We start from the raw sequence: 55798 nt of genomic DNA, 5'->3' as shown, positions 1-55798 counted from the left end.
TGCTACTCCCTCTCGTAAGAACTCGGGATTCGATACCACATCAAAATCAACTTTGGCATTTTCAGCGATTGCAGCATGAACTTTATCTGCCGTGCCCACAGGTACAGTGCTTTTATCCACTATCACGGCATATTTTTGTAGAATATGCCCTAAGTCATCGGCTACTTTTAAAACAAAACGCAAATCTGCAGCACCATCACCACCTGGAGGAGTTGGTAATGCCAGGAATATAACCTCAGCGTCTTTGATACCTTCAGCTAAGTTAGTCGTAAAATCAAGTCGTTTCTGCTTAACGTTTCGCTCAAAGATTACTTCCAGACCTGGTTCATAAATTGTGACTTTACCGGATTGTAATTTATTTACCTTTGCTTCATCTATATCAACACAAGTTACATGATTGCCCGTCTCCGCGAAACAGGTGCCTGTTACCAAACCAACATAACCTGTACCTACTACTGCTATTTTCATTTAATGATAGTTTAATTTAAGATTGTAAAGATCAGAATGAACTGTTTTACTGAGCTCATCGACTATAAATTTAGAACCCCAAAATTAAACTATTATTTGAAAGAATTTAAAATAAGAAAGATTTAATTCATAAAAGCTTTTAAAAATCTATAACAATCCCCAAATTAGGTAACAAGGAACTGTTGCTTACATCTGCAATTCTTACCAATTCCCTAGGTTGTTGAATCTCTCCAGCATCATTTCTTCGTAGACCAAAGCTCGGTTCGGAGGGTAAATCCTGAACAAATGCATTTTGCAATTCCAAGAAAACATTAAAGGTCCAATTGTCAAAATTCCATTTCTTATCGATTCTAATATCAGTTTGATTGAAAGGATCTAATAATAAATCGCCTTGTCGAGAATAGTCCCTAATGATATTTGGATAAGAATTTAAAGTAGCTGCCTGGTCTACTGGAGCAACAGGTGTTCTACCTAAGTACCGTACCCTTGCACTAAGTTCCCAGTTATTTCCAAATTTATAACCTCCTGTGAAAGTCAATAAATTTCGATTATCCCAAGTAGAACGCAAATATTCATCTTCATTAAAACCTGTAAATTCACTTCTGTACAGCGTATAAGCTAAAATAGCATAAAAGTCTTTTGTTAACTTTCTTTGATATAAAAATTCCATCCCATAGGTTCTTCCTAGGCCAACGCTTTCAATATTTTCATTCCCTAAAACCGAGAAGCCACCTCCTAAATTTGCCAAGGATACGCTATCCACCACTGATACAGGATAGTTATCATATTTTTTGTAAAAGCCTTCGATACTAAAGCGAGAAGATGGTGTAACTAAATACTCAATTCCAGCTACTAAGTGATCGCTTTGAATGTATTCTGCATCTTGATTTGCATAGCTATCATTTTGATCAGTAAAACCTAAAATTGTGTATGGCGGTATCTTGAAATATCTTCCGACTGATGCATTTAATGTCCACTTTCTTTTTTCATCAAATGTATAAGATGCGGAAAACCTTGGGCTAAATGTCCTGTAAATCTCATTTCCTGTTTCTGTAAATGTATTGCCATCCACTCTAAAACCAGCAGATAAGCCAAGCCTATCGCTTACAAAATTTCTGGACGCTTGCGCATTCAATCCATAGCGAGTGAAATTTAAGCTGTTCTCATAACTAAACCCTCGATTTTCATCTACCAATTCTGAATTATTGGAATAAATAGCCTCTTGCACTATAAATCCACTGCTGAAAGTCCAATCCTCAACAAATTTAGTCAGGTTATAACGGAGCTTCACTTCTTGTTCCTGGGATTTATTACTAAACACCAAGCCTTCTTGATTTACATTATCTTCATATTGATCAAATTGATTATTGAGAATATTGGTACTCAGCGCAGTTGTCATAAAACCAGAATTATCTTTAAACCTTCGTTTCCAACTTAAGCCCGAAGTTGTACTCCACTGCTGAATAACCGGGATTTGATCAAGAACCGCTTGTTGTTCAGCATCAAAATCGTCTGGAGCATTAATAGTTAAATCATCAAGAGAACCCACCCCTGTAAAAATCAATTCATTATAATCATCAAATTTATGGGTAACTTTATATTGATAATCCCAATAATCTGGTAAAAATGGTAAATCAATGGCCTGAAATAATAATTGTAGATAAGATCTTCTGACAGAGGCAATAAAAGAGGTATTGCTAGACTCCTCATCTTTCTTCTTGAATAATGGACCTTCAGTGGTTACTGCAGCTTCACTACTACTCAATCTGAAGTTATTTCTAAACTCTCTCCTATTTCCATCTCTTTGATCAAACTGTAAAACCCCTGAAAGCACATTATCATACTGACTTGCAAAGGCACTGGACGATAAGGTAACGCCCTCAAAAAATGATACGTTTAATAATCCAACAGGCCCACCTGCACTTCCTTGCGTACTGAAGTGATTGATATTAGGAATTTCAATTCCATCTAAATAATATACATTTTCATTTGGTGCACCACCTCGGATTATGATATCATTTCGAAATCCACCAACAGAACCACTAACACCAGGCAAGGATTGTGCTACTTTGGCAATATCATTATTTCCTCCTGGATAGGTAGCTATTTCCTCTGGGGATAATTTCTGTATAGAGAGAGGCGTTTCCTCATTCTTCTTAAATGGATTAGCACGAACCGTAACGCCTTCTAATTGTTCTACATCTTCGGATAACTCAAAATTGACATTGGGAATACCACCTGACCTCACTGTTACATTGAATTTAGAGCCTTTTTCGTATCCGACATAAGAAGCAGTAACTGTATAAGATTGTGGCTCAATATTTTTGATTTCATAATAGCCTTCTAAATTGGTCACTGCACCTAATTCGGTTCCTTCTATTATCACAGTCGCTCCAATTAGTGGCTCTTCGGTTTTAGCATCTCGAACATAACCGCCAAAACTTGCTGTTCCTTGTGCCAAAATTTGCTGATTACCAATTAAAAAAAATATAGCAGTACCTATTAACCCAAAAATGTAACGTTTCATTTTGTATATCCAGTTTACGATTTAATATTATTACAAATCCATAACAATTATGCTACAAAGTTGTTTTAATATTAATACAAAATTTTTCGGAAAATGTTAGAGAATGGAATTAAACTGTTGGAAATGTATACGGAATTCCTCAAAAAGAATCCGAATGGTGATTTCAGTGAGTTCGGAAAAACCCTATCAAGTAATGTAAATAGGGACAATAACAAAGACGAATTAACTCAAATGAGAGATAAAATGCCATTTCCATTTCCGGCAAAGTCTCCCGATGAATACATCGGGTGGGTTTGGGGTAGAATGATGAGTTTTACACAAATTTGGGAGAAGAAGGCATTTGCAAATCAACCTATACACAATTTAACTGAATTTGGAATTGCATTATATGTGATGAGCCACGAAGGCTGCAGTAAATCTGAAGTGGCTAATCATTCACTACAAGAAAAAACTACAATTTTTGAAAATATAAAACGACTAGTGAGCAATGGAATTTTAGAGGAGAGGCCCAACGAAAAAGACAAAAGAAGTAAAGATTTGAAACTTACTGAGACTGGGAAAACTGCTAGTTTCATTGTAATGACTAGAGCCAACGAAGTCAGTCAGCATTTAGTCGGTAATTTAAATAAGACAGAAAAAGTGAAATTATTTGATTCATTAATAAAACTAGATGGCTATCACCAGCACTGCTATAAAAAATATAAAAATGATGATTGGGAGAAGTTGAAGGAGGAGATGTTGGATTAGGGATTCTTTATTGATCTAAGATATTATTTATAGTTGTTTAGGACTTTAATTTATTGATGTACAGATTGATTTCTAACTTTCTATTTGCTTAATCAAAAAGAAACAAAAAATCAAGAAAGTTTAATGCTTCACTCCACAATCCCAACACTGGCTCTCTAAACTTTCCTCCCTCCCGCTCTTCCGACTTCCTCGGAAGTGGTCGTCCTAGTTCCTTGCCAACGATAAATGAACTTCATAAAGTTCACCACAGTAATAAAGTTTATAAACTTCATAATTCCTAATATAAAACCAATATTACGTTCAGCAATATTTTCAATATTTCCTAACTAGCACTCATATGTAACCAGAACGATCAGAGCAAAATTCTAGATCAGATCAAGCCTTACTTTTCTGTTCTTTAGGCTCATATTTTTTAGGGGCGTAGAGAAAGCCAAAAGCTTCGGCTCCTTCCTTCGTGTGCACTTCATGATGGATGTAATGGGCTCGCATCATTCTTTTAAGATATGAATTTTCAGCTTTAAATTTTAGTTTAACTCTTCTGTGGACCAAAATATCATGAAATAAGACATAAAAAACACCATAACAAGCTACTCCAATTCCTACAAATAAGAGCCATCTTAGCTGTGGAAATTCAATTCCTGCCATAATGAGCCCTGCTGAAGGGACGCTAAAAACGACCGCAAACAAATCGTTTCTTTCCAATTTATGATTATGAACTTTATGGTGAGACTTATGCCACGTCCACAAAAATCCGTGCATGATATATTTATGAGTAAACCAAGCTACTGCTTCCATAAAGAAGAAAGTTCCTACTACCAAGAAGGCATAAAATAAAATAGTTAATACTTCTAACATGAATGCAAATTAAATAATTTGGATTATAATTTTGATAATTCATCTCGAACTTGTTCCATTAACCACATAGGAGTGGAAGTAGCTCCGCAAATACCAACTGAATCATTCTCTGAAAACCAGTCCTTATCTAATTCAGTAATATTGGAGATGAAATAAGTGTTAGGATTTTTGTCCTTACACACATTATACAAAACCTTTCCGTTGGATGATTTGGTTCCCGAAACAAAGACAACTTTATCAAATTCTCCAGCAAAAGATCTTAATTCTTTATCTCTATTAGAAACCTGACGGCAAATCGTATCATTAGCATTTACACTGATACCCGCTTCGGTTAAAGTTTCTTTAATTTTGTAAAAATTGTCTGTGCTTTTAGTGGTTTGACTGTATAAAGTCATTTCCCTTGGCAGGCTGTCAATATCTAATTCATTTATATCTTGAAAAACAACAGCCTCTTGGTTTGTTTGACCCAAAAGACCTTCTACCTCCGCATGGCCATGCTTTCCGTAAATATAAATTTGCTCCTTTTTATCAAATGAGTTTTTTATCCTATTTTGCAATTTCAAAACAACCGGACATGAAGCATCCACCAAAGTCAGGTTATTTTCAATAGCTAATTTATAAGTCGATGGAGGTTCACCATGAGCTCTAATCAACACCTTTTCACCGTGTAAATCTTTTAAAGCTTCACGATCTATAATTTTAAGACCCTTAGCTTCCAGTCTTTTTACTTCTTCATCATTATGCACGATATCGCCCAAGCAATATAGGTAACCCTGCTCATCGAGCATATCTTCAGCCATTTCGATGGCATAAACTACACCAAAACAGAATCCTGAGCTATTATCGATTTTAACGTTTAGGTTCATCATGAGCTATTGTTTAAAGCGTATTGAACTGATGTTTAAGATAACTACCTAACAACAGAAATAGTTTTTTGGAATCAGGAACTCTAACTCTTTCTTCCAATATTTTGTTAGGTGGAAAACGCTTAATTTTATCAAATAACTTCAAATAATAAGTATACGCTAAATACACGCCCCATCTTGCGCCTCTAGGAAGTTTTACGATACCCTCATAAGCGTGGTCGAAATCTTTTTGAATATCATCTTCAATTTTTTCCTTATGGGAAACCGAAAAGTCGTTGAAATCTACTCCAGGAAAGTACACCCTCCCTCTTTCATAATAATCAGACTTAATATCTCTCAAGAAATTTACCTTTTGGAAAGCAGACCCTAAACTTTTGGCCGGTGGTAATAACTGTTGATATTCCTCTTCATTTCCATCGCAGAAGATTTTTAAACACATCAAACCGACCACTTCAGCAGAGCCGTAAATATATTCCTCATATGAAGATTGCTGATAATCAATATCTTGCAAATCCATCTCCATGCTATGCAAAAAAGCCTCAATAAGTAAATGGTCAATTTGATACTCATTCACTACCATTTGAAAGCAATGTAAAACAGGGTTTAAGCTGATTTGCTGCTCAATCGCTTCATAAGTTTGCTTCTTAAAATCTTGTAATAGAGCAGCTTTGTCTTTTTCATGGAATGTATCTACAATTTCATCTGCATATCTCACAAAACCATAGATAGCAAAAATGGGATAATGAAATTTTTTATCAAGGCTTTTAATACCTAAACTAAAGGATGTGCTGTAACGGTTAGTAATCAGCTTACTACATTCAAAAGTAGTTTGATTAAATAGTTCTTTAGCATTCATGCCTTTACATCTTATTTAAATCTTTCATCACCTCTTTTCCTACAACTTGACCAGAAATCAAAGACGGTGGAACTCCTGGACCAGGCACAGTTAACTGACCTGCATAATAAAAGTTTTTCAGCTTTTTATTTTTTAAAGCAGGCTTCAAGATTGCCGTTTGCTTTAAAGTATTCGCTAAGCCATATGCATTCCCTTTAAATGAATGATAATCATCGATAAAATCATTATGAGCATAACTACGCTTATAAGTTACATATTTCTTAATGTCTTCTCCTAATATTTTCTCCATTCTATCCATAATAAGCTCATAATACTTGTCTCTAATTTCCTCATTATCTTCAAGACCGGGAGCCACAGGCATTAAAATAAATAAATTTTCCTTGCCTTCAGGTGCAACGGTATGGTCCGTTTTGGAAGGTGCACTAACATAAAATAATGGAGCTTCAGGCCACCTTGGTGTTTCATAAATTTCCTTTGCGTGAGGACCAAAATCATGATCGAAGAATAAATTATGATGGACTAATCCTGCAACTTTCTTATCAACTCCCAAATAGAATATCAAAGACGAAGGAGCCATGGTTCTATTTTCCCAATACTTAGTATCGTAATTCCTGAAATTCTCTGGAAGTATGGATTGATCAGTATGTTCATAGTCAGCAGAAGAAACGACAACATCTGCCTCATAAGTGGCATTTTTGGTTACAACTCTTTTGGCCAACTTTCCTTCACAATCTACAGATATAACCTCTTGATCAGTAATGAAAGTAACTCCCTTTTCTTCAGCCAACTTCACCATTCCTTCCACAATCTTATGCATTCCGCCCTTTGGATACCAAGTTCCAAGACTGATGTCAGCATAATTCATTAAACTGTATAATGCTGGGGTATTTTCAGGAAGAGCACCCAAAAACAAAATTGGGAATTCCATTAAACGGATAATCCTATCGTTTTTGAAGAATTTTCTCACATGGCTATATATGGAAGAAAAAATATCCATTCTCAGCATATCAAGAAGTAACTTCAGACTCATAAATTCGGTCAAGGAGCGTCCCGGTTTATAGACCAAGTCATTTATTCCTTTTTCATACTTATAGGCAGCTTGTTTCAGGAATCTATCGAGTTGTGCACCACTTCCCTCCTCGAGTGTTTCCAGCATATTTTTGAATTCCTGCATATTGGCAGGCACTTTTAAAATATCATCTTTTCCGAAAACTACATGATAAGATGGGTCTAGTCTTTGGAGATCGTAATAATCTGATACTTTCTTTCCAAAAGTCTCAAAATATTTTTCAAATACATCGGGCATCCAATACCAGCTTGGACCCATATCAAAAGTAAAGCCCTCAGCTTTGAACTGACGGGCTCTCCCTCCTAAATCCTTATTTTTTTCTAAGACTGTTACATCACAGCCCTCATTGGCAAGGTAAGTTGCAGTAGATAAACCTGCAAAACCAGAACCAATTACTACTATCTTTTTATTTGCCATTAACTTTTCAAATTATGCATAAATCTTTAATGCATCTTTTAACTCTTTTCTGGCAATATGGATTCTATTTTTCACAGTTCCTATCGGAATTTCTAATTTCTCTGCTATTTCATGATATTTAAAACCTCTAAAATGCATCATGAATGGATCTTTATAAACATCATCTAATTTTGAAATTTGGCTTACGATGTCTGCCATGGCAAATGAGCCATAGGCCGAATTTTGAGCAATATTTTCAGTGGAATTAATGAAGTGCAAATTTTCGGTAGTATCAATGAAAGTCTTTCTTCTCACCATTCTCTGGTAATTAGTAATGAATGTATTTTTCATTATAGTAAACAACCATGCTTTCAAGTTAGTCCCTTCAGAAAACTTTTCTCTGTTTGAAAATGCTTTTAATACAGTTTCCTGAATTAAATCATTTGCCTGCTCCATGTCTTTCGTCAACCTTAAAGCGAACGGTTTCATGGATTTTGTCATGTTGTTAATCGCGTAACCAAATTCTAATGCTGTCATGATTGTCAGTGTTTAATGTTGTTTAACAAATCTATACTTTAATTAAACAATAACCAAATCTTTTGTTTAATTTTTTTTCTTCTACATTAAACATTTTGATACCGGTTATATCAAAAATAGATTCAAATACGCTCCAAATACCCTTAAAGGCATATTTTAAATGTATCGACATAAATTATAAAAGTTTAACTTATGTTGAACAAATATCTAAAATAAATCAATAATAAATAAAACAGTGATTCAAATGAGTGTTTAAGAAAATAATATCACGCACAGGTATTAAATATTGAGCATAAAAAAAGCCACCCCATAGGGTAGCTTGTAAATGATAAGTCAATAAGAATTTTATTCGTACCTCATATTCTTCTGTCCTTCAGGTCTTTTCGGACTAAGCTCGATATCTTTCTCGTTGATAAAATCAATTAGATCCTCCATTTTCATAATAAACTCAACATTCTTCTTTCTCTTAATATCTTGTCCTATTACTTGAAATCCCCCTACAAACATGGTGGCACTACTAAACAAATCTGCAACTTCATCTATATATTCCTGCACTTCCGATTTTTTCGGTGCTGCCGTACAAATTGTCAGAACATAATCTGGTTCGTGTATTTCCTTAACAGAGTATAAATCTGCTTTAGGTAAATTCTGCCCTAAATAGATCACTTTAAACTTTCTAGCTCTTAATAAGAAAGCGGCAAACATTAACGAAAGTTCATGTAATTCACCCTCAGGCAAATATAATAACCATTTCCCTTTTGACTCTCGTTCTGTAACATATTGTCCATCAATAGCCACTGTCATTTTTTGACGAATTAGGTTAGAAATGAAATGCTCCTGGGCTGGTAGAATACTACCCGTTTGCCAAAGCATTCCTATTTTAGCCAAAAAAGGATAGATGATATTCAGCATAGTCCTTTCGAAACCATACTTCAAAATATTATTGTTTAAGATACTTTCAAACCTATCTTCATCCATATCAATCATACTCAGAGTAAGTGAGTTAATTTGATCTGGAAATCTCAGATTGGTTTCTGCAATCTTGAGGACCTCCTGACTGAGCTCCTCTTCATTCATTTTAGCAATTTTGGATATTTTGTACCCGTTCTCTTTGAGTGTGCTAATGTTTAGAACCAATTTTAAATCATCATCACTGTAGTAACGAATGTTGGTATCGGTTCTTTTCGGCTCTATGAAATTATAGCGCTGCTCCCATATTCTTAGCGTATGGGCTTTAATGCCTGATAAGTGTTCTAAATCTTTAATTGAATAACTGCTCACGTTGCTTCTCTCCTTTCTACTTACCTGTTTAAATTAAAGTATATTTGTATTTTTATTAATATTGCGGATTGATAAGTAAAAAAAATAACCACATGTCATTGAAAATGTTTTAAGATTCAATAACAATGTGTCAAATTTGTAAAAAAAATCTGACAAACGCCATGATTATTTATAATGTTACAATAAATGTAGAGAAAGAGGTAGAATCAAGCTGGCTTTCATGGATGAAAGAAGTCCATATTCCAGACATTTTAGCTACTGGATTTTTTCACGAACATAAAATACTTCGCTTATTAAACGAAACCGAGAATGAGGGTGAAACTTATGCCGTGCAGTATTTCACTGATGAACTTGAAAAGCTTGAGAAATATATGACAGAAGATGCTCCAAGATTGAGAGATGAGCATTACAAAAAATTTCAAAACAAGTGTGTTTCCTTTAGGACTTTCTTGGAAACTGTTTAGTACAATTTTCAATATATCGAAATCTAATAAAACCTGTCAGGTTTTCGATTGTCCAAATTATGAAACTATGGAGAATGTCACATTCTAAGATATTTAAACCTGACAGGTTTGTACTATGAATTTTGTTTGTTTATAGACTTTATAAACATTTCTACCAAACGATATACTAAAAACAGCCACGGAGCCCCATGCATTAGCAAATCGAAATAATCGCCCGCTTGCATGCCTTCTCCTCCACCTAAAATCCAGCGAAGTTTACCAAAGAAATGAGGTTCTGGGAAATATGGAGCTAATCCTAAAGTCAAAACTGCCAAAATAGGCAATACTAATTTATTATTTTTCATTTCGATTACTTAATTGATCAATTTGTGATATGATTGTATTAGGATCAACGACTCCCGCCTGTCTCCACTTGATTTGACCATTTTGAAACAAAATCAAAGTGGGAATACTTTGAACTTTATACTTTTGAGAAGCCTGTTGATTTTTATCCACGTCCACTTTGATCACTTTGACTTTTCCCTTCATTTTCTGAGCCACCTCTTTTAAATAAGGAGCCATCATTTTACATGGACCACACCAGTCGGCATAAAAATCGACCAAGACAGGTGTTTCACTCTTAATTAAATCTCCAAAACTTCCCATGTTATTCATTTACTGGATATCCTAAAATATCCAATTTTTCTTTGACCGTAGATATTGGAGTGTTACCATTGCTACTATACTCGAGCTTACCTGTTGAAATATCTATACTTTTTACTTCAACTCCTTCTAATTCGCCTAAGCCATTTTTGATAGCATCTGCACACCCTCCACATTTTACGTTTTTAACTAATAATGATTCCATCTCACTTCACTTTTTATACTGGTTCCAAGCCTGGATTCCGCCATCCAAATTGAATAATTTATCGAAGCCATTACTAGCCATAAAACCACAAGCAGTACTGCTTCTGTTTCCACTTCTGCAATACACTAAATACGTTTTATCTCTATCCAATGCCTTGATGTCCTCTGCAAATGACGGGCCCATGATATTAATCACCTTAGCACCTTCTATAAATCCTTCCGCTTCTTCTTCTGGAGAACGAACATCAATTATTTCCGTGTTTGTCTCTTTTGAAAGCTTATCAAATTCTTCTGCACTAATATTTTTGTGGTTCATAATTATTATTTAAAAAATTGAACATTATTTGTACAAAGATACGGTTTTTGGTTAGGCTTTGTTTGTAACGGTAGTTACAATTATTGTCATAAGGGTAGTAAGCAACCTTTTGATGCGGAAATGTGTCCTATTTATATGAAAAACTGCATAATATTTTCGATGATTTTGTTATCTTTCCTTAGTTGTAAAGAAGAAATGAAAAGCGATTTAGATACTGACGTTATCAAAGTAACATTAGATGGAACAGAATTATATGAGTATAAATTTGGCGATACTCGACCGGTTGAAGGTGGTTATGACATACGGAAACAAGCACAAAATTTTCAGAAAAGTGAAATCAATTGGGCAACATACCACTATCAAGCTAAAGAAGGATTTAAAGGAACTGAAACAGTAGAAATTGTATTGTTTGGTAGTCCTGGAGACGGAAATTTCACGGATTACCAAAAATGGGTATTTGAAATCAGAGTGAAATAGATTATTTAAAAATAATAAGATGAAACTTAAATTATTGATTGTCTCCCTTTCCTTATTTTTTATTAGTTGTAAAGAAGAAAGTATAGACAGCGATATTGAAACTGAAGTTATTAAAGTCACACTTGAGGGAACTGAATTATATGAATATAGCTTTGGTAGTACTTTTCCTGCAGAAGGTGGGCGTAGTATTAGAAAACAAGCTAAAAAATATCAAATCAGTGAGATAAAATTAATAGAAAAAGAATTGCTATTTAGATTCAGGGCTAAAGAAGGTTTCAAGGGGTCTCAAACTGTGGAGATTATAGAAAGAGGCAGTATTGGGGACAACAATTTGAAAGATTATTATAGATGGGTATTTGAATTTGAAATAGAATAACTTCCTGAAATTTTCATTCAGGAAGTTATTGCATTTATTATTTACCATAAAGCGACTTACCTGCTTCATAATATTTATCGCCCTCAGTCCAGAAAGGAGTTTCCTCATCATTTGCAATCAGTCGAGCCGATAGAACAAAAGCTCTGAAAAACTGCTCCATATAATCATAGTCTATGCTTTCAGGATTGTCAGATTGCTGATGGTAATATTTACCGATTTCTGCATCAAAAGCAGTAAAACCCAAACTAAAGGTTGGGGCAGGAATACCTTTTCTGGCAAAATTAACATTGTCACTTCTGTCAAACAGCCCTTGCTCTCCAGCAGGATCATCAATAGCTTTCAAACCAAAGGCCTCTGAAGCCTTTTTAATATGTTTTCCAGCTGTAGTTCTTCCCAATCCAATTATCGTGGTTAAACTGGTATCATTATAGCCTCCATTATCACTATTGAAGCAATAAACCATTTGATCTAATGGAATTAAAGGATTTTCCACATAGTATCTGCTACCCAACAAGCCCTTTTCCTCTGCAGTAAATAAAATAAACAAAGCAGAACGCTTAGTCGGATTCTTGGCAATGCTTTCAGCAGCACTCATCACAGTAACGACTCCTACAGCATTATCGCGGGCACCATTGTAAATAGAATCTCCTTCAGCATTAGATTTCCCAATACCCAAGTGATCATAATGAGCTGAGTAAATTATGAATTCATCTTTAAGCTCAGGATCAGTTCCTTCAACCATCCCTACCACGTTTTTAGAAGGAACTGGCAATTGCATTGATTTCCCAATGGTAATGCTCAATTCCGGCTTTTTTCTTTTATCAAGCTTTTCTAACCATTTTTTATTGGTATCATTTACCCACAGCTTAAAAAAACTTTCTTCTGTTTCTTGAGATGCAAACCCGAGCGATGATCCTCTACCCATGAAACTTTGAAAAGTCTTCCAGTTATCTGGGTTTTCAGTATGTAATTCCACTATTCCGATTGCTCCTGCTTCCTTGGCCAATCCTGATTTTTTGCCACTGGCCTGGTAGACAAATCTATAATGTTGATTATCCTCTTGGCCAGCCAAAACTACTGCAATTTTCCCTTCAAGATTATCCTTTTCAAAGTCTTCTTCTGTTCCGTAATTCAAAAAAACATAATCAGAATTTATATTTACATCTGAACCTTCTACCCTTATTAAATCTTCTTCTAAAACTGACTCACTTCCGATTTGAAGTGCGTAAGCATCTGGAGCAATTTTTTGCACCAAAGGCACTTCCTGAAAATAGCCTTCTGTTGCTCCTTTAACCGGTGAGACCCCGTATCTTTGAAAAGTAGTAGAAATATAGCGTGCTGCAACATCTATTCCGGGAGTTCCTGTTTCTCTTCCTGCTAATTCATCTGAAGCCAGAAAATATATATGTCCTTTAATAGTACTTTTTTTAATAGTATTTTTCACTAAATCAGCCTCTTCTTGGGCAAGCACATAAAAAGAGCTTACCAATAAAGCTCCAATAATCCAGATTTTTTTAGTCATGTTTGATAAGTTTATATTTATGATAAAGATAATTCTTTTAAAGCCTCTTGTGAGTTTTGTTTTTTAGAAATCATTATAACTACAGCAGCGGTCACAAACATCAATAAGCTGTAAATGGCGGCTGGCACCGCCATTTGTGTATTATTTAAAATCGCTGGGCTTAAAGCCAACGCAATTGCCAAAGTTCCGTTTTGAATCCCTGTTTCAATGGCGATGGAGCTTCTTTGTCTCTTGTTTAAGCCAAATAATTTACCTAAAACAAAGCCCATTAACAATGCCGTTATATTCAATATGATTGCTGCAACACCAGCCTGCTCAAAGTAGGGAATAATACTCTCCCTCTCTTTCAATATTGCCGCCAATAAAATAAGAACAAAGAAAAAAGTTGAAATTATATTCATCGCCTTTTCAGACTTAACTGCAAAACGAGGACGTTTTTTCTTGATGACCATTCCAATTATGACAGGGAAAATGGTCACTAAAAATATTTGAATAAAGGTTTTGAAAAATGGAAGTGATATTGCCTTCTCTTCTGTCATATAATACGCTAATGCAATGTTTAACAGAATCGGAATACTGAAATTAGTAATGATACTGCTGATGGCCGTTAAACTTATGGATAATGCTAAATCCGCCTTAGCTAAATGAGAAATGAGATTTGAGGTAGCTCCTCCCGGACAAAGTGAAATTAGTATTAATCCAACTGCTAGCTCGGGTATTGTAAACATTAAAGCGGCCAATCCGAAACCTATTAAGGGTAGAAGTATTAATTGGCAAACTAAGCCAATCACTGCCGCTTTTGGATAAAGCGCTATTTTTTTAAAATCGCTGGGTGTTAGGGTCATGCCCATTCCAAGCATAATAATCCCCAAGGCCAAAGGTAAAAATATTGCAGTTACAGCGCTTTGTTCCATAATAGTCAGTTTTTGACTGTAAAATGCTGAATTTATTTCTCATCTGCAATCAGCTATGTAAAAATCAAGCGTCTGATCGCTTAAGAAGTGCTTGATTGATATTCTTTACTAAACGTGGCCCTTCATAAATAAAGCCTGTATAAAGTTGTACTAAACTGGCTCCAGCATCTAATTTTTCGAGTGCATCTTCGGCCGACATGATACCTCCAACACCAATAATAGGGAAAGCTTGACTTGATTTTCTACTAAGATATCTAATAACTTCAGTTGCCCTTTTTCCGAGAGGTTTCCCACTCAATCCACCATTTCCAATTTCATTTACTTTATTTGCGGGAGATTTCAACCCATCTCTACTGATAGTAGTATTCGTGGCTATTACTCCAGCAATTTTTGTTTCCCTAACAATTTCAATTATATCGTCCAACTGTTGATCCGTTAAGTCAGGAGCAATCTTTAATAAAATAGGCTTAGCTTTTGTTTGCTTCTGATTTAATTCCATCAAATGATTTAACAATTGCATCAATGGCTCTTTCTCCTGTAGCTCTCTTAATCCGGGAGTATTGGGAGAACTTACATTCACCACAAAGTAATCTACATAAGGATAAAGTTGAAGAAAGCACTTTTCATAATCATTAAATGCTTCCTCATTAGCAGTAACTTTATTTTTACCAATATTTCCACCAATGATGATATCGCTTTTGCGTTTCTTCAATCTTTCGATAGCTTGTTCAATCCCCTGGTTATTAAAACCCATTCTGTTAATTATACCATGATCTTCCGTCAGGCGAAACAAGCGCGGTTTCGGATTACCGGATTGAGCTTTAGGAGTTATGGTTCCTATTTCAATAAAGCCAAATCCCAAGGAAGCCAATTCATCAATTAACTTAGCATCCTTATCGAAACCTGCTGCTAGCCCCACAGGATTGGGAAATTTTAAACCAAATAATTCTTGCTCAAGCTTTGGTGATTTTACTTGAAATAAACTTCTATTTAAAGACTTTACTCCAGGAAAATTGAAAAGGAGTTTTGTTAACGAAAAGGTAAGATGATGGGCTTTTTCAGCAGATAGTTGAAATAATAGAGGTCGGATTATGGATTTATACATTAATTCAAGGTCAGAAAATTCAAATTCTTTATTGAATTACAAAGTTCTGACTTAGATTTTATAAATCCTTGTTTTTGATTAAAAAAAATAATTCAATCCAAAAAAAATGAATTAAAGCCCCTGTAATTGAAGGAGCTTTAAAATTATATAAACTTCTTAATTGACATCAATCCCAGCTCATTTCTTCATCATCTTCATCTCTGTCAAACTGAGTGAAGTCGAATTCAGGCATTAAATCGGTTTTGATATGGTCTACTGTTTCGCCTAAAGCATTAACGAATTTATTAAAATCTTCCTTGTACAAGAATATTTTGTGCTTCTCAAAAGTAAATCCATCATCTTTGGGTTTCCTTTTGCTTTCGGTAATGGTCAAATAATAATCGTTGGCTTTTGTTGTTCTTACATCAAAGAAATAAGTTCTTTTTCCAGCCCTTACTCTCTTCGAAAATAATTCTTCCTGTTCTCTTTCCATAAACTCTTTCACTAATCTATCTAAATGTTGTTTTTAATTATTTGGCTTAAATATAGTACAATGCCTTACACTTTTGCAAATTGCCCTTATTAAATTGCCAAAACATAACTTTAAATAAATAAGTATATAATATTTATGGACATATCATTAGAAAACCTTCCTGAAATTCCATCATTGGATTTATTGGCCAAGCAATTGGTTGAAGGATTTATTACTGGGATGCACAAATCTCCTTTCCATGGATTCTCGGTTGAGTTTGCTGAACATAGATTATACAATACTGGGGAAAGCACTCGTCATATTGACTGGAAGGTTTATGCTAAAACTGATCGGCTTTACACCAAAAGGTATGATGAGGAAACCAATCTTAGAGCCTATATTTTATTGGACAATAGTTCTTCTATGTATTACCCGACTCAAAATAACGGGAAGATCAGATTTAGCATTTTGGCCGCTTCAACCTTGGCGTACTTATTACAGAGACAAAGAGATGCAGTGGGCTTGATCAGCTTTTCAGATAAAATAGATGTATTTACTGAAGCAAAATCAACGAGGGCACATCTGCAAAACCTATTTGTTCATTTGCAGAACATATTACAACAGACCCAACAGCACAAAAGCACAGAAATCAGTCAAAGTCTGCATATCGTAGCTGAAAAAATCCATAAAAGGTCTTTGGTAATCATTTTTAGTGACCTCATGACAAAGTCGGAGCAACTAGAAGAGTTTTTTAAATCCATTCAACATATCAAACATCGCAAACACGAAGTTCTGTTTTTTCAGGTAAATGAACCTTCTACTGAATTGGATTTTGATTTGGAAGATCGCCCTTATGTTATAGAAGATTTAGAAACTGGCCAAAAGCTGAAGCTAAATCCTTCGCAAATCAAGGAAACCTATCACGAAAAAGTGGAGGACTACTATAAACAGATTGCATTGAAGTGCCATCAGTATAAAGTTGACTTAACCAGAGTGGACATCAATGACAATATTCAAAAAGTTTTGGCTGAGTTCTTAATTAAAAGGAATAAAATGAATTAGTCTTTTTATTGATTTATCTAAACCAATTGAAGCAAACGGTGTTTTTCAAATCATTTACTTTTACTTAATATTAAAATATGTTTACAGGAATTATTGAATCATTAGGAGAAATAGTATCAGCAGATAAAGAGAATAGCAATTTAATTCTGACGGTCAAAAGCGATATCTCTAGTGAATTAAAAATAGATCAAAGTATTTCCCACAATGGTGTTTGCTTAACAGTAACGGAATTGCATCCAGATGCACACACAGTGGTTGCAGTAGATGAGACGCTTAAAAAATCTTCAATTGGAAATCTTCAAAAAGGAGATTTTGTGAACTTGGAACGCTGCATGATCATGAACGGCAGATTGGATGGCCATATCGTTCAAGGGCATGTCGATGGAAAGGGAAAATGTCTCAGTATTAATGATGAAGATGGGAGTTGGATATTTACCTTTTCTTATGATTCTTCTGAAAATGTATTGGTAGAAAAAGGGTCCATTTGCATAAATGGTGTCAGTCTAACTTGTTTTGATGTGACAGATGAAAAATTTAGTATTGCCATAATTCCCTATACTTTTGAACACACAAACTTCAAAAAAATGAAAAAAAACGATGAAGTGAACTTAGAATTCGATATAATTGGGAAATATGTACATAAACTAATAAATAAAACCAACTAACCAATTACAATATGGCTTCAGAATTGAATTGCATGATAGTGGATGACGATCCCATTTTCAGACAATATATTGCCAAACAAATCAAGGAAACTAATGGCCTAAAATTAGTTACCGAGGCTGAGAATGCTAATAGTGCTCTTGATTTATTAGAAGAACATGAGGTAGATATTATATTTCTTGACGTGCAAATGCCTGAAATGACTGGCATTGAGTTAACTCAACGATTAAATAATGGTTACGAGGTCATTCTTGTGACTGCAAATGATAGCTACGCGGTTGATGCCTTCGAGCAAAAAGTAACTGACTATCTTGTTAAACCATTTGAGTATGAAAGATTTGTTCAAGCCATCAACAAGGCGCAAAGAAACATTGAAGCCTTCCGTAAGAAAAAGAATATAATAGAGCATATTTTCATCAAAAGTGATGGGAAAATTGTCCATTTAAGACTACAGGACATACTCTTTGTTGAGGCTTTAGCTGATTATGTTGTAATTAATACTGAGGCTAAGAAATATATTGTACATCACACCATGAAAGGAGTTGAGAAAAAATTACCCGTTCATCGATTTGTGCGAGTACATAGATCTTTTATAGTCAACATAGAAAAAATAGATCATATAGAAGATTTGACTGTTCATATTAAAGTCAAGGCGATCCCGATTGGCGCTTCCTACAAAGAGGCTTTATACAATACCATGAATTTTCTCTAAGTGATTAGGGAAAATTCTTTTGTATAGTTGGAAGGTGACTATTGCCGCCAACACCCCTAAAATCGCTCCCATAATGATGTCTCCCGGATAGTGAACTCCCACATAAATTCGGGAATATGAAACCACCACAGCCCAAGCTATCATAATTTTTGCATAACTATTTCTATAGATAAACCACAGGAAAAAAGCCAAAGCAAAAGTATTAGAGGCATGACTGGAAGCAAATCCATATTGTCCTCCACAACCTTTAACCATATGAACAAGTCCTTGAATGGCGGGATCATGACAAGGCCGCAATCTCTCAAAGAAAGGTTTAAAAAAACCGGATGCTGCCTGATCTGCTAAGGTTATTAGTAATGCAAAAGCCAATATCATAGACCAACTTTGCCATTTCAATTTTCTGATAACAAGAAACAAAATAAGGGCATACAAAGGAATCCATGGGTTTCGCTTGGTAATAAAAAGCATGATAGGATCTAACCAATCAGCATGAAGCCCATTAAGCCAAAGGAATAATTGTTGATCGAGTTCTATCAATGATTCTATCATTCTGTAAAAATTTGAGGAAAATTAATGCTAAACTTAGAAATGACCTAAAAAGAATCTATTGAATATTGACCCAATCTACCTCTTTCTTTAATAAAGCCATAGTTTCTATCTCAAAATCCTTTTCTGCTTGGTAATCATATGCCCAATTGGCTTGGGGCGGCATGCTCATGAGAATGGATTCTGTTCTTCCGTTGGTTTGCAGACCGAATTTAGTTCCTCTGTCCCAAACTAAATTAAACTCCACATATCTTCCTCTTCTTAAGTACTGCCATTTCTTATGTTGTTCAGAAAAGCTTTTTTCTTTATTGATTTCCATCAAATGACTGTAAACAGGAGCAAACAGATTGCCTACATCTTGAACAAAGGCAAAAACATCTTCCTTACTATGTTTTTCATTTTCCACTAGGCGATCAAAGAAAATGCCTCCTACCCCACGGGTCTCATTTCGATGCGGTAAATAAAAATAGTCATCTGCCCATTTCTTGAATTTCGGATAATAATCAACATCATGTTTGTCACAGACTTTCTTAATTTCCTGATGGAAATATTGCGCTTGAGATTGATCAATAATATGGGGCGTAAGGTCAATTCCTCCTCCGAACCAATAAGTACCATTGCTCAATTCGAAATAGCGCACATTCATATGAATGATAGGTACCATGGGGCTAAATGGATGCATTACAATGGAAACTCCCGTGGCAAAGAAATTCAAATCATCAGTATTGTCAGCATCAATTTCTAGGGTTTTCAATAAACCTTCAGGTGCTGGGCCTTCAACCGCTGAGAAATTCACTCCTGCTTTTTCGAGTATATTTCCATTTTGCAATAATCTAGACTTTCCACCACCGCCTTTCGCATGTCTCCACTCATCTACTTCAAACTTTCCTTTTCCATCAGTGGCTGAAATTTGATCGCAAATATTAGCTTGGAGCTCCTGAAAAAAATGTCCTATGGATGCTTTGTCAGTATTCATTACAACGGCTTATAAAAATTTAGAAACAGAATTCATTAATTCTTCCAAATATTTCTGATCGATTTCATCAAAAGTATTAAGCTCATCACTGTCAATGTCTAAAACCATAGCTACCTCTTGATCTTTAAATGCAGGGACTACTATTTCAGACTTAGAAGCTGAACTGCAGGCAATATGTCCAGGGAAAGCTTCCACATCTGGAATCACCAAAGTTTTACCTTCTGCCCAAACCGATCCGCAAACCCCCTTTCCTTTTTGAATGCGAGTACAAGCTATAGGCCCTTGGAATGGCCCCAACACTAATTCTCCATTTTTTACAATGTAAAACCCAATCCAAAAGTAACCGAAAGCTTCTTTAAGGGCAGCAGTTATATTAGCCAAATTTGCCACCACATCTTCTTCGCCATCCACTAAAGCATTTATTTGTGGAATTAATGCCTTGTATTTTTCTTCTTTGGAGGCGTTCACATCTATTAGTAATGATTCTGACATATAATGAGATTTATGGATTCTAGATTTAAGATTAAAGACTATTTTTTTTGATAAATACTTAAAGCATCAGTTTGTTTTTCATCAATGATATTTTTCTGAAAAACGAGTCTATGCTTTTTTAGTTGAGGGGATTGAATTCCTTTTTGAAAATTAACTGGAGCTTTAAAAACTCTTGCTTCATCCCAAAGATCTGCGTCAATGAAAGCCTGCAAAGTTTGTGCTCCTCCTTCTACTAAAACTGATTGAAACTGTTGCTGAAAGAGATATCCCATCATTTCATTTAAAAAATTTTCTTGTCCCAACTGAATTGCATCAACTCCATTCAAATTCCTCTTTTCAGATTTAGTATGAAAAAGAATTGTTTTTTGGTTTTTATCAAAAATTTTCAGCTTATCCCTTAAAGCTAATTGATGATCAATAACTAATCGAACGGGATTTTTACCTGACCAATCTCTAGCTGTCAATTGAGGATCATCAAATTTGACCGTATTTTTCCCTACCAAAATAGCATCAAGTTCTGTACGCCATTTATGAACCATTTGACGAGATAGCGCATTACTGATCCATTTGGAGTCAAAATTCTCTCTTGCTACAAATCCATCTGCAGTTTCAGCCCACTTCAAAACTATAAAAGGTCTTTCTTTCTGCATGAAAGTGAAGAATGCTTTATTTATCTCCAGACACTCTTGCTCCAAAACACCTGCTTCGATCTGAATTCCTGCTTTTTCAAGAATTTCAATTCCTTTACCTGCTACCAAGGGATTAGGATCAACAGCGCCAATCACTACTTTTTTCAGCTGTTTCTCTACTAATAATTCCGCACAAGGTGGTGTTTTGCCATAATGAGCACAAGGTTCCAGCGTAACATAAGCAGTGGCTGATTTCAACAATTCCTGATCTTTTACAGATCGAATGGCTAAAACTTCTGCATGAGGTTCTCCTGCTTTTTGATGCCAACCTTCTCCAATTACTCTACCCTTCAACACAATTACACAACCCACCATCGGATTGGGGCTTACAGTTGATTTACCGTAAGAAGCCAATTGCAAGGCTCGTTGCATAAAATGTTCATCTTGTTTGCTCATCGTTGGCAAAACTAAATAAAAAATCATGAACTTTGAGGAAAGCATTCTGAAATGACTAGCAAACAATTATTTGAAAATATAAAAACTCCAATTGCTGAATTTGAAGCACAGGGAGAAGCAGAGGCCATAACCTTTTTAATCCTCGAACAACTGTTTCATATCTCAAGAATGGATGTATTGGTGGAAAAAAAAATTGAGATTAGTAGTGAAACAGATGAGAAATTAAAGTCTATGCTTGACCAGCTGAAAAGTGGGCAACCTATTCAACATATTTTGGGAAAGGTTGAGTTTTATGGAAGACAATTTTTGGTGAATCCTAATGTCCTGATTCCCAGAAGGGAAACAGAAGAGTTAGTCCATCTGATTTTGGAAAGACATTTTGATTTAAGCGAACAACTTATAGTAGATGTTGGTACTGGAAGTGGTATTATTCCTATTACAATAGCAAAAGAAAGGAAACATTGTGAAGTGTACGGAATAGACATTAGCTCAGCCGCATTGGCAACTGCTAAAAGAAATGCAGACCTAAACCACGCTCAAGTAAGTTTCATTCAAGCTGATATTTTAACAGAAGAGCCCAATTTACCAAAAGCCAATATTTGGGTAAGCAATCCGCCTTACGTAATGGAGAAGGAAAAGGCAGAAATGGAGGCTAAAGTCTACGACCATGATCCTACTACAGCGCTTTTTGTACCTGACCATGATGCATTGATTTTTTATGAGAGAATTGCTCAATTGGCATATAATAATTTAATATTAGGGGGTGAATTGTATTTCGAGATTAATGAGCAATTTGGTAAAGAGGTAAAAGCAATAATGGGAGATTGCGGCTTTAAAGAGATAGTAATTAAAAAGGATATGCAGGAGAAGGATCGCTTTGTTTTGGGGAGAAGATGAAGCTCACAGGAGACAGAAAATGCACAGAAAGAAAATGGATTTTAGCTTCCCATAAATATAACAAAGCTAGTTAATAATGAAAGCTGGGTAAGAATAATTAATTATTGACAGATTATTGCATCTCATATCCATTTCCTATATTTAAGTCTTAAAACTCTTTCTGTGAGCTTCTGTGTTTTCTGTGAGAGAATTTATATAACACATAATTTATTATGAAAAAAACAGCATTTATAACAGGCGCAACTTCAGGTATTGGTCATTCTACTGCCGTACTTTTAGGTGAAAACGGATATAGAATTATTGCAACTGGCAGACGGCAAGAGAGACTAGATGAATTAAAAAAAGATCTAGAAAAACATACTGAAATCCATACGCTGAATTTTGACGTTCGCGACCAAAAAGCTGTAGTGGATGCGATTGAAAGCCTACCGTCAGAGTGGCAAAATATAGACTTACTGATTAACAATGCTGGAAACGCACATGGTTTGGCATCAATTGAAAATGGAAGTATGGAAGATTGGGAAGCGATGATTGATATTAACGTTAAAGGTCTTTTATATGTATCTCAACCTATTATCAATAAAATGATCACACAAAAATCAGGGCATATTATTAATATTGGATCTGTTGCTGGAAAAGAGACTTACCCCAATGGAAATGTGTATTGTGCCTCTAAACATGCGGTAGATGCTTTGAACAGTTCCATGAGAATGGATTTAAATAAATATGGAATCAAAGTTTCTCAAGTAGCTCCGGGTTTAGTTGAAACCGAGTTCTCACTTGTAAGATTTAAAGGAGATGAAGATCGCTCAAAATCAGTTTATGAAGGCTTTGACGCCCTAAAGGCTGAAGACATAGCAGATTTGATATTATTTATGGCTACTCGACCTGCACATGTAAATTTGGCTGATGTTTTGATTTTCCCTACAGCTCAAGCTGCTTCGACTATGGTAAATAAATCCTGAATTGATGATAAGATAAGGAATGAATAAAATTCCTAATCGAAATCTAGCCTCCTTCTCTAATTAAAATTATCGCGTTGAGCTATTATCTCATTAATCTTATTCTTCAAATCTTCTTTTTGCTCGGAGCTCAAAATACTGCCATCAGATAGCTGCGTGCTCATTAATCTAATGATTTCGTCTAACTCTTCGCAGGAATTAAATAATTTATCCATCAAATCTTGAGTCTTAGGATCGGTAGATTCCATCCTTATCAAATCCGTCAGACCTAAGATTCTGGCAAGTGGCGCACGAAGTAAATGTGAATTGATAAATGCATATTCCGTGAGTTGATAGTTTCTTTCCTCCAACTCAGTAGTTCGATTTTGACCATTAAATCCAAGCCATCGTTCATAGATGTAAGCTCTTCATTCGCATGATTTAGTTCGTCTACAGTACTTCGTAATTCCTCTGTCCTTTCACTTACTAATTCTTCCAAGCTTGTAGAGTATTTTTTTAGTTTTTTACCATAATTGAATTGAACCAAAAATAAAGTCACTACAAGTAAAGATGTTATGAACTCAAAGTAGAGAGATCGTCTCAATTCATCATAAAAAGTTGTAAAAGGGGTATTGTTCAATCCTAATGCTTGATTCGTAACAATAAAAATAGGTATTAAAAAAACAGCGTAATAGATGATGATTCCTATTGAACAGAAAAAAATACTCTTTAATACATAATCAGAATATTGCTTAATGACCAAGTGATAAAAAACACCAAAAAAAGCCAACCCACCCGAATGCATTAAGATGGTGGAGTAGATAGAACCTTGCTCAGGGGTTGTTAAAGCGGAAATTACAACAGTGATAATTAGATAGATAGGATTAGTGATATAAAATACACTAATTAACAATGGGATTTCATTCAAACTGCTGATTGCGGCAGTAAAACCAGGGATATTAAATTTAACTAAGCTCAGAAGGGTGGAAAGCAATCCAAATATCAAGCTGAGCAAGATATCTTTAAAATGCTGATTATTTACTATACTTTTATCCAACCAATTGAAATTAAATAAGAAACTTTATTGAACGCAACTTAACTACCTTTGTTTAAATCTTGTATCACTTCTGAGGCCTTATCAAAATCATTGGCGTTAACATACAAATCCACCGCATTTGAAGACGATCCAAAACCAGCCAACGTAGCTGATTGAAAATCATTTTTAACCATTGAGTGAATCCCTATTTTGTTCAATTCATCTTGAAGTAAATTAATGTTGATTTCCGTATCACTATGAATCCTTACTATATCACTTTGTTGGTTTTTCATAAATTAAAGATAGGGAATATATTGAATAATCATATTTAAACCTTTAGATCCCTATATTAGGTTAATAACCGTGCAAATCAATATCGGATATGTCTTTTAACTCAATTTTGTTCTTCATTTTCTTTTGTATTACCTCAAAGTGAGACTGTTCTTCAGGTGAAATAAGTGAAATAGCTATTCCTGAATGCTCTGCCCTACCAGTTCTTCCTACTCTGTGAAGAAAATCCTTAGGTGATCGAGGTAATTCATAGTTGATTACAAAAGGTAAAAATTCAATATCGATACCCCTAGATAAAAGGTCAGTAGTTACCAATACATTGATTTTTCCTCCCTTAAAATCTTGCAAAGATTGATTACGTGCACGCTGACTTTTCTTGCTATGAACTGCCACAGCAACAACTCCGTTTTTTCTCAATTTATCGGCAACTTTGTCTGCTGTATTTATAGAAGAAGTGAACACCATTACCTGTTTCAGATCTTTCGACTTTACTAAATACCGAAGAAATGGTCCTTTTTGATAGTCGTCAACTGCATAGGCTGACTGGTCAATCAACTGAATTTTTTCTTCCCTGTGCTGTAGATGTACAATAGCAGGTTTATTGAGATATAGTTGATTAAGTTTCTGAATATCAGGGCTTAAAGTAGCTGAAAATAATAATTTTTGAGCTGTACCGGGAATGAGTTTCAAAATCTTATCAAGCTCAACTTTAAAATTAGTGCTCAATAGTTTATCTGCTTCGTCCACCACCAAAAGTTCTAAAGCGCTTAATTTTAGAGCATTAGAAGACACCAAATCCAGTAACCTACCTGGCGTAGCAATTAATATTTTAACCTCTCCCATCGCCTGCATTTGCGGATTGATAGAAGTGCCACCAAATACAGCCAAAGTTTTACTATTGTTTCTATTTACATCAACAAAAAGTTTAAAAACCTCTAAAACTTGTTGTGCCAATTCACGAGTAGGCACCAAGATTAAAACTTGAGGCTGACGATTTCTCCCTTCCGGAAAAAGGTTAAGCTTGGTAAGAATGGGTAAAATATAGGCTAGGGTTTTTCCAGATCCTGTTTTAGCAATACCTAAAACATCTTGCCCCTTTAATGCTAATGGAATAACTTCCTTCTGAATAGGAAATGGGGTTTTAATGTTCTGTTTTACTAAAGAATTAGAAAGAGAAATAGGCAAATCAAAGGATGCAAAAGACATAAACAGGGGTAGTAAAAAATGAAATGTAAAGTTATTCAATTTTAATCATGATTCACTTCTACATTGAGGTTTAATAATACTATCTAATTCAAACTTAATTTCCTTAGCTTTGCAGCATGGTTCAAAAAGTTAAATCACAGGCCGAAATGCTGGCAAAACTGGGTATAAAAGGATTAAATCCTATGCAAAAAGAAGCACAACAAGTGCTTAAAACCTCTGAGGATACAATCTTGCTGTCTCCAACCGGAAGTGGTAAAACTCTAGCATTTTTACTTCCGATTATAGAATCATTAGACCCAGAATGCAGAGAAATTCAGGTACTTATTATAGTACCATCTCGAGAATTAGCTTTACAAATTGAGCAGGTCTTGAGAGAATTGGGTAGTGGATATAAAGCCAATGCCATCTATGGCGGCCGAGCCGGTTCGAAAGATAAAATAGATTTACAGCATCCACCTGCCATTCTAATCGGAACCCCCGGTAGGATTGCTGATCACATTAAGAGAGAAAGTTTTGCAGTAAAAAGTATACAGACTTTAGTACTAGACGAATTTGATAAATCATTGGAAATTGGTTTCGAAGGAGAAATGAAAGCCATTATTTGGGAACTTCCACAGCTGAGAAAAAAGATTTTGACCTCTGCTACTGAACCCAAAAGAATACCCGAGTTTTTAGGTTTGCGTGATCCATTTTATCTCAATTATCTTGATGAAAAGAGTAATAAACTGTCTATAAAAGTTATAAAATCACCAGATAAAGATAAACTTGAAACCTTAGGACTTTTAGTACAGCAATTAGGTGAGCAACCCGGAATTGTATTTTGCAACTTTAAAGATAGCATTGAAAGAGTAAGTGAATATTTAGCTAAGCTAAATATTCCTCATGGTAGTTTTTATGGAGGATTGGAACAGAAAGATCGTGAAAGAGCTTTAATTAAATTCCGAAATGGAAGTTATAAGCTATTGTTAGCTACCGATTTGGCGGCTAGAGGATTGGATATTCCTGAAATCAAGTTTATTATTCACTATCATTTACCTATTAAAGAAGAGGAATTTACCCATAGGAATGGTAGAACTGCTCGAATGCATCAATCAGGAGTAGCCTATGTTTTGGAAGGAGCAGAAGAAAAACTTCCTAATTTTATCGATACCGAATATACTACTATTCAAGAAATTGAACAAGAAGTAGATGTTGAAGTAAAGTTTCAAACCTTATTCATTTCAGGAGGCAGAAAAGATAAAATTTCGAAAGGAGATATTGCAGGCCTGTTTATGAAGGAAGGTAAACTTCAAAAAGTAGATATAGGCGTAATAGAATTAAAATTGGATTGTGCTTTTGTAGCTGTGAATGCTGATAAAGCTAAAAATGTAGTGAAAGCTTTAGACAACAGCAGATTGAAAAAGAAAAAGGTGAGGATCAGGTTAGTCTAGGAAAAGGGTAAAAAAGCTCAAGCGAGTCGCTTGAGCTAGTTGGAGGGAACTCAAAAGCCCATCAGCTAGAGGGCTATTTTGCTACAAAGAAAGAAATAATGCAACAAAAAAAGATATCAATGCTATACTCCCCATCAAAATTAAAAAATAGGATTGTAGTTTAATCCAGTAGACAGTAGTTCCTAAGATTCTCTTCATATCATCTAAGCCGGTTTTCTTGAGATACTTTTGTATTACAATTCCCACGAGAATAAAAATTATAGCAAGTAGTCCATATAAAAATTCAAAATTCAAATGCATGGATTCTGATAGATTTTAATGAATATGTTAAAATACATTTATGAAGTTAGCCCAAGCGAAACGCTTGAGCTAGGGTTTTGGGAATGAATATCATCGCGGAATAGCATAAATTTCCTCTTGCCTTCCATCGATATAATAGATTTTTTCGCCATCGAAAAAGGCTTCTTCTTCCAGCATAATTCGGATTTCTTTATTCCACTCTTGAATAAAAACTGCCGCATTGAGTTCAATAGAATAAGTAGTATTGGGATATAAAGGATAATCACCGCTTCCAGAAACTCCTCCTTGTGAGTCCCACATACCAATAGTAGGACCTGCTGCATGACCATGATAGCCAATGGGGTGCGTATAAATAGTGGGTTTCAATCCAGCTTCCTTTGCTTCTTCCAGTGCAGACAAAAGCATTTCATTTCCTGTTCTGCCTGTTTTGAATTGATTGGTTAAATGATCTTGCACTTTTTTACCTTCTTCAAATGCTTTAACCAGATAATTGGGGATTCTCTGCTCTCCAGGTTTCAAAACATAAGCATGTTGTTGGGTATCCGTATTCAATCTCAGATAGGTAATACCAAAATCCACATGTAGTAAATCTCCAGGCTGAATAATTTGCTGGTCAGGTCTTTTGCTAAAGCTTCTCAAATGATCAAAATTTTCCGGGTCAGCTCTTTGTACATCTACTGTAGGATGAAACCAAGTTTTCAATCCAAGCCTATTAATCTCTTGTCTATACCACCATACTAAATCATCTGTTGTGCTCACTCCGGGAGTGATGGCTTCCAACGAAAATCCTTTCGCTATGATTTTATGGGCAATATTGCATAAGTGCTCATAAATTACTCTTTCTCTCTCTGTTCTCGTTTCTAACCAACCAACAGCTAATTTCTCTGCTGAAATCACCTTTTTCTGTTGCGGTTTTGATAATGCATTCATTAGTAAATCATATTCCGACTTCACCAATCCATCAGCATGAGAAAAATCATTGGACATATTTACCCCTATTTTTTCTGGATTTTTTTCTTTAATGAGCTCTGCAAGTCTTTTCCATTGGTCAGGTTGCGTATCAGGATTCCAAGCCCTTTTAAATATCTCGCCCACATCGTAACGGGCAACTGCATGAGTTTGCAATTCGGCTCCTTTTTCCGGCTGATAAATCACCAACATGGTGGTTCTTCTAGCGGCCATCCAAGTTGACGGCAACATCGTTTTGATGACAGGATCCTCATTATATTCGCTTGAAATAATGACCCACATGTCGATGTCTGTTCGCTCCATTATTTCAGGTAATAATGCCTCAAAACGTTCTTTTAAAATCTCATCCTCCACTCTGGCCTGCTCTTCTAAGCTAAGAATTTCAGGGTATTGAGCAAAGCTGAGGTAGTTAATGAGAATTGACAATAATAATATGCAGAAAAATTTGATTTTCATAATGGTATAGAATTATCTAGAAGAATAAAGTAAGTAAATACAATTAGTGACAGCTATTCTTAGACCTGTCAAGATTTTAATTGTCAATATAGAAAAAACTAAATAAACCTGATATTTTAAAAGGTGGAAACCTAACCGTTCCTATATTCCGATACCAAAATCAATTAATTTCTGTCAAAACAGAGTAGCTATTTAGTTTCCCGTTCTTATCGTACTGCTCAGACCTTACCACCCCCACATTTTTAGCTATCCACTCTATATTTTTAGTCTCACGGGTAATCATAGCATCAAATTTAACAATCGAATTGATTTTGTAAGTATCATAGGTTCCAGCCGGCACTTCAATCTCCTCTTTAGACATTACTTTTCTATCTTGAATTTTAATCTCCATTTTCATTTGCATAGGTCCTGCTATAGTCATTGTAACTCCTCCATCTTCCAAGTACTGCCCAACTTCCAAGTTTTCAGGAATAGTAATGGCGTCAAACTCCATTTCAACATCCATATTTTTGAAGCTTTCCATAGTTTCTTCTGGAACATATTTTGACATATCCATCTCAACTACTCCGTCCTTGCAAGTAAATTCTACCTCTTTCTCCAAGACCAATTTATCTTTTCTATCATAAGAAGTGAGCATGACACTTGCTGTAAGCGTTCCTCCATCTTCGCTAACAGAGAGTACTTCATAACTTTGTTTACCTTGATATTTATCTTTTGCATTATAATTGGAGGTTGTCCACTTCCGCCCTTCATCCAATAATAGATAAGGATTACAGTCCGATTGAGCCCAAGATTTAAGAGGGCTTGACAAAATAAAAATGAAAGCGAGTAATTTGATAAAAGTCTTCATAGTCTGGCAAATAAGTTTTTAGCAAATTACAATTTTATCTTGATAGTGGCAATGCTAAGAAAAAAACTGGAATATGCTGTATTTGATTTTTGATGAAGAAGCTATTGAAGCAGTTCCTGATTTCTCAATATTTAATTCTATTTCTTAACCATCTTTTGGTGAATAACCCCTGTTTTTTGAGATGGATATTTAGTTCCTACTACTTCAAAACCCATTTTACCATAGAAATCTATTGCAGCTTCTCTTGCATTCAATTCAATTGTTTCCACCTGGTTCTCTTTACATTTTTTTAACAACTGAGTTAAAATACTTTTTCCAATTCCTAATTTTTGATATTTTGGTAGGATAGCCATTTGGGAAATAATTCCCTTAAAATTTTCTATATTTAATCGACCAGTACCAAGAACAACACCGTTCTCTTCAATACATACAAGGTGATAACCATGTTGTTCAAAATTATCATCGATCAGTTTATCAGCATCACTCAAACCCTGAAAAAAACATATTTTCCTGATTTTCTTCGCCTTAGCATAGAATTCATGCTCTCTATCAATATACACTAATTTCAATACCAAATATTTTTACTTTTCTTCTGCTAGATTTCATGATTCTAAAATCACTTATCTCTCAAATAAACCTCTAGTTGTTACTGGATATCATCATTTTAACAATTCACCTTCCATTCTCACCATCACCTCTCCCTTTAACTTTGGCAGGTCCTTCTGGGTCAGTCCTTCCGTTGAAATAGCAGGAAGAATGTGAACATGCACTGTACCGGGCTTCATTAAAAAGCTACTTGGCTTCATCAATTTGGCTGCATCTTTTATGACTATGGGTAAAATTGGAGCTTGCGCATCTATGGCAATTCGAAAAGCACCGTCATAAAATCGCTGCAAGGGTTGATCCGTTCGGTTCATGGTGCCTTCAGGAAAAACCAGTATGGAAGATTCGTTTTCCAAAACCTCATTTAATCGATCTTTACTTTTCTGTCTGCTTAACGGATTTGATCGGTCCACAACCTCAGTTATCATTTTGATCAAAAATCCAAAAATCGGGATTTTGGTCAATTCTTTTTTAGCCAAAGCTTTGAAAGGAGCATCAATAGCTTGTGCAATGGCGGGAGTATCTAAAAAGGAAGTATGATTTGAAATCACCACGTAGTTTTCTTTTTTATTGAAATTTTCAGTCCCCTTTATTTTATAGATGATTCGGTTGAAAGTACTAAAAAGTAATGACCATAAGCGAATTGCCTTGAAACTGAGATGTATTCCTTTCTTATGGATCATGGGTGGAATCAAAAACACCGGAAAAAGGATGATCATAAAAACATGGAAGATGAGCAACGCCCAAATAGTATAAAGGAATTGGAAAAATTTCAACATTTAATCTTTAAAAGTATTTTTTATCAAAAACAAAGATGCTGAAAATTCCTGTTTTAGGCAGATTTTTTTTTGGAATAAATGGATTGCTATATATTACCGATCCAATTCCAGAAGATTCCGGATAATTTTAGTCTCAATTCCTTCGTCATGAGAGTAGAAATACCGGAATGACGTGCTCATTTATCGTTTGAACAATTATAATCACCTACTAAACATAATAAATGCTCCCCAGTAATAAGGATGTTTGTATTCATTCAACATGGCTAACTGGGCAGAACGAAATGCATCTTGGATGGCTTTTCCTTTAACATTTTCTCTGTAAAATCCCGACATCAATTTCTGAGTGGCAGTGTCATCTACTTTCCATAAACTCATCACTAAAGATTGGGCTCCAGCCACTATAAAAGCTCTTTGAAGGCCATAAACACCCTCACCTGATTTCACATCTCCTTTTCCGGTTTCGCAAGCGGAAAGGACTACCATTTCCGTATTATTCAAATTGAGATTAATGGCTTCATAAGCTGAGAAAAAGCCATTATCACTTTGGTTGAAAGACTGGGAACTTCCCGTACCTTGTGAGGATCCTGCTCCACTCAGTAATAAACCCGAACGTAACAATGGATTTTGTCTGATGTACTGCAATTGAACTCCAAACAAATTATCGTTAGCCTGTTGGTCTTCCAAAAAATAGCCATGGCTTGCTAAATGCAAGTATTTTGGAGATTGAACCATCTTTAGATTCGATTCATTGGCCTCTTTATCCAAATACTTTTGCATTTGCATTTTAGGGGAAAGGAATCTTGAAATATCCTCGATCTCCTTTCTTGTACCTGGCAACTGAGCAATTGACTGGCTATCAAAATTAGGATCACCCATTAAATAGGCTTTTTGTTGACCGACTTGACTTTCCGATTTTTCAAATAATATATCATTAGGATGGCCTACGTATCTAATATCATGGTCTTGAATGAGGTATTTACCGTTTGGTTGCTGTAGTGTATTCATGTTCACCTGATTATAAATTCCATCTGGAGAAATGTATATTCTGGATGAATTTCCTACTTCCTCTTCCATGCTTTTCCAGTATTGATCATAAGAGTATTCATCTTTCATTTTCTGATTGATGACATTATTGTAATAGGCGTAATATCGATTTTCTAATAAGTCTCCACTCTTATTAATTACTATTTCTGGTTTACTAGCACCTTTCTTCAAAATCACATAAGCATAGGCATTTTTAGAAGTCAATTGCTTATCAAAAATTGGGTACTGAACAATCTCAACCATCACCTCTCCAGGCTTCAATTGATTCAAAATATTTCTATAATCAGTATTTCTGTCCTCATAAGCATTTGAAAAAGCATCTGATTTAAGTGATAGTTCCTTTTCAGTTTGATTAGTAGCATTTTCTAAAGAATCCACGTTAAAAGATTGCTCTTGAATTTCTTCCTCCGTTAAAGCATAAGCATTAGCTAACTGTTGTTTTTGATCCAGCCATTGTTCATAAAGCGAAGTTAATTCCTCATCATTCTGATTAAAAATCGTATTCCTAAGTGATGTAGAGGCACTTAACAAGATTCCCTTGGTTGACAATCTATAGCGCATAAAATCTTCCAATAGCTCAGGATATTTTTGATGATTTTCTAATGCAAAATTATAAAATCGGAAAAAGCGAGGCTTCATTTGTTCCCAGTATTTGGTTTTTTCGGCTTCACTCAAAGCAGGGAAATAATCTTCTACAAACTCTTCACTTGTCTCCATCACCCTTTTGAAGTAGCTTTTTGCAGATTCAATTTGGTTACTGCTCCAAAACCACAAAGCCATATCCTCCTGGCTTTTCACTACCTTCGGATGATTATTTGACAACTTTCTTTCACGTGTATAGAGTGCTGCCTGCAATAAAGGTTCTGCTTTATCAAGTGCTCCTAAAAAACGGTACAAGTTCCCTAAGTCTGCTTGCGTGCCTGCCGTGGTCAAATGTTCGGAACCAAATTCATTTTCATAAATATCTAAAGCCAATTTTAAAGCTTCCTCGGCTTTTTCGTATTCTCCTTTTTGAACATATAGCGCAGCAATATTAGATTTCATGTGAGCATAGTCGGGATCATTTTTAGCGTTTAACTTCAATCTGCTTTCTTGCAAATCCAAAACCTCTTGAAATGTATTTTCTGCTGTTGCTAAATCTCCATTTTCTTGCTCCAGGATAGCTTTATTAGTTAAAAATTGCAAGTAGGTGCTATTATTGTCTGTTAAACTTTCTTTGGCTATTTTAGTGCATTTCTTCATCAAGTTCAAGGCTTGGTCTGCTCTTCCCATGTACTGATTCAAAATGGCTGCATTGTTTATGTAAATCGCATAAGGAAGCTTTTCATTTTCATTTTCTGAATTAAGCAGTTTACCTAGCTGACTAATTATCTGCTCGGCTTTAAGATAATTTCCCAAGTTAATTTGAAGGACCGCATAATTATTTAATTCAGCTAAGTAGCCAACACTTTCATTCCCCTGCATTTCTTTCCATCCATCTAATGCGATTTGCGTAAATTCCTCCGCTTTGGTAAATCTTCCCATTTCACCGTATATCAACCCTAAAAGTCCAATAACTTTAAGATAATTAGGTTCATCAGTAGCGGAAATTTGTTCATACTTAAGTTTTGCTAATTGTAAATTTGTTTCCGCCAAAAACTGGTTACCCATTTTATAATTTAATCTCCCGAAATCATAAATGTCACGAGCTGCCTCCAGATCTGATTGTGGTTCACCATCTCTTAACAGAAAATTAGCCGTTTTCACTAAACCTTCTCCCTTTTGTTGATTTTCAAAAGACTCCGTTTTATCCAGGAAAGCAATTGCGTAGTTAAAGGAAAGGGTATCATAACTCTCACGTTTTTCGTCAGTTTTTTCTTTCAATTTATCTTTAACTAATTTTTCAGCTTGCTTTTTCAGCACGCTACCCACTCCAAACTGTGCAGTAGCAAGGTGCGCATGAAATGATACGATCAAAATCAAAAAAGATATTGCTGATAATTTTAAGTGAAAAGTCATAGCTCTTAATTCTTTGTTATTTAGGTAATACTAATAAAATCAAACATATTTCATAAAAATAAGTAAAATAATTAGTGATATATCCATAACAGGAGTCGAGAAATTCAATTGCAGATTTTTTAACATGATGAAGAAATTAAAAATACCTAAGATCGTTCCTGACTATCAAAACAAGGAAAAGATTATCTTAAGAGACTTTTTAGCCTTAGAAAGAACTACCCTGGCCAATGAGCGCACATTGTTTGCTTACATTCGCACGAGCTTATACTTAATTTTGGGAGGGATTGCATTTCTAAAAATGGAAAGTCTGCAAACTGTGCAGTGGCTGGCATATTTATCCTTTGGAATAAGTTTAATAATGATTATCTATGGGATAGTCCGTTATTTCAAACTAAAACGAAAGCTGCAAAAATTTTATGACGAAGATGCTATGAAACCATTTGAAGATGATCAAAAACAAGAATCAGACTAATTTTTTCAGTCTTTATAATTAGTTTAAAATTAAGTGTTTGTACCTTTGTACCCGAATTCAGAATAAAGCTTTATGTATCCAATTAAAAAAGTAATTATAGGATTAGATTTAAGTGATTTAGACAAAACCATGGTGGAGTTTGCAGACTTTTTGGCAAAAGCTTCAGCAGTGGAAGATGTTTATTTTGTAAATGTAATTAAGAACCTTTATGTGCCTAAAGAGGTGTTGAAGGAATTTCCCGATATGGTGGAAAATGCTATTAAGGAAAGAAAAAGTGAAATGGAGAAAAATTTCGAAAAATTCTCCACTGGAGAACATAAAGCCAATTTTCATTTCCATGTTCAAACAGGAAAAATTGCAGACAGTATTCTAAAATTCACCAAAGAGAAAGATATTGATTTGATTGTAATGGGTAGAAGAGAAAAAGCTGCAGAAAGTGGTTCGCTTGCCCAAAGGCTGGCTAGAAGAGCAGCCTGTAGCCTTTTGATTATTCCTGAAGGCACTACACCAAAAATGGATAAAATCTTAGTGCCAAGTGATTTTTCAGAGCATTCCAAATTAGCTTTGGAAGAAGCACTTAATATAGCCCAACTAATCGATGGGTCTACAGAAATTACAGTTCAAAATGTCTTTACTGTACCAACAGGTTATCATTACACTGGCAAAACTTTCGAAGAATTCACAGAAGTTATGAAGAAAAATGCAGTAAAGAACTATAAAAAATTCATAAGTTCAATTGATACAAAAGGTATTAAACTTAAGGCAGTCTACTCTCAGGATACCAATGAAGATGTGACTACCGACATGATAGATAAAGCACACCAGATTAATGCGAATGCTATCATTGTTGGTGCAAAAGGACGTACTGCCACCACTGCATTCTTTTTAGGAAGTATTGCAGAAAGACTAATTCAACTAGACAATGACATTCCCCTAATGATTGTAAGACCTAAAGGTAAGAATGCCGGCTTCTTGGAATTTTTAAAAGAATTATAATGCGCAAAACAATAGAAAAGTTTTACGATTGGTTATTTGCAAATAAGGAAAATGACGAAGTGGTTCCTTTTGCGAATAAGCGATTCATGTTTTGGTTTTCTATAATCAGCTTTGCAGTAGTACTATTTTTCATTATCAAAGATGTTGTTAGAAATATCCAAAACGTGCAATAATAATGCAGCACATTTCTCTAACTGATCTCAATTTATTAATTAAGGATACCCTCAACACCCAGTTGGAGCCCTCCTATTGGGTAGTAGCTGAAATTGGCGAACTACGGGAGGCTAGAAATGGTCATTGCTATTTGGAATTTGTAGAAAAAGATGAAGAAAGCAATCAACTATTATCCAAAAGTAGAGCTACCATTTGGTCATACAGCTACCGTAGCATCAGTGCTTGGTTTCAATCTATTACAGGGGAAAGTCTAAAAGCTGGTATGACGGTATTGGCCAATGTTCAAATACAGTTTCATGAAGTATATGGTTTAAGCCTAAATGTAAAGGATATAGATCCTAATTTCACCTTAGGTGAAAGAGCCAGGAAAAAGCAGGAGATTATAGCACGACTCAAAGAAGATGGTATTTTTGAGATGAATAAAAGCCATGCCCTACCTATAGTTCCTCAAAGAATAGCAATAATCAGTGCTGAATCAGCTGCAGGTTACGGAGACTTCATGAATCAAATCGGAAATAATGACTATGGTTACCAATTGCGAAGTCAACTTTTCGTAGCTACCATGCAAGGAGATAAGGCAGCTCAAACGATCATTAGCGCTTTACATCAAATCCATCAACAAATGGAGGATTTTGATGCCGTCATTCTGATCAGAGGAGGTGGTGCGCAGGTTGATTTAGATTGTTTTGATGACTATGAATTAGCTGCCCATATTGCACAATTTCCACTGCCTGTATTTACTGGAATTGGTCACGAGCGGGATGAAACGATTTGTGATTTGGTAGCACACTCTAAATTAAAAACTCCAACTGCAGTAGCTGAATTTTTGATTAGGGGAATGAGAATTTATGAGGAAAAGATAAATTTTGCCACTCAAAATATATTGGCTTATCTCAATCAAAAAGTAGATTTAGAGCAACATAAACTCAATGACCGAAGACATTCTTTGAGATATGCATTAAGAAAGCATTTCAATAAGGCTGAAAATCAGTTGGCTCGACACGAACAAAAACTACAATACGGTGTTCGTAAAAACTTTCAAAATAGTCGACAAAAACTCGAGATTTACGAAAAAACTTTGGAATTGATAAATCCTGAAACGGTTTTCAAAAAAGGATATTCCTATACTAGCCTGAATGGCAAAAGCATCATGGGACAGAAGTTGAAAAAAGGAGATGAATTGAAGACTATTACGGCTAAGCAGGAGGTTAAAAGTAGAGTGGAATCTGTTGGGAAGAATGATTAAATATAATTATACACCGAAAGTGTCATCCAGTGAATGGTACTAGCGAGACGCTAATACCAGTAAAGTATTTGTTGTGATACTAAATTCCTAATTCCAAAATTTGTAATTCGAAATTATTTCCCAAATCCTTCCATAACCCCCAAGCCAAATAATGCAAAATCATATTTCACAGGATCGTTGGCATCCATTTTTCTTAAAGCTTGGGTTAGTTCTTCTGCGGTTTGCCAATCAGTTTGTTTTCTTTGGATTAAGCCTAACGTCCGTGCTACCCTATCCACATGCAAGTCGCAAGGGCAAATTAAATCCGCTGATTTGATTTGATGCCAAATTCCAAAATCCACTCCTCTATCGTCTTTTCTGACCATCCATCTCAAAAACATATTTATTCTCTTACATGCCGACTTTCTTTCAGGTGTAGCAATGTGTTTACGGGTCCTTTGAGGAGCTATTTCGGAAGCAAAAAAGAAATGGTGAAAAGCAATCAGGCTTTCTTTCATGAATTCGTTCTCAGTTGATCTGCCCAACAGGAAAGCCTCCTCTAAACTATCATGTTTTTGATAGAATGCTTTAAAGAAATGAATAAAATAAAGGGTATCAATATCATTGAAAGTCCTATGCTTAAAATGCATCAGATCTTTTAAATCATTTTCAGAATGATGCATTATAAATTCATGTGGACTGTTCCCCATCATTGCCATTAGCTCTTTGCATTTATTGATGATGGTTTTTCTTTGTCCCCATGCTAAAATTGAAGCAAAAAAAGCAGCAATTTCTATATCCTGCTTTTTAGTAAATAAATGTGGAATACTGACTGGGTCTTCGGCAATAAAGTCTGGTCGATTATACAAGTCATACTTTTCATCCAATAAGGATCTCACCTCCTCAATTTGCTTCATGCTTAATCCTTCAGGGGCAGATAACTAATTTCAACAGGAAATTTGTAATCAACACCGCCCAGCTTCTCGAACGCCTTTTTGGAAATCCTGATTACAACTTTCTCATCTACGCCAGTGTTCGGCAGCTTCCCTAAAACTCGAACAAAAACAATTTGATCGTTTAAATCATTTCGCACCTGCATGATGGTGCCAATTTTAGCTGTTCTATGAAGTGCCAGATACTTTTCTGTACCCTCAGATCCCGCAATTACCTCAGCAACGCCCTTTTCAATAATTTTATCCACTTTCGGCATGTCATCATCTTCCACCGTAAAATAAGCTTTTGTGTCTTGTTTTTGAGGGTTGGATACTTTTGGCTTAGTAGTATCAAAATCTGGCTTCTCGTCTTTTTTGGCGTCTTCTATTTCTACATCAGCCATCAGTGCATCCGGATTTTGAATATAAATTTTTTGTCCAAGGCTCAATTGGTAGTTGTTCAAACTATTCCATTTCCTCAAGTCTTCAACTTTAACACCATACTTTTCAGATAGGCTGTACAATGTTTCACCTGACTGAACTGTATGTAATCTAGACCGATCAGTGCAATCTATCGTACTTTTTTCATTGGCCAAGTCAGCTGATTTTTCTTTTTCAACTGCAGGGGGTACAATTTTAATTACCTCTCCTCCAACAAATGGATCTTTGAATTTATTCCACTTTCTAAGTTTCGATTCTTGCAAACCATACATTTCAGCCAACTTTTTATAAGTCTCCCCTTTCTTTGCATTATGGAAAGTCTGTACACTTGGCGTTTGATATTGATTAGTAGGCACCTCTTCTTCCTCCTCTTTTTTCTCTTGAGCTTTAGCCTTTACAATTAGTTTTTGCCCAACTGCTATATTATTGTCTTTCAAATTATTTAACTCAATAATTTCACTCTGGGTAACGCCATATTGTTTGGAAATACTGTAAATAGTTTCACCTAAATCAACAACGTGTACAAGTTTATCTTTTTGATCAATTTCAATCCCTTGTTTAGTATCGTCCGATCGGAAATTGGTAGGATTACTGACCCACAATTTTTGTCCGATTTCTAATGTAGTAGATTCTAAATTATTCCATTTCATAATATCTTCTTGACTGACGTCATATTGCTTCGAAATTGAATATATAGTTTCGCCTGCATTTACAATATGTTGTTTTGCTTCTTGCTTTTGGGTAGTTATTCCAGACGAAGAATTGAACTGTTCTTCTCGATATGGAATCAGTAATTCACGACCGATTTGATCAATTTTATACCCATTCTTTTCTTGTGGATTCACCTCTTGAATGTCCGCAACGGAAACATGATAGCGTTTCCCTAAAGAGTAAAGCGTCTCTTTAGGTTCTAATTTATGAATTATATATTTTTTGCCATCAATGACTTCTATTCCGACTGAATCAACTGCAGAAGCGTTAACTCCAAGCGATGTAATTAATAAGAAAAATAAACTGATTAATGAAATTTCTATCTTCATGCTTTTACGGTATCCAATTGCTGTACAAAAATGGTTATTATGTAATGATAAGTAAAATAAATTTGGGTTTTAATTCTCAAATCATAAAAGAAAACGTGATTTTCTTTTATGGATTATAAAAGTGACCGTTTATTAAAAAGATCTCCTAAAAGAACAGCTTCGTAGAAAATTTTAAAAATGTCAGGACTTATTATTGTTGCTTAAATACTAATCTCTTAAATTGAATGAATATTTGTAATACATGAAAAAAACAGCCTTAATTTTATTCCTACTCTCTATTATTCAATTTCCAGTTTTTGCTGATACGCTATCTACCAAGTCTGAAGTATTCATCATGGAAATCAAAGATCAGATTGATGCCAGGACTAAACGCTATGTTGATATTGCCCTCCAAGAAGCTAAGGATAGAAAATCCTCTCATATCATCATCGAAATGAATACTTATGGTGGTGCTTTATATGATGCAGATGAAATACGATCCGCATTATTGAATTTGGACATTCCTGTCTATGTTTTTATTGACAATAACGCTGCTTCAGCTGGGGCACTAATTTCAATCGCTTGCGATAGTATTTATATGGCTCCTGGAGGAAGTATAGGTGCTGCAACTGTTGTCAATCAAACGGGTGAAGCAGCGCCTGACAAATACCAGTCTTATATGCGTTCCATTATGAGGTCAACAGCAGAAGCCAAGAATCGTAATCCACAAATAGCAGAGGCAATGGTTGATGAAAAAATTGAGATTGAAGGCATTACCAAAGCAGGGGAAGTGATAACATTTTCAACATCGGAAGCAATCACAAACGATTTTTGTGAAGGTCAATTCAATAATACCACAGAATTATTGACGCATCTGAATTTAGATGATACCAAAGTTTATCGATTCCAAACAAGTACAACAGAATCAATTATTTCATTTTTTATCAATCCGTTCATTAGTGGAATTTTGATTCTAATCATAATTGGTGGGATATACTTCGAATTGCAAACTCCAGGGGTTGGGTTTCCAATCATGGCTTCTATTATAGCTTTAGTTCTGTATTTGATACCCTATTACCTAAATGGGTTGGCAGAAAACTGGGAAATCTTAGCTTTCGTCATAGGATTGGTTTTAATAGCTATCGAAGTATTTGTCATTCCAGGCTTTGGAGTATTTGGGATTTTAGGCTTGATATTGACTTTGGGTTCTTTAGTTTTCATGATGTTAAATAATGAAATGTTTGATTTTGAATTTGTACCAAGTGAAAACATAACTCGGGCTTTACTGACGACCTTAACTGGCCTGTTTGGTAGTATAATTTTAATGTTTATAGGTGGAGTCCGTCTAACAAATAGTAATTTTTTTAAAAGAGTAGCCTTACAAGGAGTTCAATCCAAAACGGACGGCTATTCATCTCGCTTTATAGAAGCTGGAATGGCCGGTAAAACCGGTTCAGTATTCTCGGTTCTCAGACCAAGCGGAAAAGTAGAAATCGAAGGAGAACTGTATGACGCACATACCAGAGGTGAGTATTTGGAACAAGGTGAAAAAATAGTAGTGGTTGATGAAAGTGGTACGAGTTTAAAAGTAAAAAAAGCGGAAAACTAAGAAAATATGGACATAATAGGAATCATCCCAGCAAGATATGCCTCAACCAGATTTCCCGGAAAACCATTAGTTGATATTGCGGGTAAAACCATGATTCAAAGAGTGGTAGAACAGTGCAAGAAAAGTAAGGCACTGAAAAAGGTTATTGTTGCTACTGATGACAAACGTATTTTCGACCATGTTGAAAAGTTAGGTCATGAAGTTTATATGACTAGCCCCGACCATAAAAATGGAACCGAAAGATGCCATGAAGCTTTAAAACTAGTTAGTGGTAACTATGATTTCGCCATCAATATCCAAGGTGACGAACCATTCATAGATCCTCAGCAAATTGAGCTTTTAGCTAGTATTTTAAACAGAAAAACAGAGATTGCTACCTTAATAAAGAATATTGATGATCTTGAAGATCTTAAAAACCCTAATGTAATAAAAGCATTAAAAGCAGATAGTGGGTTAGCCTTATATTTTTCTCGCTCTTCTATACCTCATATGAGAAATATCCCTACCGAAGATTGGATGAAAAGTCATCAACATTATAAACACATTGGAATCTATGCCTACAGGGTTGATATTCTGGCAAAATTAGTAACCCTTTCTCCTACTCCTTTAGAATTAGCTGAATCTTTAGAACAGTTAAGATGGATTGAAAATGGCTATAGAATTAAAACCGCAATTACCCCTATAGAAACCATTGGAATTGACTCTCCTGAAGATTTGGAAAGAGCTTTAAAGGAAATGCCATTATGAATGAAAAACTTATAAAAGGACACCCACATATTCTATTAAAACATCAGAATCCCAATATCGAAATACTTCAAAAAAGAAGTGATGATTTCTACTTATCAATGGATAAAAGAAGATCGGTTCGAGAGTTTTCTGACAAAAAGATCCCGAGAGTAGTAATTGAAAACATAGTCAAAACTGCATCAACTGCGCCTTCTGGTGCTCATAAACAACCTTGGACATTTTGTATTATATCTAATCCAGCATTAAAAAAGAAAATAAGGATTGCTGCCGAAGCAGAAGAAAAAGAAAGTTATGACAGCCGAATGAGCGATCAATGGTTAAAAGATTTAGAACCAATCGGCACAGACTGGGAAAAGCCCTTTTTAGAAACTGTACCGTACATTATTGTGGTTTTTAAAAAGATTTACGATGAAGAAGAAGGACAGAAAAAAACTAATTACTATGTAAACGAGTCAGTTGGAATTGCTTGTGGCTTCTTAATTTCTGCTATACACCAAGCTGGCTTGGCTACGCTAACTCATACGCCCAGTCCTATGAATTTTTTATCGGAAATTCTGGAAAGACCTAAAAATGAAAGACCCTACTTATTGTTACCTGTTGGGTATCCTGCTGAGGAGACTTATGTCCCTAAACTTGGAAGAAAGGGGTTAGAAGAAATGGCTAAATTTTATGATTAAAGTGTGATTGTAACTTTCTCTACCCCTTCTACCAATAGAATATGACAACAATCCTTGCCAATAAGCATTTCCTGAGTAACTACTTTTTCGCCATTTTTAACTCCTACAAAAATGACCGTCTTGCCCTCAAACGAAACACTATCCATTTCGCCATCAGTAGCCACAGGATAAAAACCTTCCTCCAGCTGGGTTAATTCTTGATCTATGGTGACATTAAAGTCTTTAAATTCAGTGTAATAACTATCTAATTGAACAGGATTACCATGTTGATCTTGGATTTGCAATTTTATGACCCTAAATTCCATAGTGCATATTACATCAGGATCACAAGGATTATCCTTATTCGATTTATTTTGGTCTTGACAAGTAGCTGCCATTGATATGAAACAAAATAATATAAACAAATTCTTCATTATTCTTCAATTTGAATTTCAGTCTCACCCTCAATCAAAATCACATGACAGCAGTCATGACCTATCACCATTTGATGTTCCACTACATTTCTTCCATCTATTTCTCCAACGAAAATTAAGACAGTGCCTACTTTATCCAGTTCTTCTAATTCTGCATCTGAGATGACAGGATAAATGCCATTTTCAACCTGAAAATCATTTTTATCAAATTCAAATTTATTTCGGGAGTCTTCAAATGTATAAAAATCATCCAAGACTACGGGATTCCCATTTCCATCTTTAATCTCAAGAGTAATAGTTCTGAATTCTTCAGTACAAATCAAATTTTCAGATTCACAATCATCACTAGAAAGCTTATCTTCTTCACAAGAAATAAGTGAAAATGAAAAAATAGCAACTAAATAATATAAGGAGTTGAATTTCATAAAGCTCTACTTTTTTTACCTAACGATGCCTACCTTCCAATATTTTGACCACATCTTGTAGCTTATATCCTTTGGCTTGTAATAGAATTAAATAATGGAATAACAAATCAGCTGACTCATTTAAAAACAACTCCTCGTTATCATCTTTAGCTTCAATTACTACTTCTACAGCTTCCTCTCCTACTTTTTGTGCAATTTTGTTAATTCCCTTTTCGAATAAACTTTTCACATAGGATTTTTCACTATCTCCATTTTTTCGTTCTTCAATAACCGCTTCTAACTGCTTAATAAATCCTATGCCTTCATTTTTTTCACCCCAGCAGGTATCTGCACCAGTATGGCAAGTAGGTCCATCAGGATTCACCTTAATTAGAAAGCTATCTTGGTCGCAATCCAAAGATATGTCTACCAAATGTAGAAAATTGGAAGAAGACTCTCCCTTTGTCCAAAGTCTTTGTTTTGATCTGCTAAAAAAGGTCACTTTTCTAGTAGACTGTGTTTTCTCAAGTGCTTCTGCGTTCATGTATCCCAGCATTAGTACTTTCCCTGTTACATTGTCTTGAATGACTGCAGGCAATAAACCATTTTCACCTTTTGAAAAATCGGGTGTTTGCATAATTCTCAATTTTTTAAAATCTAAATTTTAGATTCTTGTAGGTATATTTTTACTTTTTAAATACGTTTTTAATTCAGGGATTCCAATTTCCTTAAAATGAAAAATACTAGCTGCTAATGCAGCGTCAGACTTCCCAGCTGTAAAGGTATCATAAAAATGCTGCATATTACCTGCCCCTCCTGACGCAATAACGGGCACATTCACCAAAGTTGATACTTTAGCTAAAAGCTCATCAGCAAAACCTGCTTTTGTCCCATCATGATCCATAGACGTTAACAATATTTCGCCTGCTCCCAATTCCACAGCCTTTTGTATCCATGCTTCAGTTTCAAGTCCGGTTGGTTTAGATCCACCATGCGTGTGTACAATATTTTTATCACCAACTCTTCTAGAATCAACCGCCACTACTATACACTGCGAGCCGAATTCATCAGCCATTTTTTTGATAATTTCGGGATCCCGCACTGCAGCAGAATTGATCGATACTTTATCTGCACCAGCTGCCAACAATACGGAAACATCTTCTACCGTGCTTATACCACCTCCCACTGTAAATGGGATATTGATAGCCTCAGCTACTTTCTCTACCAGTTCCACCAATGTTTTACGCTTTTCATTAGTTGCGGTAATATCTAAAAATACTAGCTCATCAGCACCTTCTTCTGCATAAATTTTGGCTAATTCAACGGGGTCACCAGCATCTCGCAATTCAACAAAATTTACACCTTTAACTGTACGTCCGTCCTTTATATCTAGACAAGGAATTAATCTTTTCGTTAACATTTTACTGAAACTGCTTTAAGTCTTTTAGGTTTATCCTCTGTTCGTAAATAGCTTTTCCTACGATAGCACCATACACATTCATTTCTTCCAAAATTTGTAAATCCTCTAGTTGACTCACCCCACCACTGGCGATCAATTTTATATTCGGAAATCTATCAAGAATATTTTGATACAGCTGATTGGAAGTACCCTGTAAAGCTCCATCTTTAGAAACATCAGTACAAATCACATATTTCAGACCTTTCGCTAAATAGTGCTCCAAGAAATCGAAAATATGTTTCTCTGAACTCTCCTGCCAACCATGAATTGCGATATGCTCATCTTTCACGTCTGCACCTAAGATAATCTTCTCAGCCCCAAACTCATCAATCCATTCTGTAAACAAGCCTTCATTCTTGATAGCTATACTCCCTCCGGTAATTTGGCTAGCACCAGCTTCAAACACCGCTTTTAAATCGTCCGTGCTTTGTACACCGCCACCAAAGTCAATGGTTAAATTAGTACCTTCAGCAATAGACTGAAGCACATCTAAATTCACCACCTTTTTTGCTTTTGCACCATCCAGATCGACCAAATGTAATCTCTGAATGCCAGCAGCTTCAAATTCCTTGGCCACAGCGAGAGGATTATCATTATATTCCGTTTTTTGGTTGTAGTCACCTTTAGTAAGGCGAACACATTTTCCACCTATAATATCAATAGCAGGTATTATTTGCATTTCTTTATAATTCAAATAAAAAATTTCTTAAAAATTGTTCTCCCGCTTCAGCACTCTTTTCGGGATGGGGCTGTATGGCATAGAAATTATTCTTTTTCAGCACATTGCTAAAGGGCAACATATAGTCAGTTTGAGAAATAGTTTGCTCGCAAATTTCTGCATAATAAGAATGCACGAAATAGTAATAAGCAGGGGATTTTATGTTTTTAAATATAACATCATCCGACAAACTCCCTACATTCCAGCCCATATGGGGTACTTTCAAATCATTCGGAAACTTCTTCACTTTCGCATCGAAAATTCCCAAACATTCCGTATTACCTTCCTCAGAATGACTGCATAAAAGCTGTAGCCCTAAACAAATGCCAAGAAACGGCTTTTCTATAGATTTAATCACCTTATCCAGATCTCTTTCCTTTAGATACTTCATAGCAGATATTGCTTCTCCTTGCCCTGGAAAAATCACTCGATCTGCATTCAATATTTCTTCAGGATTATCTGTTAAATTCCCTTCTAACCCCAACCTTTTTAAAGCCAACATCACGGATTTGATATTGCCTGCATTATACTTTATAACTGCTACCTTCATTTATAATATTACATATTAGCACATTTGATATACTTTGAACTGGATGGCATTAATAGTAATCGATCAATATCAATTTCGTTTCCGTATCTAAACCATTTCCAATTTCTAGAAAAGCATAAAGTGATAGCCAACGACTTAAAAAATTTTGCTTACTCTCGGCTTTAGTAATTTCAGATTCACTAATTGCTTTATCATTGATGTAATCCTGGCTACTCAATCTTCCAATACAATTCAAGACCTTACGATTTCCTTACTTCCTTCAAATCTTTAATTGAAGCCTTCAAGTCGACTATTCTAGCTTCCATCATTACCTTCAAGTGTAATTTCTCATTGTCCATCATAGATCGACAATTCTTTCTAGAAGGCGCAAGTTAATAATTGTATTCTTAACCAATGATAATATTAAAACTAAGATCACAAATTATTTTATGTAGCCAATAACTATTTACATGTACCTACGTTTAATGTTTATACATATATATTAATATAAAACATAATTTACGACCTACTTATGAAAACCAAATGGATTATTGACCCCATACACAGTGAAGTGCAATTCAACGTCAAATACTTGGTTATTTCAACTGTGAGTGGTCAATTTAATAGATTTTCAGGGCATCTAGAAACAGAAAATGGAGATTTTGATGATGCTTCAGCTGAATTTCAAATAGAAACAGCCAGCGTAAATACTAATGTTGAAGAAAGAAATAACCACTTAAAATCATCTGATTTTTTTGATGCAGCCGACTACCCATATATCACATTTGCTGATGGAAAACTAACAAGGTCAGGGGATGATTATAAACTAAAAGGCGATTTGACTATTAAAGGGAAAACCAAGAATATTACCTTAGATGTTGACTTTGGAGGTTCTATCCTGGATGGATATGGTCAGAAAAAAGCAGGTTTTGAAATCTCTGGAAAAATCAATAGGAAAGAGTTCGGTTTGACATGGAATGCAGTTACCAAGACAGGTGGTGTAGTTGTTAGTGATGACGTTAAATTAATGCTAAATGTACAAGTGATCCTACAAAACTAGTTTAACCAAGAGACTTTCGTCAAACTTAATTATTATCTTCTCTTACCAAAGTTAAACAAGCCGCCTCTTCCTCTGCTCGGCCGAATATTGTAATGCTTTCCGCCAACTCCAAATATTCTATTTAACATATCTCCTTGAATATAAAATTCTGCCTTCACATTAAAAATTAGATAATAATCATCGCTTTCAGGATTACCTCTAATCTCGCCTCTTCCTGACGGATTAGATAAAGCCGCAGCAGTTACTTCTTCAGGAACATTTAAATCAAATTCACTTAAATCAGGATACCCTCTTCCATTTACTCCGCTTACATCATCTAAATAATCAGTAAAGGTAATGCGATTACTTATCTGTGCGGTAACATCTATGAATTCCGTAACTTTAACTCGTACCCCAAGCCCAACTGGGATTACCATAGCAAATCTACCATAGGTATTAGGTCTTTCCGTTTCATATTTCCTTAACGAAACCATTTCACCTGCTCTTGGTACAGACATCAATGTATCTCCAGCTTCATTCCTTAAATATTCAGGAACTTCAGCTCTGGGATCAAATAACAGCACTCCTACACCAGCAAAAATATAAGGATTTACAAGCTTTCTTTGCGTAAAACGACTTGCAGTTGGAAAAAGTGAAATAGAAGCTGTGGCGCTTAATTCTAAATTATTGGAAACGAAGGACAAGCCTCTTGATCTAGTATTCAATTCGGGGTCAATATCTTGATCATCTCCAGAAAGCTGAAAAGCCATTAAATTAACTCCTGCTTGTACTCTATTGCTAAATCTGTATTGCAATCCGCCTACGATGTTAAGCCGAGTATCAAAATATGAACCTGGATTAGTTAAATCACCCAAAGACCTCGCATAACCTAGTCCACCGGTAGCCATCCAACGTCTATTGATCCGGTTGGAGTAAAAGCTTTGAGCAAAAATTTCTGCTCCGCAAAAAAACAATATCGATATAAGTAGGATTTTTTTCATAAAAACTTAACAATAACAAATATACAGAAAAATTTAGATAATCTCATATATGCAAAAGTTTGTACTCAAAACAAAAATAAAATAAATCAAATCCAAATTATCTTCATAATCGATACATATCAATCTATTTTTTTGTTTTTTTGGGTATGTTAAAACTAGCAGCTATTGATATTGGTTCAAATGCCATTAGAATTCAGTTAACAAGAGTAACCCTTTATGAGGGTAAAATCACTTTTAAAAGGCTAGAGTATGTTCGTTTTCCTTTACGCCTGGGACAAGACGTTTTCACAACAGGGAGGATAAGTGAACAATCTAAGGTTAAATTCTTAAAATTAATGCACGCATTCAAAATCTTGATTGACCTCTATGAAGTCGATGACTATATGGGCTGCGCCACCTCCGCCATAAGAGAAGCAGAAAACGGAAGATATTTAATAGAGCAGGTAAAAGCTGAGTTGGATCTTGAAATAGAAATCATTGATGGTGATAGAGAAGCAGATATGATCAACAAAGCGATTTTCCCCTATATGGATGACAAATCTTATCTTCATATAGATGTGGGTGGAGGAAGCACCGAGTTTAATTTTTACAGGAACAATATAAAATTGCTATCGAAGTCATTTAAGATTGGTTCAGTGAGACATCTTGAGACCAACAGCTCGCACCATTTGTGGTATGAGATGCAAAACTGGATTGAACAAAAAGTGATTCAAAAATCAGTAAAAATTCATGCTATCGGAACTGGAGGTAATATTAATAAAGTACAAGATTTAGTAAACAAAAAAGCAGGTAAACCTATAAGTATGAAAAAAGTAGTAGAAATGCAGAACTATATTAAGGGTTTTAGCATGGAAGAAAGGATAAATAAATTGCAGCTTAATCCTGACAGGGCAGATGTAATTATACCTGCATTAGATATTTACATAAATGCGATGAAATGGTCCAAAAGCCCCAGCATTATTGTGCCAGATAGCGGTTTAAAAGATGGCATAATGCAAGTGCTCTATGAAAGGAATAAAGAGATATTAAAATAGTCTATTTGGCCGCAACTGCTTCAACTTCAACTAACAACTCTGGTCTAGCTAATTTATAAACACCTATAGTGGACCGAGCCACTTTATTTGGATTCTCTGCATTATTAAAATATTCTCCATAAGCCTGAAACCAAGCATCCCAATCAATCTCACCCATTTCATCAGGTGCTAAATAAACTCTCAGAAAGAATATATCCTGCATATTATAACCTTCAGCTTCGATTGTTTCCTTAATTTTTTCTAAAGTCCCAATACTTTGCTGATATGTATTGCCATATTTTGACATATCACCTTCAGGAGCATCTGGGTTTAGCACTTCGCTCACCAAACCAGATGTGTAAAAAATATCTTTATCTTTTGGAATATAAGCACCCTTTAAAATACTGGCTTCTGGTCTATCAATCCTTTTAATATCCTCTGTCTCCCCTTTTTGCGCATCAGATTGACAAGACAAAGAAAACCACATTATAAAAACTAAGATTAGACTATTTCTCATCTTCTAAAGTTTTAAAATTAAAACGCTTAATTAACGAAAACTGCAGAATAAACAAATTATCATTATTCTCAGGATTACCAAAATTTGAAATGTTATCTAAATAATCAGTTTGGGGATTCAACCAACCGGTTCGTAATTGAAAACCAAAATCGTTAGCTAAAAAATAATATGCATTAAGAGTAGTGGGGAGTAAAACTGTAAAGTTAGAATAATCCTCTCCTTGATCTCTACTATTTAATTTTGATGCTAAATCATTATTATCACGATCAAACACTGAAAAACGTAAGAAACCAAAGCCTTGAGATAAATAGATCGAGTAATTCGGCTTTTTGAGCAAATGAATACTTGGCTCTACATGCAATGACTGATAATTAGTTTTAGCGAAATCATTAATTTGAAACTCTCCCTGGTCAAAAAATCGAACATCACGATTTTCAGCTTGCACTTCCCCTACACTTACCCAAAACCCAACATTAAACCAACGATTAGGAATAAACTGCAATGAAGCTGACATTTGAGTACCTGGTTTCTTATAGGCAGGTTCTAAATCTGTTTTTGGAATACTAGTCCCAAAACTTATTCCTGCAATTTTGGTCAGCGTAGAATCCTGCTGCCCGTAAACAGAAAAAGCAAGCAGGAAACTAATCAAAGTCAATATTCCAGCTTGCTTTCTCATATGAATTAAATTCTAATTACTTAGTACTTTTCAACTTAGTGAAGTCGTAGTCATCCAAAAACTTGGTGGTGAAATTACCAGATTTAAAAATCTCATTATCCATCATTTCTATATGAAAGGGGATAGTGGTTTTGACACCTTCGATCACAAATTCGCTCAAAGCACGTTTCATTCTAACCATTACTTCCTCTCTAGATTGTCCTGAAACAATCAATTTCGCAATCATTGAATCGTAAAAAGGTGGAATGGTATAACCAGCGTAAACATGACTATCTACTCTCACGCCATGACCGCCAGGCAAATGCAGGTTTGTAATCTTTCCTGGACTAGGTCTGAAGCCATTCGCAGGATCCTCGGCATTGATTCTACATTCCATTGCACAAAGGTGCGGAAAGTAATTCTGCCCTGATATCGTTATTCCAGCAGCTACTTTGATTTGTTCTTTAATCAAGTCAAAATCAGTAACTTCCTCAGTAATAGGATGCTCCACTTGAATACGCGTATTCATTTCCATGAAATAGAAATTGTTATGCTTATCCAATAGGAATTCAATAGTACCCGCTCCTTCATAACCTACTGCTTCAGCACCAGCTATTGCAGCTTTACCCATGGCATCACGCAATTCATCAGTCATTACTGGACATGGAGTCTCCTCTATCAACTTTTGATGTCTTCTCTGAATAGAACAATCTCTTTCTGAAAGGTGACATGCTTTACCGTTTTTATCTCCAACCACTTGAATTTCAACATGGCGTGGTTCCTCAACGAACTTTTCTAAATAAAGGCCCTCATTTCCAAAGGATGCTCCCGCTTCTTGACGCGCAGAGTCCCAAGCTTTCTTGAACCCCTCTTCATCATTAACAATACGCATCCCTTTACCTCCACCACCGGCAGTGGCTTTTAGTATAACGGGATACCCCATGTCTTTAGCAATTTTTTTACCTTCTTCAATAGATTCCAACAAACCTTCTGAGCCTGGAATAGTAGGAACGCCTGCAGCCTTCATAGTAGCTTTAGCAGTAGCTTTGTCTCCCATTTTACTGATCATCTCTGGATCAGCACCAATGAATTTGATGCCATATTCCCCACAAACTTTTGAAAATTCGGCATTCTCAGACAAAAATCCATAACCAGGATGGATTGCATCTGCATTAGTGATTTCCGCAGCAGAAATAATGTTAGGAATATTCAAATACGAATCCTTACTAGCCGCAGGCCCTATGCATACTGCTTCATCAGCAAAACGCACATGTAAACTGTCTTTATCTGCAGTAGAATATACAGCCACGGTATTGATTCCCATCTCTTTGCAAGTTCTGATGATTCGCAAAGCTATTTCACCTCTATTGGCAATTAATATCTTTTTAAACACGATTCTTTTCTTTTTAATGAAACAAATAATACAATTCTTGATTATTATTTATCAAGAAGGATCCACTAAAAATAATGGCTGGTCGTATTCTACAGGAGTGGCATTATCCACTAATATTTTTACGATTTTACCTGAAACGTCAGATTCAATTTCATTGAATAACTTCATTGCTTCTACGATACAAACGGTATCTCCCGCTTTTACTGAATCACCTACGTTTACAAAAGCAGGATTATCAGGATTAGGAGTCCTATAAAAAGTACCAATCATTGGAGATTTAATTGTAACATATTTATCGTCATCACTAGCAGGAGCACTTTCGCCACTAGAGCTAGGAGCTACTGGAGCGGCAGATGGTGCAGGGGCAGGGGCTGCTGTTGGTTGAGGTGCAGGTGCTGCAGCTTGAACGACTTTTGCTTCGGTATTCTTTTTAACTTTAATTTTGAATTCTTCTGTTTCTATATTCACTTCATCCAATCCGGATTTAGAAATAAAATCAATTAGGTCTTGAATCTCTTTCGCTTTCATAGCTTTTGGTTTAGTTAAAAATCAAAAATTCTTTTACAATTATAATTATTTATTTTTTCACCCTTTCCGCATAAGAACGGGTTCTTGTATCCACTTTTATAAGCTCATCTTGATCAATAAATAATGGTACTTTTATTTCTGCACCAGTTTCAACAGTTGCTGGCTTGGTAGCATTGGTAGCCGTATCACCTTTAATGCCTGGCTCGGTATAAGTTACCTTCATCTCAACAAAAGGAGGCAATTCGCAGCTTAGTGGTTTTTCTGTTTCTGCATGAATCAAAATTTCAACCTCTTGTCCCTCTTTATATAAATCCGCATTATCTATCACTTCGTCTGGAATTGAAATTTGTTCAAAAGTTTCTGTGTCCATGAAGTGCATACCAATATCATCTTTATATAGAAATTGATGTGGCCTTCGTTCTATCCTTGCGGTGGTAACCTTATGACCTGAAGTAAATGTATTATCTAATACTTTACCGGTGGTAAGACTTTTCAATTTTGTCCGTACAAACGCAGGGCCTTTACCCGGCTTTACGTGTTGAAATTCAACGATTGTGAACAAGTCATGGTTATATTCTATGCAAAGACCATTTTTAAAATCAGAAGTATCTGCCATATATTAAAATTTAATTTAACGAATTAATTTAAGAATCGTAAGCCCATTTTATATAAACAGAGCCCCATGTGAAGCCCCCGCCAAAAGCAGCCAATATTATGTTATCTCCTTTTTTCATTTGTTTTTCGTATTCCCAAAGGCATAATGGAATAGTTCCGCTTGTTGTATTTCCATATTTATGGATATTCAACATCACTTTATCAGAACTAACACCCATTCGATTAGCCGTGGCGTCAATAATTCTTTTATTGGCTTGATGTGGAACCAACCAAGCTACATCTTCAGAAGTCAAATTATTTTTAGCCATTATATCAGCAGCAACTTCCGCCATATTTGTTACGGCAAATTTAAAAACCTGACTGCCTTCTTGATAAGCATAATGTTGACGGGCATCTATTGTTTCATGAGTAGCTGGTTTTCTACTGCCACCGGCTTTCATATGCAAAAATTGCTCTCCAGAGCCATCAGTATGTAAAATGGAATCTTTTATACCATAGCCTTCGGTGTCTGGTTCAAGCAAAACTGCTCCTCCACCGTCTCCGAAAATAATGCATGTCTGCCTATCTTGATAATCAATAATTGAAGACATTTTATCAGCTCCAACCACTACGACTTTTTTATATTTACCTGTTTCTATGAATTGAGAAGCGGTGGCTAAGGCGAAAACAAAGCCCGAGCAAGCAGCTTGCAAGTCGTAACTAAAAGCATTGATAGCTCCCACATTATTACTGATTACATTGGCGGTAGCTGGAAATAGCATATCAGGGGTTGTTGTTGCACAGATTAATAAATCTATATCCTCGGCCTTGTTTCCCGTTTTTTCCAGTAAGCCTTTAACAGCTTCAGTTCCTATTACAGAAGTCCCTTGGTTTTCCCCTTTAAGAATTCTTCTCTCTTTTATTCCGGTACGGGATGTAATCCATTCATCATTGGTTTCCACCATTGTCTCCAACTCTTTGTTGGTCAAGACGTAATCAGGCACCCACCCATGAACTCCGGTAATAGCTGCAGTTATTTTAGTCATGTTTTGATTGTAGTTTCTATGGCAATTGAGTTGCTAATATATAGAATATTGATTTGAAGCTCGACAATTTTTAAAGAAATGCGCATAGCTTCGGCTCAGCGAGCAACTTGTACTTTAGAATAATTAAATTTAAACATGATAGAGTGCTAAAAATAATATCCATTCAAAAAGTAAAGCCAATAAAAAAAGCTTTGCGGCTAAGCAAAGCTTTAAGTTTTTAAACTGACTTTATTAAGCCAATACTTCTTTTTCCATTACTACATTTCCTTTGTAGTAAAGCTTACCTTCATGCCAGAAAGCTCTGTGTGGCAAATGCGCCTCGCCTGTAGTAGGACAAATCGCCAATAATTTTGCCGTTCCTTTTTTGTGAGTCCTTCTTTTATCTCTTCTAGTTCTAGATATTTTTCTCTTAGGATGCGCCATTTTATTCTAATTTTTAATTCTTATTTCTTTTTATTCAATTTTTTCAATGCTTCCCACCTTGGGTCAATCTTCTCTTCTTCTTCCTTTATATCCTCTTCAGCATCATCTATATAAACATATTCATTATGTTCTTCATCTTCCTCAATTTCATCAGGATGCAGTTTCTTTAATGGAATCTGCAAAGCAATTGTTTCGTAAATGAAATGCCCCACATTAATCACTTGCGTGTTTTTTGTGATCACAAGTACATCTTCTTCCAATTCTTGCTCTTCCTCCCCATATTTATACAACAACTTTTTGTTGATATCTATGGGGTATTGAAATGGTTCAAGGCTTCTGTCGCTAATTAAATCAAGGAAGCCCGAGAAATCAAAATTTAACTCCAATAGATTTTCTCTCTTATCTAATAGAAGTTGTATCTTCACTTCCCCACTTTCAACCAATTCACCTTCAAAATTACTGAAAAAGTCTGAATTAACAGTGTATTCGTATTCATGTTGCTTGATTGCAAGCTTATAAACCTGAATGTCGAAATCCTTCAACTTTTCCATCCCATCTGAATTAAGAGCGCAAAGATAAAAATATTATTTGATATTACTAAATAGCTTCAAGAATATTCTTTTCTATTTTTAATGATATCAACTGCCAAGAACAAGGCTTGTCTCATAGAAGTTTCATCTGCCTCTCCTTTTCCAGTTAAATCGTAAGCCGTACCGTGATCTGGAGAAGTCCTTACAAAAGGAAGTCCAGCTGTGAAATTCACTCCATTAGAGAAAGCTAATGTTTTAAATGGGATTAAACCTTGATCATGATACATAGCTAAAACGGCATCAAAATTTTTATATTGATGATTCCCAAAAAACCCGTCCGCAGGAAAAGGTCCAAAAACCAATTTACCTTTCTCTTTTCTTTTATCGATTAATGGTCTAATGAAATCTTCCTCCTCATTTCCAATCACACCGCCATCACCAGCATGTGGATTTAAACCTAAAACTGCAATCCTTGGTTTCTTGATTCCAAAGTCTTTCTTCAAGGATTTTTCTAAGATATCGAGTTTACTATCAATTTTTTCTGCCGTTACATTTTCACCTACTTGATTAATGGGGATATGTCCTGTAACCACTCCTACTCTTAAATCACCATCGACCAACAGCATCAAACTATCTTTCACGCCTGCAGCTTGGGCCAAGTATTCTGTATGCCCAGCAAATTTAAAGTCTTCAGATTGAATATTGTTCTTATTAATTGGAGCAGTCACCACTGCATCAACCCGACCTTCCATTGCATCTTCCACAGCCTTTTTTATGCTTACAAAAGCATATTTCCCGGCTTCTTCCGTAGATTGACCCATAGTAATATTCACGG

The 55798-nt window shown here is 35.4% G+C and carries 66 protein-coding genes (2 of these 66 cut by a window edge); 19 read left to right on the top strand and 47 right to left on the bottom strand.

The window, feature by feature from the left end; genetic code table 11:
• Together AAC601_RS03350 and AAC601_RS03345 are read right to left on the bottom strand one after the other, a co-directional pair.
• Positions 1-468 carry the beginning of a UDP-glucose/GDP-mannose dehydrogenase family protein gene (locus tag AAC601_RS03350; RefSeq protein ID WP_303268192.1) on the bottom strand. 831 nt of this gene lie to the left of the window's left edge, so the window shows 468 of its 1299 coding nt (coding positions 1-468); the start codon lies at positions 466-468; its stop codon lies beyond the left edge, outside the window.
• A gap of 139 nt (positions 469-607) precedes the next feature.
• On the bottom strand, positions 608-2995 hold the full coding sequence (locus AAC601_RS03345; protein WP_303268191.1) for a TonB-dependent receptor: 2388 nt from the start codon (positions 2993-2995) through the stop codon (positions 608-610).
• A gap of 93 nt (positions 2996-3088) precedes the next feature.
• Here AAC601_RS03345 and AAC601_RS03340 point away from each other — a divergent pair, with 93 nt between their 5' ends.
• On the top strand, positions 3089-3742 hold the full coding sequence (locus tag AAC601_RS03340; RefSeq protein WP_303268190.1) for a MarR family winged helix-turn-helix transcriptional regulator: 654 nt from the start codon (positions 3089-3091) through the stop codon (positions 3740-3742).
• Between the two features lie 375 nt (positions 3743-4117).
• Here AAC601_RS03340 and AAC601_RS03335 read toward each other — a convergent pair whose 3' ends face one another.
• The 6 genes from AAC601_RS03335 to AAC601_RS03310 form a co-directional block, all read right to left on the bottom strand.
• Positions 4118-4597 (bottom strand): sterol desaturase family protein, encoded by a 480-nt coding sequence (locus AAC601_RS03335; protein ID WP_303268189.1) that lies wholly within the window; start codon positions 4595-4597, stop codon positions 4118-4120.
• Between the two features lie 23 nt (positions 4598-4620).
• Positions 4621-5466: a 4-hydroxy-3-methylbut-2-enyl diphosphate reductase gene (locus AAC601_RS03330; RefSeq protein WP_303268188.1), complete on the bottom strand. Its 846-nt coding sequence runs from the start codon at positions 5464-5466 to the stop codon at positions 4621-4623.
• Between the two features lie 10 nt (positions 5467-5476).
• Positions 5477-6319 carry a phytoene/squalene synthase family protein gene (locus tag AAC601_RS03325; protein ID WP_340152470.1) on the bottom strand — a complete coding sequence of 281 codons (843 nt, stop codon included), beginning with the start codon at positions 6317-6319 and terminating at the stop codon, positions 5477-5479.
• A 4-nt stretch (positions 6320-6323) separates the two neighbouring features.
• Positions 6324-7805 (bottom strand): phytoene desaturase family protein, encoded by a 1482-nt coding sequence (gene crtI, locus AAC601_RS03320; protein WP_340152469.1) that lies wholly within the window; start codon positions 7803-7805, stop codon positions 6324-6326.
• A gap of 12 nt (positions 7806-7817) precedes the next feature.
• Positions 7818-8321 (bottom strand): RNA polymerase sigma factor, encoded by a 504-nt coding sequence (locus AAC601_RS03315; RefSeq protein WP_303268185.1) that lies wholly within the window; start codon positions 8319-8321, stop codon positions 7818-7820.
• 345 nt (positions 8322-8666) lie between these two features.
• Positions 8667-9602: a MerR family transcriptional regulator gene (locus AAC601_RS03310; protein WP_303268184.1), complete on the bottom strand. Its 936-nt coding sequence runs from the start codon at positions 9600-9602 to the stop codon at positions 8667-8669.
• Between the two features lie 161 nt (positions 9603-9763).
• Between AAC601_RS03310 and AAC601_RS03305 the strand changes: the two genes are divergently transcribed.
• On the top strand, positions 9764-10066 hold the full coding sequence (locus AAC601_RS03305; protein ID WP_303268183.1) for a DUF4286 family protein: 303 nt from the start codon (positions 9764-9766) through the stop codon (positions 10064-10066).
• Between the two features lie 113 nt (positions 10067-10179).
• Here the strand turns inward: AAC601_RS03305 and AAC601_RS03300 are convergent, their stop codons facing one another.
• Genes AAC601_RS03300 through AAC601_RS03285 form a run of 4 tightly spaced genes read right to left on the bottom strand, consistent with a single transcriptional unit; the run spans position 10180 to position 11228 of the window.
• Entirely contained in the window at positions 10180-10410 is a 231-nt protein-coding gene (locus AAC601_RS03300) for a hypothetical protein (RefSeq protein WP_303268182.1), read from the bottom strand.
• Positions 10400-10711 (bottom strand): thioredoxin, encoded by a 312-nt coding sequence (trxA, locus tag AAC601_RS03295; RefSeq protein WP_303272103.1) that lies wholly within the window; start codon positions 10709-10711, stop codon positions 10400-10402. The genes AAC601_RS03300 and trxA overlap by 11 nt, the downstream gene beginning before the upstream one ends.
• Position 10712: 1 nt before the next feature.
• Positions 10713-10913: a heavy metal-associated domain-containing protein gene (locus AAC601_RS03290; protein WP_303268181.1), complete on the bottom strand. Its 201-nt coding sequence runs from the start codon at positions 10911-10913 to the stop codon at positions 10713-10715.
• 6 nt (positions 10914-10919) lie between these two features.
• Complete coding sequence (locus AAC601_RS03285; RefSeq protein WP_303268180.1) at positions 10920-11228, bottom strand: rhodanese-like domain-containing protein; 309 nt, start codon at positions 11226-11228, stop codon at positions 10920-10922.
• Positions 11229-11423: 195 nt separating this feature from the next.
• Between AAC601_RS03285 and AAC601_RS03280 the strand changes: the two genes are divergently transcribed.
• Together AAC601_RS03280 and AAC601_RS03275 are read left to right on the top strand one after the other, a co-directional pair.
• A complete protein-coding gene (locus AAC601_RS03280) occupies positions 11424-11705 on the top strand; it encodes a hypothetical protein (protein ID WP_303268179.1) in 282 nt (93 codons plus the stop codon).
• 19 nt (positions 11706-11724) lie between these two features.
• Positions 11725-12081: a hypothetical protein gene (locus AAC601_RS03275; RefSeq protein ID WP_303268178.1), complete on the top strand. Its 357-nt coding sequence runs from the start codon at positions 11725-11727 to the stop codon at positions 12079-12081.
• A gap of 37 nt (positions 12082-12118) precedes the next feature.
• On the opposite strand, the gene AAC601_RS03270 is transcribed toward AAC601_RS03275, so the two are convergent.
• The 4 genes from AAC601_RS03270 to AAC601_RS03255 all read right to left on the bottom strand — a co-directional run bounded on the left by AAC601_RS03270 (position 12119) and on the right by AAC601_RS03255 (position 16094).
• Positions 12119-13603 carry a M28 family peptidase gene (locus AAC601_RS03270; RefSeq protein WP_303268177.1) on the bottom strand — a complete coding sequence of 495 codons (1485 nt, stop codon included), beginning with the start codon at positions 13601-13603 and terminating at the stop codon, positions 12119-12121.
• A gap of 17 nt (positions 13604-13620) precedes the next feature.
• Positions 13621-14517: a bile acid:sodium symporter family protein gene (locus AAC601_RS03265; protein ID WP_303268176.1), complete on the bottom strand. Its 897-nt coding sequence runs from the start codon at positions 14515-14517 to the stop codon at positions 13621-13623.
• Between the two features lie 64 nt (positions 14518-14581).
• Positions 14582-15622, bottom strand: a complete 1041-nt coding sequence (locus AAC601_RS03260) for a quinone-dependent dihydroorotate dehydrogenase (RefSeq protein ID WP_303268175.1) — start codon at positions 15620-15622, stop codon at positions 14582-14584.
• A gap of 166 nt (positions 15623-15788) precedes the next feature.
• Positions 15789-16094: a DUF3276 family protein gene (locus tag AAC601_RS03255; RefSeq protein ID WP_303268174.1), complete on the bottom strand. Its 306-nt coding sequence runs from the start codon at positions 16092-16094 to the stop codon at positions 15789-15791.
• Positions 16095-16229: 135 nt separating this feature from the next.
• Here AAC601_RS03255 and AAC601_RS03250 point away from each other — a divergent pair, with 135 nt between their 5' ends.
• The 3 genes from AAC601_RS03250 to AAC601_RS03240 all read left to right on the top strand — a co-directional run bounded on the left by AAC601_RS03250 (position 16230) and on the right by AAC601_RS03240 (position 18510).
• The gene (locus tag AAC601_RS03250; protein WP_303268173.1) at positions 16230-17135 is read left to right on the top strand and encodes a DUF58 domain-containing protein; all 906 of its coding nucleotides are present in this window, start codon (positions 16230-16232) and stop codon (positions 17133-17135) included.
• Positions 17136-17212: 77 nt separating this feature from the next.
• Positions 17213-17800: a riboflavin synthase gene (locus AAC601_RS03245; protein ID WP_303268172.1), complete on the top strand. Its 588-nt coding sequence runs from the start codon at positions 17213-17215 to the stop codon at positions 17798-17800.
• Between the two features lie 11 nt (positions 17801-17811).
• Positions 17812-18510, top strand: coding sequence for a LytTR family DNA-binding domain-containing protein (locus AAC601_RS03240; protein ID WP_303268171.1), 699 nt, complete (start codon positions 17812-17814; stop codon positions 18508-18510).
• Here the strand turns inward: AAC601_RS03240 and AAC601_RS03235 are convergent.
• The 4 genes from AAC601_RS03235 to ribD are packed head-to-tail and all read right to left on the bottom strand — an operon-like array spanning position 18484 to position 21609.
• Positions 18484-19059, bottom strand: a complete 576-nt coding sequence (locus tag AAC601_RS03235) for a phosphatase PAP2 family protein (protein ID WP_303268170.1) — start codon at positions 19057-19059, stop codon at positions 18484-18486. The two genes, AAC601_RS03240 and AAC601_RS03235, sit on opposite strands and share 27 nt — an antisense overlap.
• Before the next feature lie 55 nt (positions 19060-19114).
• Positions 19115-20032, bottom strand: coding sequence for an oxygen-dependent coproporphyrinogen oxidase (gene hemF / locus AAC601_RS03230; protein WP_340152468.1), 918 nt, complete (start codon positions 20030-20032; stop codon positions 19115-19117).
• Positions 20033-20041: 9 nt separating this feature from the next.
• Positions 20042-20524 carry a GAF domain-containing protein gene (locus AAC601_RS03225; protein WP_340152467.1) on the bottom strand — a complete coding sequence of 161 codons (483 nt, stop codon included), beginning with the start codon at positions 20522-20524 and terminating at the stop codon, positions 20042-20044.
• 38 nt (positions 20525-20562) lie between these two features.
• A complete protein-coding gene (gene ribD / locus AAC601_RS03220; protein WP_340152466.1) occupies positions 20563-21609 on the bottom strand; it encodes a bifunctional diaminohydroxyphosphoribosylaminopyrimidine deaminase/5-amino-6-(5-phosphoribosylamino)uracil reductase RibD in 1047 nt (348 codons plus the stop codon).
• Between the two features lie 51 nt (positions 21610-21660).
• Between ribD and prmC the strand changes: the two genes are divergently transcribed.
• Together prmC and AAC601_RS03210 are read left to right on the top strand one after the other, a co-directional pair.
• A complete protein-coding gene (gene prmC / locus AAC601_RS03215) occupies positions 21661-22506 on the top strand; it encodes a peptide chain release factor N(5)-glutamine methyltransferase (protein WP_340152465.1) in 846 nt (281 codons plus the stop codon).
• Positions 22507-22718: 212 nt separating this feature from the next.
• Positions 22719-23471: an SDR family NAD(P)-dependent oxidoreductase gene (locus AAC601_RS03210; protein WP_340152464.1), complete on the top strand. Its 753-nt coding sequence runs from the start codon at positions 22719-22721 to the stop codon at positions 23469-23471.
• 56 nt (positions 23472-23527) lie between these two features.
• Here AAC601_RS03210 and AAC601_RS03205 read toward each other — a convergent pair whose 3' ends face one another.
• From AAC601_RS03205 to AAC601_RS03190, 4 genes are all read right to left on the bottom strand, one after another.
• On the bottom strand, positions 23528-23683 hold the full coding sequence (locus AAC601_RS03205; RefSeq protein ID WP_340152463.1) for a hypothetical protein: 156 nt from the start codon (positions 23681-23683) through the stop codon (positions 23528-23530).
• Between the two features lie 53 nt (positions 23684-23736).
• Complete coding sequence (locus tag AAC601_RS03200; protein ID WP_340152462.1) at positions 23737-24504, bottom strand: hypothetical protein; 768 nt, start codon at positions 24502-24504, stop codon at positions 23737-23739.
• Between the two features lie 38 nt (positions 24505-24542).
• Positions 24543-24776: a DUF2007 domain-containing protein gene (locus AAC601_RS03195; RefSeq protein ID WP_340152461.1), complete on the bottom strand. Its 234-nt coding sequence runs from the start codon at positions 24774-24776 to the stop codon at positions 24543-24545.
• Between the two features lie 61 nt (positions 24777-24837).
• Positions 24838-25980 carry a DEAD/DEAH box helicase gene (locus AAC601_RS03190; protein WP_340152460.1) on the bottom strand — a complete coding sequence of 381 codons (1143 nt, stop codon included), beginning with the start codon at positions 25978-25980 and terminating at the stop codon, positions 24838-24840.
• A gap of 116 nt (positions 25981-26096) precedes the next feature.
• Between AAC601_RS03190 and AAC601_RS03185 the strand changes: the two genes are divergently transcribed.
• Entirely contained in the window at positions 26097-27410 is a 1314-nt protein-coding gene (locus AAC601_RS03185) for a DEAD/DEAH box helicase (protein WP_340152459.1), read from the top strand.
• 390 nt (positions 27411-27800) lie between these two features.
• On the opposite strand, the gene AAC601_RS03180 is transcribed toward AAC601_RS03185, so the two are convergent.
• The 5 genes from AAC601_RS03180 to AAC601_RS03160 form a co-directional block, all read right to left on the bottom strand.
• Complete coding sequence (locus AAC601_RS03180; RefSeq protein ID WP_340152458.1) at positions 27801-29135, bottom strand: M24 family metallopeptidase; 1335 nt, start codon at positions 29133-29135, stop codon at positions 27801-27803.
• Positions 29136-29295: 160 nt separating this feature from the next.
• A complete protein-coding gene (locus tag AAC601_RS03175; RefSeq protein ID WP_340152457.1) occupies positions 29296-29985 on the bottom strand; it encodes a hypothetical protein in 690 nt (229 codons plus the stop codon).
• A gap of 137 nt (positions 29986-30122) precedes the next feature.
• Positions 30123-30545, bottom strand: coding sequence for a GNAT family N-acetyltransferase (locus AAC601_RS03170; RefSeq protein ID WP_340152586.1), 423 nt, complete (start codon positions 30543-30545; stop codon positions 30123-30125).
• A 99-nt stretch (positions 30546-30644) separates the two neighbouring features.
• Positions 30645-31367 (bottom strand): lysophospholipid acyltransferase family protein, encoded by a 723-nt coding sequence (locus tag AAC601_RS03165; protein ID WP_340152456.1) that lies wholly within the window; start codon positions 31365-31367, stop codon positions 30645-30647.
• 201 nt (positions 31368-31568) lie between these two features.
• On the bottom strand, positions 31569-34409 hold the full coding sequence (locus AAC601_RS03160) for a CHAT domain-containing tetratricopeptide repeat protein (RefSeq protein ID WP_340152455.1): 2841 nt from the start codon (positions 34407-34409) through the stop codon (positions 31569-31571).
• A 124-nt stretch (positions 34410-34533) separates the two neighbouring features.
• Between AAC601_RS03160 and AAC601_RS03155 the strand changes: the two genes are divergently transcribed.
• The 4 genes from AAC601_RS03155 to xseA all read left to right on the top strand — a co-directional run bounded on the left by AAC601_RS03155 (position 34534) and on the right by xseA (position 37297).
• A complete protein-coding gene (locus tag AAC601_RS03155) occupies positions 34534-34881 on the top strand; it encodes a DUF202 domain-containing protein (protein WP_303268156.1) in 348 nt (115 codons plus the stop codon).
• Positions 34882-34953: 72 nt separating this feature from the next.
• Entirely contained in the window at positions 34954-35877 is a 924-nt protein-coding gene (locus AAC601_RS03150) for a universal stress protein (protein ID WP_303268155.1), read from the top strand.
• On the top strand, positions 35877-36050 hold the full coding sequence (locus AAC601_RS03145; RefSeq protein ID WP_303268154.1) for a hypothetical protein: 174 nt from the start codon (positions 35877-35879) through the stop codon (positions 36048-36050). Before AAC601_RS03150 ends, AAC601_RS03145 begins: the two co-directional genes overlap by 1 nt.
• 2 nt (positions 36051-36052) lie before the next feature.
• Positions 36053-37297 carry an exodeoxyribonuclease VII large subunit gene (xseA, locus tag AAC601_RS03140; protein ID WP_340152454.1) on the top strand — a complete coding sequence of 415 codons (1245 nt, stop codon included), beginning with the start codon at positions 36053-36055 and terminating at the stop codon, positions 37295-37297.
• Between the two features lie 113 nt (positions 37298-37410).
• Here xseA and AAC601_RS03135 read toward each other — a convergent pair whose 3' ends face one another.
• Positions 37411-38193 (bottom strand): TIGR02757 family protein, encoded by a 783-nt coding sequence (locus AAC601_RS03135; RefSeq protein WP_340152453.1) that lies wholly within the window; start codon positions 38191-38193, stop codon positions 37411-37413.
• 2 nt (positions 38194-38195) lie between these two features.
• Positions 38196-39689, bottom strand: a complete 1494-nt coding sequence (locus AAC601_RS03130) for a LysM peptidoglycan-binding domain-containing protein (protein WP_340152452.1) — start codon at positions 39687-39689, stop codon at positions 38196-38198.
• Between the two features lie 241 nt (positions 39690-39930).
• Here AAC601_RS03130 and AAC601_RS03125 point away from each other — a divergent pair, with 241 nt between their 5' ends.
• From AAC601_RS03125 to AAC601_RS03115, 3 genes are read left to right on the top strand one after another with little or no spacing between them, the layout of a single operon-like run.
• Positions 39931-41277, top strand: coding sequence for an NfeD family protein (locus tag AAC601_RS03125; protein ID WP_303268150.1), 1347 nt, complete (start codon positions 39931-39933; stop codon positions 41275-41277).
• Positions 41278-41283: 6 nt separating this feature from the next.
• Positions 41284-42024 carry a 3-deoxy-manno-octulosonate cytidylyltransferase gene (gene kdsB, locus AAC601_RS03120; protein ID WP_303268149.1) on the top strand — a complete coding sequence of 247 codons (741 nt, stop codon included), beginning with the start codon at positions 41284-41286 and terminating at the stop codon, positions 42022-42024.
• Positions 42021-42701, top strand: coding sequence for a nitroreductase family protein (locus AAC601_RS03115; protein ID WP_303268148.1), 681 nt, complete (start codon positions 42021-42023; stop codon positions 42699-42701). Before kdsB ends, AAC601_RS03115 begins: the two co-directional genes overlap by 4 nt.
• Here AAC601_RS03115 and AAC601_RS03110 read toward each other — a convergent pair.
• The 6 genes from AAC601_RS03110 to hisH are packed head-to-tail and all read right to left on the bottom strand — an operon-like array spanning position 42698 to position 46245.
• Positions 42698-43114, bottom strand: a complete 417-nt coding sequence (locus tag AAC601_RS03110; RefSeq protein ID WP_303268147.1) for a hypothetical protein — start codon at positions 43112-43114, stop codon at positions 42698-42700. The two genes, AAC601_RS03115 and AAC601_RS03110, sit on opposite strands and share 4 nt — an antisense overlap.
• Positions 43114-43539 carry a hypothetical protein gene (locus tag AAC601_RS03105; protein ID WP_303268146.1) on the bottom strand — a complete coding sequence of 142 codons (426 nt, stop codon included), beginning with the start codon at positions 43537-43539 and terminating at the stop codon, positions 43114-43116. Before AAC601_RS03105 ends, AAC601_RS03110 begins: the two co-directional genes overlap by 1 nt.
• Positions 43540-43558: 19 nt before the next feature.
• Positions 43559-44155 (bottom strand): bifunctional phosphoribosyl-AMP cyclohydrolase/phosphoribosyl-ATP diphosphatase HisIE, encoded by a 597-nt coding sequence (gene hisIE, locus AAC601_RS03100; protein WP_340152451.1) that lies wholly within the window; start codon positions 44153-44155, stop codon positions 43559-43561.
• Between the two features lie 27 nt (positions 44156-44182).
• Positions 44183-44938, bottom strand: a complete 756-nt coding sequence (gene hisF, locus AAC601_RS03095) for an imidazole glycerol phosphate synthase subunit HisF (RefSeq protein ID WP_340152450.1) — start codon at positions 44936-44938, stop codon at positions 44183-44185.
• Between the two features lies 1 nt (position 44939).
• The gene (gene hisA, locus AAC601_RS03090; RefSeq protein ID WP_340152449.1) at positions 44940-45656 is read right to left on the bottom strand and encodes a 1-(5-phosphoribosyl)-5-[(5-phosphoribosylamino)methylideneamino]imidazole-4-carboxamide isomerase; all 717 of its coding nucleotides are present in this window, start codon (positions 45654-45656) and stop codon (positions 44940-44942) included.
• Positions 45657-45660: 4 nt separating this feature from the next.
• The gene (gene hisH, locus AAC601_RS03085) at positions 45661-46245 is read right to left on the bottom strand and encodes an imidazole glycerol phosphate synthase subunit HisH (protein ID WP_340152448.1); all 585 of its coding nucleotides are present in this window, start codon (positions 46243-46245) and stop codon (positions 45661-45663) included.
• 511 nt (positions 46246-46756) lie between these two features.
• Here hisH and AAC601_RS03080 point away from each other — a divergent pair.
• A complete protein-coding gene (locus AAC601_RS03080) occupies positions 46757-47284 on the top strand; it encodes a YceI family protein (protein ID WP_340152447.1) in 528 nt (175 codons plus the stop codon).
• 32 nt (positions 47285-47316) lie between these two features.
• On the opposite strand, the gene AAC601_RS03075 is transcribed toward AAC601_RS03080, so the two are convergent.
• Positions 47317-48264: a hypothetical protein gene (locus AAC601_RS03075; protein ID WP_303268140.1), complete on the bottom strand. Its 948-nt coding sequence runs from the start codon at positions 48262-48264 to the stop codon at positions 47317-47319.
• A gap of 146 nt (positions 48265-48410) precedes the next feature.
• Here AAC601_RS03075 and AAC601_RS03070 point away from each other — a divergent pair, with 146 nt between their 5' ends.
• Positions 48411-49298, top strand: coding sequence for a phosphatase (locus AAC601_RS03070; RefSeq protein WP_303268139.1), 888 nt, complete (start codon positions 48411-48413; stop codon positions 49296-49298).
• 1 nt (position 49299) lies between these two features.
• Here AAC601_RS03070 and AAC601_RS03065 read toward each other — a convergent pair whose 3' ends face one another.
• The 9 genes from AAC601_RS03065 to pdxA all read right to left on the bottom strand — a co-directional run.
• Positions 49300-49794 carry a Rid family hydrolase gene (locus AAC601_RS03065; RefSeq protein ID WP_340152446.1) on the bottom strand — a complete coding sequence of 165 codons (495 nt, stop codon included), beginning with the start codon at positions 49792-49794 and terminating at the stop codon, positions 49300-49302.
• Complete coding sequence (locus AAC601_RS03060; RefSeq protein WP_303268137.1) at positions 49784-50470, bottom strand: hypothetical protein; 687 nt, start codon at positions 50468-50470, stop codon at positions 49784-49786. Before AAC601_RS03060 ends, AAC601_RS03065 begins: the two co-directional genes overlap by 11 nt.
• A 16-nt stretch (positions 50471-50486) precedes the next feature.
• Positions 50487-51842, bottom strand: a complete 1356-nt coding sequence (gene accC, locus AAC601_RS03055) for an acetyl-CoA carboxylase biotin carboxylase subunit (RefSeq protein WP_303268136.1) — start codon at positions 51840-51842, stop codon at positions 50487-50489.
• A 51-nt stretch (positions 51843-51893) separates the two neighbouring features.
• Positions 51894-52370 (bottom strand): acetyl-CoA carboxylase biotin carboxyl carrier protein, encoded by a 477-nt coding sequence (gene accB, locus AAC601_RS03050; protein ID WP_340152445.1) that lies wholly within the window; start codon positions 52368-52370, stop codon positions 51894-51896.
• A 49-nt stretch (positions 52371-52419) separates the two neighbouring features.
• Positions 52420-52986 (bottom strand): elongation factor P, encoded by a 567-nt coding sequence (gene efp / locus AAC601_RS03045; protein ID WP_303268134.1) that lies wholly within the window; start codon positions 52984-52986, stop codon positions 52420-52422.
• A 28-nt stretch (positions 52987-53014) separates the two neighbouring features.
• Positions 53015-54010, bottom strand: a complete 996-nt coding sequence (locus AAC601_RS03040) for a beta-ketoacyl-ACP synthase III (RefSeq protein WP_303268133.1) — start codon at positions 54008-54010, stop codon at positions 53015-53017.
• A gap of 231 nt (positions 54011-54241) precedes the next feature.
• The gene (gene rpmF / locus AAC601_RS03035; RefSeq protein ID WP_013455314.1) at positions 54242-54433 is read right to left on the bottom strand and encodes a 50S ribosomal protein L32; all 192 of its coding nucleotides are present in this window, start codon (positions 54431-54433) and stop codon (positions 54242-54244) included.
• Positions 54434-54453: 20 nt separating this feature from the next.
• Entirely contained in the window at positions 54454-54984 is a 531-nt protein-coding gene (locus AAC601_RS03030) for a DUF177 domain-containing protein (protein WP_340152444.1), read from the bottom strand.
• 56 nt (positions 54985-55040) lie between these two features.
• Positions 55041-55798, bottom strand: the 3' portion of a protein-coding gene (gene pdxA, locus AAC601_RS03025; RefSeq protein ID WP_303268131.1) for a 4-hydroxythreonine-4-phosphate dehydrogenase PdxA. It continues 253 nt past the right edge of the window; only the last 758 of its 1011 coding nucleotides appear in the window; its start codon lies off the right edge, out of view — the gene reads right to left on this strand; it ends in the stop codon at positions 55041-55043.

Origin of the sequence: uncultured Marivirga sp., from assembly GCF_963974845.1 — a bacterium.
GTDB classification, from domain to species: Bacteria; Bacteroidota; Bacteroidia; order Cytophagales; family Cyclobacteriaceae; genus Marivirga; species Marivirga harenae.
The sequence above is the reverse complement of the archived record's forward strand: the minus strand, read 5'-3'. Positions and strand labels throughout refer to the sequence as shown.

Bases quoted from the DNA above. Each gene is read 5' to 3' on its own strand.
- AAC601_RS03345 (WP_303268191.1), bottom strand. From the start codon at position 2,995: ATGAAACGTTACATTTTTGGGTTAATAGGTACTGCTATATTTTTTTTA.
- AAC601_RS03340 (WP_303268190.1), top strand. From the start codon at position 3,089: ATGTTAGAGAATGGAATTAAACTGTTGGAAATGTATACGGAATTCCTC.
- AAC601_RS03335 (WP_303268189.1), bottom strand. From the start codon at position 4,597: ATGTTAGAAGTATTAACTATTTTATTTTATGCCTTCTTGGTAGTAGGA.
- AAC601_RS03330 (WP_303268188.1), bottom strand. From the start codon at position 5,466: ATGATGAACCTAAACGTTAAAATCGATAATAGCTCAGGATTCTGTTTT.
- AAC601_RS03325 (WP_340152470.1), bottom strand. From the start codon at position 6,319: ATGAATGCTAAAGAACTATTTAATCAAACTACTTTTGAATGTAGTAAG.
- crtI (WP_340152469.1), bottom strand. From the start codon at position 7,805: ATGGCAAATAAAAAGATAGTAGTAATTGGTTCTGGTTTTGCAGGTTTA.
- AAC601_RS03315 (WP_303268185.1), bottom strand. From the start codon at position 8,321: ATGACAGCATTAGAATTTGGTTACGCGATTAACAACATGACAAAATCC.
- AAC601_RS03305 (WP_303268183.1), top strand. From the start codon at position 9,764: ATGATTATTTATAATGTTACAATAAATGTAGAGAAAGAGGTAGAATCA.
- AAC601_RS03300 (WP_303268182.1), bottom strand. From the start codon at position 10,410: ATGAAAAATAATAAATTAGTATTGCCTATTTTGGCAGTTTTGACTTTA.
- trxA (WP_303272103.1), bottom strand. From the start codon at position 10,711: ATGGGAAGTTTTGGAGATTTAATTAAGAGTGAAACACCTGTCTTGGTC.
- AAC601_RS03290 (WP_303268181.1), bottom strand. From the start codon at position 10,913: ATGGAATCATTATTAGTTAAAAACGTAAAATGTGGAGGGTGTGCAGAT.
- AAC601_RS03285 (WP_303268180.1), bottom strand. From the start codon at position 11,228: ATGAACCACAAAAATATTAGTGCAGAAGAATTTGATAAGCTTTCAAAA.
- AAC601_RS03280 (WP_303268179.1), top strand. From the start codon at position 11,424: ATGAAAAGCGATTTAGATACTGACGTTATCAAAGTAACATTAGATGGA.
- AAC601_RS03275 (WP_303268178.1), top strand. From the start codon at position 11,725: ATGAAACTTAAATTATTGATTGTCTCCCTTTCCTTATTTTTTATTAGT.
- AAC601_RS03270 (WP_303268177.1), bottom strand. From the start codon at position 13,603: ATGACTAAAAAAATCTGGATTATTGGAGCTTTATTGGTAAGCTCTTTT.
- AAC601_RS03265 (WP_303268176.1), bottom strand. From the start codon at position 14,517: ATGGAACAAAGCGCTGTAACTGCAATATTTTTACCTTTGGCCTTGGGG.
- AAC601_RS03260 (WP_303268175.1), bottom strand. From the start codon at position 15,622: ATGTATAAATCCATAATCCGACCTCTATTATTTCAACTATCTGCTGAA.
- AAC601_RS03255 (WP_303268174.1), bottom strand. From the start codon at position 16,094: ATGGAAAGAGAACAGGAAGAATTATTTTCGAAGAGAGTAAGGGCTGGA.
- AAC601_RS03250 (WP_303268173.1), top strand. From the start codon at position 16,230: ATGGACATATCATTAGAAAACCTTCCTGAAATTCCATCATTGGATTTA.
- AAC601_RS03245 (WP_303268172.1), top strand. From the start codon at position 17,213: ATGTTTACAGGAATTATTGAATCATTAGGAGAAATAGTATCAGCAGAT.
- AAC601_RS03240 (WP_303268171.1), top strand. From the start codon at position 17,812: ATGGCTTCAGAATTGAATTGCATGATAGTGGATGACGATCCCATTTTC.
- AAC601_RS03235 (WP_303268170.1), bottom strand. From the start codon at position 19,059: ATGATAGAATCATTGATAGAACTCGATCAACAATTATTCCTTTGGCTT.
- hemF (WP_340152468.1), bottom strand. From the start codon at position 20,032: ATGAATACTGACAAAGCATCCATAGGACATTTTTTTCAGGAGCTCCAA.
- AAC601_RS03225 (WP_340152467.1), bottom strand. From the start codon at position 20,524: ATGTCAGAATCATTACTAATAGATGTGAACGCCTCCAAAGAAGAAAAA.
- ribD (WP_340152466.1), bottom strand. From the start codon at position 21,609: ATGAGCAAACAAGATGAACATTTTATGCAACGAGCCTTGCAATTGGCT.
- prmC (WP_340152465.1), top strand. From the start codon at position 21,661: ATGACTAGCAAACAATTATTTGAAAATATAAAAACTCCAATTGCTGAA.
- AAC601_RS03210 (WP_340152464.1), top strand. From the start codon at position 22,719: ATGAAAAAAACAGCATTTATAACAGGCGCAACTTCAGGTATTGGTCAT.
- AAC601_RS03205 (WP_340152463.1), bottom strand. From the start codon at position 23,683: ATGGATAAATTATTTAATTCCTGCGAAGAGTTAGACGAAATCATTAGA.
- AAC601_RS03195 (WP_340152461.1), bottom strand. From the start codon at position 24,776: ATGAAAAACCAACAAAGTGATATAGTAAGGATTCATAGTGATACGGAA.
- AAC601_RS03190 (WP_340152460.1), bottom strand. From the start codon at position 25,980: ATGTCTTTTGCATCCTTTGATTTGCCTATTTCTCTTTCTAATTCTTTA.
- AAC601_RS03185 (WP_340152459.1), top strand. From the start codon at position 26,097: ATGGTTCAAAAAGTTAAATCACAGGCCGAAATGCTGGCAAAACTGGGT.
- AAC601_RS03180 (WP_340152458.1), bottom strand. From the start codon at position 29,135: ATGAAAATCAAATTTTTCTGCATATTATTATTGTCAATTCTCATTAAC.
- AAC601_RS03175 (WP_340152457.1), bottom strand. From the start codon at position 29,985: ATGAAGACTTTTATCAAATTACTCGCTTTCATTTTTATTTTGTCAAGC.
- AAC601_RS03165 (WP_340152456.1), bottom strand. From the start codon at position 31,367: ATGTTGAAATTTTTCCAATTCCTTTATACTATTTGGGCGTTGCTCATC.
- AAC601_RS03160 (WP_340152455.1), bottom strand. From the start codon at position 34,409: ATGACTTTTCACTTAAAATTATCAGCAATATCTTTTTTGATTTTGATC.
- AAC601_RS03155 (WP_303268156.1), top strand. From the start codon at position 34,534: ATGATGAAGAAATTAAAAATACCTAAGATCGTTCCTGACTATCAAAAC.
- AAC601_RS03150 (WP_303268155.1), top strand. From the start codon at position 34,954: ATGTATCCAATTAAAAAAGTAATTATAGGATTAGATTTAAGTGATTTA.
- AAC601_RS03145 (WP_303268154.1), top strand. From the start codon at position 35,877: ATGCGCAAAACAATAGAAAAGTTTTACGATTGGTTATTTGCAAATAAG.
- xseA (WP_340152454.1), top strand. From the start codon at position 36,053: ATGCAGCACATTTCTCTAACTGATCTCAATTTATTAATTAAGGATACC.
- AAC601_RS03135 (WP_340152453.1), bottom strand. From the start codon at position 38,193: ATGAAGCAAATTGAGGAGGTGAGATCCTTATTGGATGAAAAGTATGAC.
- AAC601_RS03130 (WP_340152452.1), bottom strand. From the start codon at position 39,689: ATGAAGATAGAAATTTCATTAATCAGTTTATTTTTCTTATTAATTACA.
- AAC601_RS03125 (WP_303268150.1), top strand. From the start codon at position 39,931: ATGAAAAAAACAGCCTTAATTTTATTCCTACTCTCTATTATTCAATTT.
- kdsB (WP_303268149.1), top strand. From the start codon at position 41,284: ATGGACATAATAGGAATCATCCCAGCAAGATATGCCTCAACCAGATTT.
- AAC601_RS03115 (WP_303268148.1), top strand. From the start codon at position 42,021: ATGAATGAAAAACTTATAAAAGGACACCCACATATTCTATTAAAACAT.
- AAC601_RS03110 (WP_303268147.1), bottom strand. From the start codon at position 43,114: ATGAAGAATTTGTTTATATTATTTTGTTTCATATCAATGGCAGCTACT.
- AAC601_RS03105 (WP_303268146.1), bottom strand. From the start codon at position 43,539: ATGAAATTCAACTCCTTATATTATTTAGTTGCTATTTTTTCATTTTCA.
- hisIE (WP_340152451.1), bottom strand. From the start codon at position 44,155: ATGCAAACACCCGATTTTTCAAAAGGTGAAAATGGTTTATTGCCTGCA.
- hisF (WP_340152450.1), bottom strand. From the start codon at position 44,938: ATGTTAACGAAAAGATTAATTCCTTGTCTAGATATAAAGGACGGACGT.
- hisA (WP_340152449.1), bottom strand. From the start codon at position 45,656: ATGCAAATAATACCTGCTATTGATATTATAGGTGGAAAATGTGTTCGC.
- hisH (WP_340152448.1), bottom strand. From the start codon at position 46,245: ATGAAGGTAGCAGTTATAAAGTATAATGCAGGCAATATCAAATCCGTG.
- AAC601_RS03080 (WP_340152447.1), top strand. From the start codon at position 46,757: ATGAAAACCAAATGGATTATTGACCCCATACACAGTGAAGTGCAATTC.
- AAC601_RS03075 (WP_303268140.1), bottom strand. From the start codon at position 48,264: ATGAAAAAAATCCTACTTATATCGATATTGTTTTTTTGCGGAGCAGAA.
- AAC601_RS03070 (WP_303268139.1), top strand. From the start codon at position 48,411: ATGTTAAAACTAGCAGCTATTGATATTGGTTCAAATGCCATTAGAATT.
- AAC601_RS03065 (WP_340152446.1), bottom strand. From the start codon at position 49,794: ATGAGAAATAGTCTAATCTTAGTTTTTATAATGTGGTTTTCTTTGTCT.
- AAC601_RS03060 (WP_303268137.1), bottom strand. From the start codon at position 50,470: ATGAGAAAGCAAGCTGGAATATTGACTTTGATTAGTTTCCTGCTTGCT.
- accB (WP_340152445.1), bottom strand. From the start codon at position 52,370: ATGAAAGCGAAAGAGATTCAAGACCTAATTGATTTTATTTCTAAATCC.
- efp (WP_303268134.1), bottom strand. From the start codon at position 52,986: ATGGCAGATACTTCTGATTTTAAAAATGGTCTTTGCATAGAATATAAC.
- AAC601_RS03040 (WP_303268133.1), bottom strand. From the start codon at position 54,010: ATGACTAAAATAACTGCAGCTATTACCGGAGTTCATGGGTGGGTGCCT.
- rpmF (WP_013455314.1), bottom strand. From the start codon at position 54,433: ATGGCGCATCCTAAGAGAAAAATATCTAGAACTAGAAGAGATAAAAGA.
- AAC601_RS03030 (WP_340152444.1), bottom strand. From the start codon at position 54,984: ATGGAAAAGTTGAAGGATTTCGACATTCAGGTTTATAAGCTTGCAATC.